The organism is Desulfobulbaceae bacterium, assembly GCA_015231515.1.
Lineage (GTDB): Bacteria > Desulfobacterota > Desulfobulbia > Desulfobulbales > VMSU01 > JADGBM01.
Genome location: JADGBM010000008.1, coordinates 1 through 57,671, shown reverse-complemented (window position 1 = coordinate 57,671; position 57,671 = coordinate 1). Strand labels below are relative to the sequence as shown.

Annotated in this window: 56 protein-coding genes (1 of these 56 running past the window's edge); 34 read left to right on the top strand and 22 right to left on the bottom strand. The window is 45.4% G+C overall.

Features of this window, described 5'->3' with window-relative positions; genetic code table 11:
- From zwf to hflC, 9 genes are all read left to right on the top strand, one after another.
- The coding region annotated (gene zwf, locus HQK80_02800) for a glucose-6-phosphate dehydrogenase (GenBank protein ID MBF0221150.1) crosses the window boundary (this coding region is incomplete at its 5' end): on the top strand, positions 1-306 show 306 of its 1,096 nt. 790 nt of the annotated region lie to the left of the window's left edge.
- Between the two features lie 23 nt (positions 307-329).
- Positions 330-662 carry a carboxymuconolactone decarboxylase family protein gene (locus tag HQK80_02795; protein ID MBF0221149.1) on the top strand — a complete coding sequence of 111 codons (333 nt, stop codon included), beginning with the start codon at positions 330-332 and terminating at the stop codon, positions 660-662.
- Between the two features lie 146 nt (positions 663-808).
- Complete coding sequence (gene arsS / locus HQK80_02790) at positions 809-1,765, top strand: arsenosugar biosynthesis radical SAM protein ArsS (GenBank protein MBF0221148.1); 957 nt, start codon at positions 809-811, stop codon at positions 1,763-1,765.
- Positions 1,766-1,831: 66 nt separating this feature from the next.
- Positions 1,832-2,524, top strand: coding sequence for a TVP38/TMEM64 family protein (locus HQK80_02785; GenBank protein MBF0221147.1), 693 nt, complete (start codon positions 1,832-1,834; stop codon positions 2,522-2,524).
- Between the two features lie 155 nt (positions 2,525-2,679).
- Positions 2,680-4,035 carry a divalent cation tolerance protein CutA gene (gene cutA / locus HQK80_02780; protein ID MBF0221146.1) on the top strand — a complete coding sequence of 452 codons (1,356 nt, stop codon included), beginning with the start codon at positions 2,680-2,682 and terminating at the stop codon, positions 4,033-4,035.
- Positions 4,036-4,044: 9 nt separating this feature from the next.
- Complete coding sequence (locus tag HQK80_02775; protein MBF0221145.1) at positions 4,045-4,770, top strand: DUF1624 domain-containing protein; 726 nt, start codon at positions 4,045-4,047, stop codon at positions 4,768-4,770.
- A gap of 19 nt (positions 4,771-4,789) precedes the next feature.
- Positions 4,790-5,704, top strand: coding sequence for a rhomboid family intramembrane serine protease (locus HQK80_02770; GenBank protein ID MBF0221144.1), 915 nt, complete (start codon positions 4,790-4,792; stop codon positions 5,702-5,704).
- A 112-nt stretch (positions 5,705-5,816) separates the two neighbouring features.
- Entirely contained in the window at positions 5,817-6,932 is a 1,116-nt protein-coding gene (hflK, locus tag HQK80_02765; GenBank protein MBF0221143.1) for an FtsH protease activity modulator HflK, read from the top strand.
- Between the two features lie 27 nt (positions 6,933-6,959).
- On the top strand, positions 6,960-7,880 hold the full coding sequence (gene hflC, locus HQK80_02760; protein MBF0221142.1) for a protease modulator HflC: 921 nt from the start codon (positions 6,960-6,962) through the stop codon (positions 7,878-7,880).
- On the opposite strand, the gene HQK80_02755 is transcribed toward hflC, so the two are convergent.
- A complete protein-coding gene (locus HQK80_02755; protein MBF0221141.1) occupies positions 7,877-8,554 on the bottom strand; it encodes a hypothetical protein in 678 nt (225 codons plus the stop codon). The genes hflC and HQK80_02755 overlap by 4 nt on opposite strands.
- A gap of 10 nt (positions 8,555-8,564) precedes the next feature.
- Positions 8,565-9,230 (bottom strand): thiamine phosphate synthase, encoded by a 666-nt coding sequence (gene thiE, locus HQK80_02750; protein ID MBF0221140.1) that lies wholly within the window; start codon positions 9,228-9,230, stop codon positions 8,565-8,567.
- 245 nt (positions 9,231-9,475) lie between these two features.
- Between thiE and HQK80_02745 the strand changes: the two genes are divergently transcribed.
- From HQK80_02745 to HQK80_02735, 3 genes are all read left to right on the top strand, one after another.
- Entirely contained in the window at positions 9,476-10,798 is a 1,323-nt protein-coding gene (locus tag HQK80_02745; GenBank protein MBF0221139.1) for a citrate synthase, read from the top strand.
- Positions 10,799-10,987: 189 nt separating this feature from the next.
- Positions 10,988-11,929: a hypothetical protein gene (locus HQK80_02740; protein ID MBF0221138.1), complete on the top strand. Its 942-nt coding sequence runs from the start codon at positions 10,988-10,990 to the stop codon at positions 11,927-11,929.
- 274 nt (positions 11,930-12,203) lie between these two features.
- Positions 12,204-13,508 carry a pyridoxal phosphate-dependent aminotransferase gene (locus HQK80_02735; protein MBF0221137.1) on the top strand — a complete coding sequence of 435 codons (1,305 nt, stop codon included), beginning with the start codon at positions 12,204-12,206 and terminating at the stop codon, positions 13,506-13,508.
- Between the two features lie 102 nt (positions 13,509-13,610).
- Here the strand turns inward: HQK80_02735 and HQK80_02730 are convergent, their stop codons facing one another.
- A complete protein-coding gene (locus tag HQK80_02730) occupies positions 13,611-14,417 on the bottom strand; it encodes a carbonic anhydrase (protein MBF0221136.1) in 807 nt (268 codons plus the stop codon).
- 297 nt (positions 14,418-14,714) lie between these two features.
- On the opposite strand from HQK80_02730, the gene grpE reads away from it, so the two are divergent.
- From grpE to trpS, 3 genes are all read left to right on the top strand, one after another.
- Positions 14,715-15,311, top strand: a complete 597-nt coding sequence (gene grpE, locus HQK80_02725; GenBank protein ID MBF0221135.1) for a nucleotide exchange factor GrpE — start codon at positions 14,715-14,717, stop codon at positions 15,309-15,311.
- 11 nt (positions 15,312-15,322) lie between these two features.
- Positions 15,323-17,242 carry a molecular chaperone DnaK gene (gene dnaK / locus HQK80_02720; GenBank protein MBF0221134.1) on the top strand — a complete coding sequence of 640 codons (1,920 nt, stop codon included), beginning with the start codon at positions 15,323-15,325 and terminating at the stop codon, positions 17,240-17,242.
- A gap of 125 nt (positions 17,243-17,367) precedes the next feature.
- Positions 17,368-18,333 (top strand): tryptophan--tRNA ligase, encoded by a 966-nt coding sequence (gene trpS / locus HQK80_02715; protein MBF0221133.1) that lies wholly within the window; start codon positions 17,368-17,370, stop codon positions 18,331-18,333.
- Between the two features lie 322 nt (positions 18,334-18,655).
- On the opposite strand, the gene HQK80_02710 is transcribed toward trpS, so the two are convergent.
- The 9 genes from HQK80_02710 to HQK80_02670 all read right to left on the bottom strand — a co-directional run bounded on the left by HQK80_02710 (position 18,656) and on the right by HQK80_02670 (position 29,021).
- Positions 18,656-20,287, bottom strand: coding sequence for an NAD(P)/FAD-dependent oxidoreductase (locus tag HQK80_02710; protein ID MBF0221132.1), 1,632 nt, complete (start codon positions 20,285-20,287; stop codon positions 18,656-18,658).
- 251 nt (positions 20,288-20,538) lie between these two features.
- Positions 20,539-21,396 (bottom strand): energy transducer TonB, encoded by an 858-nt coding sequence (locus HQK80_02705; protein ID MBF0221131.1) that lies wholly within the window; start codon positions 21,394-21,396, stop codon positions 20,539-20,541.
- The gene (locus HQK80_02700) at positions 21,393-21,776 is read right to left on the bottom strand and encodes a biopolymer transporter ExbD (protein MBF0221130.1); all 384 of its coding nucleotides are present in this window, start codon (positions 21,774-21,776) and stop codon (positions 21,393-21,395) included. The genes HQK80_02705 and HQK80_02700 overlap by 4 nt, the downstream gene beginning before the upstream one ends.
- Positions 21,757-22,191: a TonB-system energizer ExbB gene (exbB, locus tag HQK80_02695; protein MBF0221129.1), complete on the bottom strand. Its 435-nt coding sequence runs from the start codon at positions 22,189-22,191 to the stop codon at positions 21,757-21,759. The genes HQK80_02700 and exbB overlap by 20 nt, the downstream gene beginning before the upstream one ends.
- A 54-nt stretch (positions 22,192-22,245) precedes the next feature.
- The gene (locus HQK80_02690) at positions 22,246-22,854 is read right to left on the bottom strand and encodes a sulfite exporter TauE/SafE family protein (protein MBF0221128.1); all 609 of its coding nucleotides are present in this window, start codon (positions 22,852-22,854) and stop codon (positions 22,246-22,248) included.
- A complete protein-coding gene (locus HQK80_02685) occupies positions 22,847-23,668 on the bottom strand; it encodes a CoA activase (GenBank protein ID MBF0221127.1) in 822 nt (273 codons plus the stop codon). The genes HQK80_02690 and HQK80_02685 overlap by 8 nt, the downstream gene beginning before the upstream one ends.
- Complete coding sequence (locus HQK80_02680) at positions 23,665-24,936, bottom strand: 2-hydroxyacyl-CoA dehydratase (GenBank protein ID MBF0221126.1); 1,272 nt, start codon at positions 24,934-24,936, stop codon at positions 23,665-23,667. Before HQK80_02680 ends, HQK80_02685 begins: the two co-directional genes overlap by 4 nt.
- On the bottom strand, positions 24,926-26,092 hold the full coding sequence (locus HQK80_02675) for a 4Fe-4S binding protein (protein MBF0221125.1): 1,167 nt from the start codon (positions 26,090-26,092) through the stop codon (positions 24,926-24,928). The genes HQK80_02680 and HQK80_02675 overlap by 11 nt, the downstream gene beginning before the upstream one ends.
- 892 nt (positions 26,093-26,984) lie before the next feature.
- Positions 26,985-29,021, bottom strand: coding sequence for a TonB-dependent receptor (locus HQK80_02670; protein MBF0221124.1), 2,037 nt, complete (start codon positions 29,019-29,021; stop codon positions 26,985-26,987).
- 275 nt (positions 29,022-29,296) lie between these two features.
- On the opposite strand from HQK80_02670, the gene HQK80_02665 reads away from it, so the two are divergent.
- The 6 genes from HQK80_02665 (at position 29,297) to HQK80_02640 (ending at position 36,026) form a co-directional block, all read left to right on the top strand.
- A complete protein-coding gene (locus tag HQK80_02665; GenBank protein MBF0221123.1) occupies positions 29,297-29,779 on the top strand; it encodes a MarR family transcriptional regulator in 483 nt (160 codons plus the stop codon).
- A gap of 164 nt (positions 29,780-29,943) precedes the next feature.
- Positions 29,944-31,251: a pyridoxal phosphate-dependent aminotransferase gene (locus HQK80_02660; protein ID MBF0221122.1), complete on the top strand. Its 1,308-nt coding sequence runs from the start codon at positions 29,944-29,946 to the stop codon at positions 31,249-31,251.
- A 39-nt stretch (positions 31,252-31,290) separates the two neighbouring features.
- Entirely contained in the window at positions 31,291-32,814 is a 1,524-nt protein-coding gene (locus tag HQK80_02655) for a serine hydrolase (protein ID MBF0221121.1), read from the top strand.
- Positions 32,815-32,888: 74 nt separating this feature from the next.
- Positions 32,889-34,193, top strand: coding sequence for a lysine 2,3-aminomutase (gene ablA, locus HQK80_02650; protein MBF0221120.1), 1,305 nt, complete (start codon positions 32,889-32,891; stop codon positions 34,191-34,193).
- A 7-nt stretch (positions 34,194-34,200) separates the two neighbouring features.
- Positions 34,201-35,052, top strand: a complete 852-nt coding sequence (gene ablB, locus HQK80_02645; GenBank protein MBF0221119.1) for a putative beta-lysine N-acetyltransferase — start codon at positions 34,201-34,203, stop codon at positions 35,050-35,052.
- 116 nt (positions 35,053-35,168) lie between these two features.
- Entirely contained in the window at positions 35,169-36,026 is an 858-nt protein-coding gene (locus HQK80_02640) for a YitT family protein (protein ID MBF0221118.1), read from the top strand.
- A gap of 29 nt (positions 36,027-36,055) precedes the next feature.
- Here HQK80_02640 and HQK80_02635 read toward each other — a convergent pair whose 3' ends face one another.
- Positions 36,056-37,405 carry a sigma-54-dependent Fis family transcriptional regulator gene (locus HQK80_02635; protein ID MBF0221117.1) on the bottom strand — a complete coding sequence of 450 codons (1,350 nt, stop codon included), beginning with the start codon at positions 37,403-37,405 and terminating at the stop codon, positions 36,056-36,058.
- 442 nt (positions 37,406-37,847) lie between these two features.
- Between HQK80_02635 and speA the strand changes: the two genes are divergently transcribed.
- From speA to rimK, 10 genes are all read left to right on the top strand, one after another.
- Positions 37,848-39,761, top strand: coding sequence for a biosynthetic arginine decarboxylase (gene speA / locus HQK80_02630; protein MBF0221116.1), 1,914 nt, complete (start codon positions 37,848-37,850; stop codon positions 39,759-39,761).
- Positions 39,762-39,794: 33 nt separating this feature from the next.
- The gene (locus tag HQK80_02625; GenBank protein ID MBF0221115.1) at positions 39,795-40,994 is read left to right on the top strand and encodes a saccharopine dehydrogenase family protein; all 1,200 of its coding nucleotides are present in this window, start codon (positions 39,795-39,797) and stop codon (positions 40,992-40,994) included.
- Positions 40,994-42,145, top strand: a complete 1,152-nt coding sequence (nspC, locus tag HQK80_02620) for a carboxynorspermidine decarboxylase (protein ID MBF0221114.1) — start codon at positions 40,994-40,996, stop codon at positions 42,143-42,145. Before HQK80_02625 ends, nspC begins: the two co-directional genes overlap by 1 nt.
- Positions 42,146-42,148: 3 nt before the next feature.
- Entirely contained in the window at positions 42,149-43,051 is a 903-nt protein-coding gene (speB, locus tag HQK80_02615) for an agmatinase (GenBank protein ID MBF0221113.1), read from the top strand.
- A gap of 42 nt (positions 43,052-43,093) precedes the next feature.
- Positions 43,094-43,318 carry a hypothetical protein gene (locus tag HQK80_02610; protein MBF0221112.1) on the top strand — a complete coding sequence of 75 codons (225 nt, stop codon included), beginning with the start codon at positions 43,094-43,096 and terminating at the stop codon, positions 43,316-43,318.
- 76 nt (positions 43,319-43,394) lie between these two features.
- Positions 43,395-43,682, top strand: a complete 288-nt coding sequence (locus HQK80_02605; protein ID MBF0221111.1) for a hypothetical protein — start codon at positions 43,395-43,397, stop codon at positions 43,680-43,682.
- A 141-nt stretch (positions 43,683-43,823) separates the two neighbouring features.
- Positions 43,824-44,057: a hypothetical protein gene (locus tag HQK80_02600; protein MBF0221110.1), complete on the top strand. Its 234-nt coding sequence runs from the start codon at positions 43,824-43,826 to the stop codon at positions 44,055-44,057.
- Between the two features lie 87 nt (positions 44,058-44,144).
- Positions 44,145-44,321, top strand: a complete 177-nt coding sequence (locus HQK80_02595; GenBank protein MBF0221109.1) for a hypothetical protein — start codon at positions 44,145-44,147, stop codon at positions 44,319-44,321.
- Between the two features lie 191 nt (positions 44,322-44,512).
- Positions 44,513-45,019, top strand: coding sequence for an ATP-dependent zinc protease (locus tag HQK80_02590; GenBank protein ID MBF0221108.1), 507 nt, complete (start codon positions 44,513-44,515; stop codon positions 45,017-45,019).
- On the top strand, positions 45,016-45,921 hold the full coding sequence (gene rimK / locus HQK80_02585; protein ID MBF0221107.1) for a 30S ribosomal protein S6--L-glutamate ligase: 906 nt from the start codon (positions 45,016-45,018) through the stop codon (positions 45,919-45,921). Before HQK80_02590 ends, rimK begins: the two co-directional genes overlap by 4 nt.
- Positions 45,922-46,057: 136 nt before the next feature.
- On the opposite strand, the gene HQK80_02580 is transcribed toward rimK, so the two are convergent.
- From HQK80_02580 to HQK80_02560, 5 genes are all read right to left on the bottom strand, one after another.
- On the bottom strand, positions 46,058-46,876 hold the full coding sequence (locus HQK80_02580; GenBank protein MBF0221106.1) for a 4Fe-4S binding protein: 819 nt from the start codon (positions 46,874-46,876) through the stop codon (positions 46,058-46,060).
- A 61-nt stretch (positions 46,877-46,937) separates the two neighbouring features.
- Positions 46,938-47,591 (bottom strand): OmpA family protein, encoded by a 654-nt coding sequence (locus tag HQK80_02575; protein MBF0221105.1) that lies wholly within the window; start codon positions 47,589-47,591, stop codon positions 46,938-46,940.
- A gap of 40 nt (positions 47,592-47,631) precedes the next feature.
- The gene (locus HQK80_02570) at positions 47,632-48,183 is read right to left on the bottom strand and encodes a C_GCAxxG_C_C family protein (GenBank protein ID MBF0221104.1); all 552 of its coding nucleotides are present in this window, start codon (positions 48,181-48,183) and stop codon (positions 47,632-47,634) included.
- 239 nt (positions 48,184-48,422) lie between these two features.
- Entirely contained in the window at positions 48,423-51,005 is a 2,583-nt protein-coding gene (gene clpB, locus HQK80_02565) for an ATP-dependent chaperone ClpB (GenBank protein ID MBF0221103.1), read from the bottom strand.
- 161 nt (positions 51,006-51,166) lie between these two features.
- Entirely contained in the window at positions 51,167-52,336 is a 1,170-nt protein-coding gene (locus tag HQK80_02560) for a 3-phosphoglycerate dehydrogenase (protein MBF0221102.1), read from the bottom strand.
- A gap of 84 nt (positions 52,337-52,420) precedes the next feature.
- On the opposite strand from HQK80_02560, the gene HQK80_02555 reads away from it, so the two are divergent.
- Positions 52,421-52,645 (top strand): response regulator, encoded by a 225-nt coding sequence (locus HQK80_02555; GenBank protein MBF0221101.1) that lies wholly within the window; start codon positions 52,421-52,423, stop codon positions 52,643-52,645.
- Positions 52,646-52,662: 17 nt separating this feature from the next.
- Here the strand turns inward: HQK80_02555 and HQK80_02550 are convergent, their stop codons facing one another.
- Complete coding sequence (locus HQK80_02550; GenBank protein MBF0221100.1) at positions 52,663-53,691, bottom strand: GGDEF domain-containing protein; 1,029 nt, start codon at positions 53,689-53,691, stop codon at positions 52,663-52,665.
- Between the two features lie 348 nt (positions 53,692-54,039).
- Here HQK80_02550 and HQK80_02545 point away from each other — a divergent pair, with 348 nt between their 5' ends.
- Positions 54,040-55,209: a DNA polymerase IV gene (locus HQK80_02545; protein MBF0221099.1), complete on the top strand. Its 1,170-nt coding sequence runs from the start codon at positions 54,040-54,042 to the stop codon at positions 55,207-55,209.
- Positions 55,210-55,247: 38 nt separating this feature from the next.
- On the opposite strand, the gene HQK80_02540 is transcribed toward HQK80_02545, so the two are convergent.
- From HQK80_02540 to HQK80_02530, 3 genes are all read right to left on the bottom strand, one after another.
- A complete protein-coding gene (locus tag HQK80_02540; protein MBF0221098.1) occupies positions 55,248-55,385 on the bottom strand; it encodes a hypothetical protein in 138 nt (45 codons plus the stop codon).
- A 640-nt stretch (positions 55,386-56,025) separates the two neighbouring features.
- On the bottom strand, positions 56,026-56,223 hold the full coding sequence (locus HQK80_02535) for a type II toxin-antitoxin system RelE/ParE family toxin (protein MBF0221097.1): 198 nt from the start codon (positions 56,221-56,223) through the stop codon (positions 56,026-56,028).
- Positions 56,201-56,431, bottom strand: coding sequence for a TraY domain-containing protein (locus HQK80_02530; GenBank protein MBF0221096.1), 231 nt, complete (start codon positions 56,429-56,431; stop codon positions 56,201-56,203). Before HQK80_02530 ends, HQK80_02535 begins: the two co-directional genes overlap by 23 nt.
- 479 nt (positions 56,432-56,910) lie before the next feature.
- Here HQK80_02530 and HQK80_02525 point away from each other — a divergent pair, with 479 nt between their 5' ends.
- Positions 56,911-57,528, top strand: coding sequence for a PEP-CTERM sorting domain-containing protein (locus tag HQK80_02525; protein ID MBF0221095.1), 618 nt, complete (start codon positions 56,911-56,913; stop codon positions 57,526-57,528).
- The last annotated feature ends 143 nt before the right edge of the window (positions 57,529-57,671 follow it).

The following is a 57,671-nucleotide window of genomic DNA, read 5'->3' as shown; positions in this document are numbered from 1 at the left end:
ACCCTGCAGTTTGAGGCAAAGGGGCAGGGGCCAAGTCTCTGCCTTGAGCCGGTTGTTATGGAATATACATATCCCGAGGATACAGAGTTTTCATTTGATTCGTACGAAAAAGTTTTGTTTGACTGTATTCTAGGTGATCACATGCTTTTCTGGCACCAGCAGGGAGTTGAACGGGCCTGGTCGTTTCTGGACCCTGTCTTGGACTTATGTGATTGTGCTAAATACGAGAACACCCTTCAACCTTACGCAGCCGGTTCATGGGGGCCAGAGAGTGCCAGAGAGTGGATGCATCTTCTGGTTAATTGACAATTACGTATAGCGGAGTAGCCATGGAATCGTATTATCAGCCTGAAGATCTACCCAAATTTGCCGAGATCGGCCAAGAAGCGCCGGAATTGGCTAAAAAGTTTTTTGATTATTATAACGCTGTCTTTGCTGAGGGCGAGTTGAGTGAACGGGAAAAATCCCTTATTGCCTTGGCGGTGGCCCATGCTGTTCAGTGCCCTTATTGTATCGATGCCTATACGCAGACATGTTTGGAAAAAGGCTCGAATAAGGCGGAGATGACCGAGGCGATCCATGTGGCAACGGCCATCAGGGGTGGGGCTTCTCTGGTTCATGGGCTGCAGATGCGTAATACTGCTCAAAAACTCTCATTTTAAGCGGCACCACAGAACCGCAGAGTTGGGCTGTAAGGAGTTTTTATTTGTGCATAAAATAAAAAATCCCCCTGTGTTCCCCTTTTTAACGGGGGATTCAGGGGGATTTTCTGAAGGCTGAGACTTACTCATATTTGGTGCTACTTTAAATGACCAGTAAGCTTCCACAAATGGTTGAACCATTTTCTCAAAGTCTAAAAAGCAGGGGCTTGTCGCTGACCCGGCTCAAAAGTACAGTTCTGCAAATAAATGTCGGGCTTTTATGTAATCTTGCCTGTCGGCATTGTCATCTTGAGGCGGGACCGGCTCGGCAGGAAATCATGTCTGCAGATACTGTTTCACAGGTAGTTGAACTTTCTAAGCGATTCTCCTTTGGCGTCATAGACGTGACAGGAGGGGCTCCGGAGATGAACCCGCACATCCTTGATCTGCTTGGTGGCTTATCCGGGAGGGGCGCCAGAGTGATGCTGCGTTCAAATTTAACCGCCATGGATGGCCCTGGTCGGGAACAACTCATTGATCTCTGTCTGGATAAGAAAGTTGTGATTGTGGCATCGTTTCCAGCTTTGAATGAAACACAGGCGGAGTCGCAACGCGGTAAGGGTATTTTTCTGAAATCCATTGAAGTTTTACAGAGACTCAACGGGTTAGGCTATGGAAAAACGGGTTCGGGGCTAGAGCTTAATCTGGTTTCAAATCCCGCTGGTGCTTTTATCCCTAATAATCAGTCTCAACTTGAGGACAGATTCAGACAAATTCTGATGAACAAGTGGGGTATTGAGTTTAACCAGCTGTTTTCTTTTGCCAATGTTCCTTTGGGACGATTTAAGAAATGGCTTGTTGCTTCCGGGAATTATGTTTCGTATATGGAGAAACTGGCGCACAGTCAAAACCCCTGCGCTTTGGATGGCGTTATGTGCAGGTCACTGATATCTGTTGGCTGGGATGGGTATCTCTATGACTGTGATTTTAATCAGGCCATAGGACTGGGACTTGGGGGGCAGCAAATTCACATCAGCGAGCTTGAAGAGCTTCCTGTTCCTGGGCTGGAAATTGCCGTGTCTGACCATTGTTATGCCTGTACGGCAGGTTCAGGATTCACCTGAGGCGGGAGTATCAATACCTGAGTTTCAGGTTAACGACGTTGAAAAGGGTATGGTTTAGCAACAGTTATGAATAAGCTAGGACAAAAAATAGTTATTTTGGCCGTGGGGGTTCTTTGTGTCGGCCTATTTGTATACTTCGACCTTGATCAATATCTGACGCTTGCTTATTTGAAAGAGTCTCAGGCACAGCTTCTTGATATCTATACCAACAACCCGTGGCGCTTTATTGCCGGGTATATGGTTGTGTATGTTCTGGTGACAGGTCTTTCGTTGCCAGGGGCTGTAGTCTTGACGCTGGCCGGTGGCGGCTTGTTTGGCCTAGTTGTTGGTACGGTGGTAGTATCTTTTGCCAGTACGATCGGCGCCACTTTGGCCTGCCTTGTTTCACGATTTTTGTTGCAGGATTGGGTTCAGGGTAAATTTGGCGATAAGTTGGTGGCGATTAATCAGGGTATTGAAACGGAAGGGGCCTTTTATCTGTTCACTTTACGGTTGATTCCTGTTTTTCCATTTTTTGTGATCAACCTGGTGATGGGGCTGACGACCTTGCCAATACGAACTTTTTTTTGGGTTTCTCAACTTGGAATGCTGGCTGGGACTATGGTTTTTGTCAATGCCGGAAAGGAACTTGCCAAGATTGATTCCTTGAGTGGTATTCTCTCTCCTGGGCTACTGTTCTCGTTTGCAGTCTTAGGGGTTTTCCCGATCACTGTCAAGAGACTGCTGGTGTGGTATAAAGCAAAATTCATGGTTGGTTGAGAACTATCACTTTGATGATCCTCGTTTTTACGGTATAAGAAAATTTCATATAAAATCTGCAAATGTCGATGACAACAGTTACAGTTCGGTGGTTTTCGCTATTTGGGTGTCCCCACCTGAATAGTTAAATAAAATTTATCCTTAAGGAAATAAAAATGAATATTGGCTGGACTACCGTCGCAAATGCTGGCGATGCTGAAAATATGGCAAGAGAACTTGTTGAGGCTCATTTGGCGGCATGTGTTCAAATAGACGGCCCGATTACCAGTTTTTATCGAATGGATGGGCATGTTGAAAACGAACAGGAGTACCGGGTTACCGTTAAGTTTGTTTCTGAAAACACCGAAAAGATTGAGGCCTGGATTAACGACAACCATCCATATGATATTCCCCAGTGGCTTTCGATATCTGCTGAACGTGTAAACTACTCGTACAGGAAATGGGCTGAGTCTGGAGTTGAGCAAAAAACAGGACATAAGCCCAAGAAAGACGTATTGCGTCTGAGTAAGTTAGGCAGGAACTATTTGCGCAAGCGAAGGTTTCATGAAGCCGAGAATGTATTTCTTGAAGCGCTCGAACTCGATAGTAAGAATGCCTATATTCTGGTCGGTCTTGGTGATACCACTCGCGAGCTTAAAAAATACGAAGGATCGATCAGTTATTACGAGAAAGTGCTTGAGTTTGACTCGGTTAATGTTTTTGCCTTGCGAGGGATTGGCGATGCCTATCGGGGGATTTTGCAGCATAAAAAGGCTATCCCCTACTGGTTGCGATACTTGGAGTGCAACAAGGATGACATCTACGTGATGGTGAGGCTTGCCGAGTCTTTTAATAAGACTGGTAATTTTGAAAAAGCTGAGGCTTTCTATCTGAAAGCTCTCGCTGTTAACCCTGAGGATAAGTACGCTTTACTGGGCCTGGGAAGTTTATACTATAAGATCGAAGATGATGAAAAAGCCCTGCAACTTTTTGAAAAACTTCTGGGCCTTGACGGTGGCTACGTTGCCGTTCTGACAATGGTTGGCAATATTTATCGCAGAAGAAAAGAGTATGAGACTGCAGCGGAATATTACGAAAAGGCAACCAGTATTGAAGAGTGGAATACCTTTGCTTTATATGGCCTTGGTGATAGTCATCGAGGGCTCGGAAATCTGGAAAAAGCGGTGTTCTGGTGGTCAAAGATACTGCATAATGAACCTAATAACCAGGATCTGCTCACCCGGGTTGGCGATGCCATGATGAACATGGATCGTTCTGCTGAATCACTGGAACATTACATGCGCAGTTTGCAGGTTGGCTTTGACCTTTACGCTTTACTGGGAATGTCCAGACTTCATCGTAATCATGGCGACTGGCTGGATGCTGAACGATGTTGCCTTGAAATTCTTGAGAAGGTTCCTGCCCATCAACGAAGCTTGACTGAGCTTATAGAAATCTATAAAGGCATGGGCAATAAAGATAAAGTGAACGAGATTCAGTCCATTATTGACACCCTGGAGCAGGATGGCTGATTCAGGGTCTTGGTTGCATTACAAAAAAACAGAGTTTGGGAGATTGATTGTCTGCGCGGGGTGGCGGTATGCCTGATGCTGATTTCCAATTTCTTGTTTGACCTCTACTATTTTTACTCTCTTGGTAATCCGGAGTCTGGTTTTCTGGCCTATTTTTCAAGGGCTGTGGCCGGACTTTTTCTTTTTGTGGTCGGGGTCTCCCTGACGCTTTCCGTAAATAAAACAACTGTTTTGCCCAGTAAGAAAATTTGGCTACGCAGTGCGAAATTATTGGTTGTCGCTATGGGTATTAGCCTGGCAACCTATGTTGCGGTCGGACAGGATTTTGTGGTTTTTGGTATTCTGCATTTAATATCGGTCAGTATTGTCCTTGGTTATTTTTTCTTGGGATGCCCCTGGCTAAGTTTGATCGTCGGTATTAGTGTGTTGTCTCTTGCGCCATACCTTGGTGTGGCGCAAGAAGGCAGCTGGTGGCTGGTATGGTTTGGTATCCCGCCGGTGGGGTTTCATAGTGTTGATTATACTCCGCTGATTCCCTGGTTTGGCCCTGTGCTTATCGGTATTTTTGTTGGGAAGATGGTCTATCGGCAGGGAGAAACTTTGTTTAAGGGCAGGGGCGACCGGCACGGTTTTATTCTGAAAACGTTAGGGCTGTTGGGCAAAAACTCTTTGGTGATCTATTGCCTTCATCAACCGATTCTCTGGGGTGGTTTTGTGGCGTTTGGCATGCTTTAGAAGCCTCTGGTAAGGATATATGAACGATCTTATAGAAAGTAACCAGTCAAAACTTGTGAAGCTATTGCCTGGTCAGGGGAGCCAGAATGGTTTTATGGTAAAAACCAAGGCTGAGGCCTGGTCGTTAGTTTTGCTTTCGGTAAATATAACCCATCGCCTTGTTCAGTCACTGAATGGTTGGGAGATTCTGGTTAACGAGACAGATGCTCTGGTTGCCCGGCATCATCTTGAACGATATGAAGCAGAAAACAGTCGGTGGCCTACCGTTAAATCATCACCGGCTTCAAGCCCTGTTGTCAGTTGGTGGACGCTGCTGTTTTGCAGTTTGCTCGTCGTTTTTTTTAGTTTTACGGGGCCATGGTCGGATTCTATCTGGTTTACCCGGGGTGCAATTCAGTCAGGTGCAATCAAGGAGCAGTTGCAACTGTGGAGGTTGGTAACGGCGCTTACGCTTCATGCCGATATAGGCCATGTTATGGGTAATGTCTGCCTGGGCGGTGTACTCATTGCCTTTCTGGCAGGTCTCACCGGCACAGGAACTGCCTGGATGCTTGCTGTGCTGGCAGGCATTACAGGAAATCTGCTGAATGTCTTCTTCCACTCCGGGACCCATAATTCCATCGGTTTTTCAACGGCTGTATTTGGTGTTATTGGAGCCTTTTGTGGGATACGGGCTTTTCGAGACGGCATGTTGAACATTTTACTCCCTCTTGGGGCAGGACTCGGATTGCTGGCAATGCTTGGTGCGGGCGGAGAACGAACAGATCTGGGCGCCCATGTCTGGGGTATGATTGCAGGTATGGGGCTGGGTGGGGCGTATCACTATTTTGACCCAGTTCAGATTTATTCAAAAAATGGGCGATTGCAGAATATTCTAACAGCATCAGTTCTAGTGGGAGTGGCTCTTGCATGGAGTTTGGCATTGTCTGGCTGATTGCAAACCAAAAGAATATAATTAAAAGTGCTTGTAAATTTGTTGCAGTATGCTTAACTTGAGCTGAGTTTCAATCCAGCGATTTCGCATCTATTAATTTTTGAGGGTTACAATGACAGATCAAAATCAGCCTCCGCAATGGGGCAAAAAGAAGGGGCCGTCTTCTCCGGAAGAGTTGATTGCCGCCCTTCTGAAAAAGATAAAGGATAGTTTTGAAGGGGGTAGTGACAAAGGTTCAGGTGGAAGCCGTTCTGCATCAGATGAAGGGGGAATGCCTCCGGGCATCGGCAAGGTAATTCCGCAAATACTGCTGGTTGTTGCGGCCTTGTTTGTCGTTAATATTTTGTCGTCGTCCTTTTATACAATTGAGCCTGGAGAGCAGGGTCTTGTTTTACGTTTTGGGAAATTCCTGAAAATTACCAATCCGGGGCTTAACTTCAAGGTCCCACTGCTAGACTCTCTTTATAAGGTCGATGTGGAAACCGTTCGCAAGGAGGAGTTTGGTTTCAGAACTCGGGTTCCAGGGCAAAAGACAACCTTTGATAAACGGGGCTATCAGACAGAGTCACTGATGCTGACTGGTGATAAAAACGTTATTGATGTTGCCTGGATTGTTCAATACAAGGTTAGTGACCCCTTAAATTTTATTTTTAAAGTGAAGGATCCCCAGCAGGCGGTGCGGGATGTTTCTGAAAAGGCAATACGTCGGGTTGTCGGTAACCAGGACTTTGACTTTGCCCTGCAAAATCGTGAAATTATAGAAACCCGTACAACTCGTGAACTGCAGAGCACGCTGGATGTCTTCGAATCAGGTATAAGAATAGTCACCGTGAAACTACAGGATGTAAATCCGCCCGAAACCGTGAAGCCTGCTTTTAACGAGGTGAATGAAGCGGATCAGGACATGAAGCGCCTGGTCAATGAGGCTGAGGAAACCTATAATCGGGTTATTCCTAAGGCAAAAGGTAGTGCGAAGCAGATCCTTGAAGAGGCCCATGGTTATGCAGTCGAAAGGGTTAACCTCTCCCAAGGTGAGGTCGGCAGGTTCTTAAATATTCTGCGTGAGTACAGTGGGGCTAAAGAGGTGACTCGCCGCCGGATGTATCTCGAGACAATGGAGAAAATTCTGCCGGAAGTTGAGTCGATTTATATGCTTGATGAAAGTCAGAAATCTATCCTGCCATTATTTGATATTTCAAAAAACAGCGGCAGCCTTCCGGGCAAATAACCTAGAAACAGACAAAGGAACATAACTTTGAACTCAATATTACGATTTTTCTTTATTGGCATAGTCTTGGCGCTAATTGTGACGGTTTGGGATGGTTTTTTTATCCTGCCAGAAGGTCAGCAAGCTGTAGTTACGCAATTTGGTGCTCCGGTCGGCGATCCGGTAGTTGATGCCGGTTTGCACCTGAAAACACCTTTTATTCAGGATGTTGCTTACTTTTCGAAAAAGATACTGATTTGGGATGGTGATCCAAATCAGATTCCAACCAAGGACAAGACCTTTGTCTATATCGATGTTACGGCCCGATGGCGTATTTCTGATGCCCTGCAATTTTTGCAGGCAGTCAACAATGAAACACGGGCAATGACGATTCTTGATGATATTATCGATTCGGCAGCACGTGATTTAGTCAATAAGAATGATCTCGTTGAAATTATACGAAGTTCTGATTGGGCACCTGGTGAGAGTGCAAAAGGGGCCTCACTTGATGATACGATCAGCTTGGGACGTGATAAAATGGAGGTTATGATTTTGAAAATAGCCTCTGAGGCAACACCAAAATACGGAATCGAACTTGTTGATGTCATGTTCAAGCGTGTAAACTATACTGAACAGGTTCGCCTTAAAGTATATGAGAGAATGATCTCAGAGCGTAAACGGATTGCCGCTGAAAAACGATCTTTCGGTGAAGGAGAGAAAGCTGAAATTCTTGGTAAGGTAGAGCGTGAGTTAAAAATGATTACCTCGACTGCAAGCGAAGAGGCCCAACAGATTAGGGGCCGGGCGGATGCTGAGGCCACAAAAATCTATGCTGATGCCTACAGTCAGGATCCTGAGTTTTATGCCTTCATGAAAACATTGGAGAGTTACGAAAAAACCATGGGTAAAAATACCAAACTGGTTATCTCTTCTGACTCAGAGTTCTATAAATATCTTAACAATCTCTAATCCTGAGGCCCTGCCCCCGCAAAGCCGATGCTCTGGTCGGTGACCGAAAAAGGAATTCGACCCTTTTTCTCCAGGGTTTTAAGGAATTTGTCGAGTTGGATCTCTGTCTTGAACTGTTTCTGTTTCGTTTGAGAGAAACGACAGTTGCAGTTTGCCAGCTGGCCCTGGCACCAGGGACAGATTTCAACTGGACATCCGAATCGGTGCAACTCACCGTCTTTTACCGAACAGACCTTGCAGAGTTCCTTATTGATGTGGGCAGGAACATACAAGGGGAACTCACCAATGTTTTGATATTTTTCAAGGGCCTTTTCGTGGGTAGTCTTGAAAAAATCAAGTACCTCCTCGTCCCAGATTCCGTCTTTGGCTGTCCCCAGAAAGAGTGCTCCTTCGTGGTTTGCTATATAGAGGTAGGTGTCTATATTGGTGCTGATTGCAGTGAGGAATGTGCCATCCTGGTAGTCTAACTGACGAATGACTCGGATGGTATCGTTCTGGGCTTCAGGCAGATAACTGTAGAATTCGTGGAAAATATTCAGGGCAATATAGTCCGACTCATATTTGTCGAGAAGTTTTATGGCGTCTTCTTGCTCATCAGGTTCTACTGCATAATCGATGAGGAGAAGAATAGCTTTTTTGGTGTCTGATAGGTTCACGGTGTGCGAAGTTTCCATAGTTTATTTTTTACCGCTCTTGTTTTAGTTGGTCAAGCCAGAGTCTGGTTTCGGTGGCCATCTCTTCTGCCTGGGTGATTGCAGTGACTACCGCAATTCGATGAGCGCCATGGGCGGTTAGCTCTGCAACATGGTTGAGCTTGATTCCCCCCATGACGGTGAAAGGCAGATCTGAATGTGATGAGAATAGTTTGATCGCTCCTGTTCCAAGAAAAGAAGACAGACCCTCTTTGGTCGATGTCGGAAAGATAGGTCCGATATTATAGTAGGAAGCGCCTAATCCCGCAGCCTTTGCGGCCTGATCTTCAGTGTTTGCTGAAACGCCTATGATCATTTCCGGAGCCAGTTTTCGAGCCTCGTTGGCTGGCAAGTCACTGTTGCCAAGATGAACGCCATCGGCACCAACAGCTAAGGCAATATCGATTCTGTTGTTTATGATGAGAAGCGCATTGGCCTGCTGCGTTTTTTTTCGAAAAATTTTTGCCTTCTCAAACACAGTTTTGTCGTCAGAGAGTTTGTCGCGAAGTTGAACAATTTTTGCGCCACCGGCAAGCACTGCTTCAAGCCATTCGATGTCACTTCGGCCATTGGCCAGTTCTTCACAGGAAACTGGATACAGGGTCACCTTTTCGATGAAATGTTTGAGGCGGGTTTTGTGTGTCGATGCGGTGGGCATTGAAAGAAAAAGGATTTTTTGTTATAGTTAGGGCTTATTTCGTTGCGCAATGGCAATGCCATCGAATGAGAACTGCCTTATGATCCCTCTTTTAACGGATTATGTGCAGTTGCGCAAGTCTGCTGTGGAACGCTGTTATTCGTTTGTCTGGATGGTATTGAAGTAGTGGGGCTTGGACTGTCAGCTACTTATGTCAGGCTGTTGTTTGTTTTTAAATTGGTTTTTTGCAAAAAAATGGTGTCGTTATGGGATTTGAAAAATTTTTAAATGGTCAGAAGGTTGAGTTGGTTCTTGACGGAGAAAAGTTTGAGTTTCCTATTGTTGAAGGTACTGAGGGTGAGAAGGCGATTGATATCAGTTCGTTGCGCTCAAGCACCTCTCTGATTACCCTGGACTATGGTTTTGTTAATACGGGTTCCTGTACAAGTAAAATAACCTTTCTTGATGGTGAAAAAGGGATTCTGAGCTATCGTGGCTACGCGATAGAAGAGTTGGCTGAACAATGTCTTTTTGTCGAGGTTGCTTATCTCTTGGTTCATGGCTGTCTGCCAACCGAAACTGAGCTTGATCATTTTAAGCATCTTATGAATAAGTATTCGCTGCTTCATGAGGATATGGTTCACTTTTTTGACCGGTTTCCTCCTGGCTCGCCGCCAATGTCAATTTTATCCTCAATGGTAAACTCTCTCTGTGTGTTTTATCCTGAGATGATTGATAATCCGTTGGAGAATCTGGACAGAATGGCCGCACGCTTAATCTCAAAAGTGAGAACCATAGCGGCCTTTTCCTACAGAAAAGCAATGGGGCACCGTTTGGTCTACCCCCGACATGATTATTCGTACTGTGCTAACTTTTTGAACATGATGTTTGACTCGCCAGTAATGCCTTACGAGGTCGACCCCATAGTGGTTAATGCCTTAAATAAACTTTTAATTTTACATGGTGATCATGAACAAAACTGCTCGACATCGACGGTTCGTCTTGTCGGCAGTGCTCATGTGAATCTTTATGCCTCGATTTCAGCGGGCATAAGTGCTCTCTGGGGCCCATTGCATGGCGGTGCAAATCAGGCGGTTATTGAGATGCTGGAAAGAATCTATTATGAGGGCGGAAACTATAAAAAATATATTGAAAAAGCCAAAGATAAAAACGATCCATTTCGTCTGGTTGGCTTTGGGCACCGGGTATACAAGAGTAATGATCCCCGGGCTCGGATTATTAAGAAAGCCTGCGATGATGTATTGACGGCTTTAAATGTCTCTGATCCATTGCTTGATATTGCCAAAGAGATTGAAGAAGTGGCCTTGACTGATGACTATTTTATCTCCCGTAATCTCTATCCTAATGTCGATTTCTATAGTGGTATTATCTATAAGGCCATTGGTATTCCAACTGACATGTTCACGGTGATGTTTGCCCTGGGCCGTCTGCCAGGCTGGATAGCGCACTGGAAGGAGATGTGGGATGATGAGAACTGGCGCATCGGTAGACCACGCCAGATCTACATCGGGCCCCAAAAAAGAAGATTTGTCCCTATTGGCGCTCGCAGTGTTTGCCAGGAAAAATGATAAGAATCAGCTGGTTAGGTGATTAACTGGTTAACTTTTGAAGAAGTTACCAGAAAAGTAAAAAATATTTTAAAGTTGTTTTGATGCCTTGCCGATAGGATACTCAGGGAGCAGTCTGTTTTGCTCGGCGGTGCATCTGCCTGGGAACTGTTTAGGTTCTGGCGGGCTATTAGAAAAACGGCTTGATATATGTCTATTGTCGATATTAATTCACTACTTTCAACCATACCATCGTATCCGGTCAGTTCCGGAGTCGGGTCGTTTGAGCAAGCGCTAAAGCCGCGGGTTGAACAGCCTGAAAATAAAGATCGCTTTACACGCGGACAATATTGGCGAAATCAGGCAGTCTCTTCTGGTTTTGCAGGCTTGCAAGGCGCTGCGAATACCTATTCACGTTCTAACTTGGTTGCAAGGGTTAGACCTTCCCAGGGTGAAAGCGCTCCCTTTTTAGAAGAGTCCAGTAAGCCAGTTTCTCCAGCCGACGGAAAAAAATCTACCGAAATTTCATCTTCAGACCAAGAAAAACTAGCTCCGAACGAACCAACCAAGCCCACGGGTGAAGCCCTGACGCAATCTGAAAAAGCGATCTTGGAGTCGTTGAAGAAAGCCGACCAGGCCGTTCGCGTGCATGAAATGGCTCATTTGGCGGCGGCTGGAGGTTTAGCCAAGGGTGGGGCCACCTTTAAGATGCAAAAGGGGCCAGATGGACAGAGTTATGCGGTCGGAGGTGAAGTTCAGATCGATATGTCAAAGGGGGAAACCCCTGAAATCACAGTGCAGAAAATGCGAACTGTGAGGCGGGCAGCCCTTGCTCCAGCTGATCCCTCGCCCCAGGATCAGAAAGTAGCAGCCCAGGCCACCATCAATATAGCTCAAGCCACTCAGGAACTCAATTTGAGCAAGGCTCAGTCCGGCGAGGCTAAAGATCCGCAAGCTGAGAAGGTCTCTGACGATCAGGATAGATTGTCTGCCGGCAGCGTGTATAGGGAGTTCGGCCAAGCCCTAACTCAACAAAATTCCCCCGGCCCCAGAGAGGCAAGCTCTCTTAGGCAAAATATTGCTAGTTATGGGCAAGCGCCCTCGCTTTCACCGAGTAACTTGGGGGCATCTGCCGTCAATATTGTTGTTTAGGCAAAATATCACAAAACAAAGGACTGTGCCGAAAGTTGTTTGCGGTCTTTCTGGTTCCACCCATCCCTGCCAGTTAAATAAAACTACCTCGACAATTCCGCAAGAGTCAACCGGCTTGAAATCTCTGGAATGCCGTGTCGCTGCGAAACACCCTGTATCAAATATCAAGTTTTGCAACCAAATCTTTGCATTATTATATGCTTTGCGTTAAAGAATGTTTTTGTGTTATTTCTTTTTTAATTTATTTACCCTCGTTATGGGGTGGGAGTTTGGGATGCGTGCAGATATAGTCCATATGGGAGCTGGAGAGCTTACATATGAAATACGGAATATTGTTAGTGTCGGCCAGAAAATTCAAAGTCTTGGTACTCGTGTCTATTGGGAAAATATTGGTGACCCGATAGCAAAGGGAGAGCATATTCCCCAGTGGATGAAAGATATTGTGTGTGAAGCTGCGCAGCTGGATTCAACTTACGGCTATTCGCCGACCAAAGGTGTTCTTGCGACCAGGGAGTATATTGCTGAGCAGACAAATTCTCGGGGGAAGGTGCAGATTACACCTGAGGATATTATCTTCTTTAATGGCCTGGGTGATGCCATCGGTAAAATTTTTGGTTTTTTAAAGAGAACAGCCCGGGTGGTAGTCCCGACCCCAAGTTACACAACCCACTCTTCTGCTGAGGCCGCTCACGCTGCCGATAGACCGGTTACCTATAAGTTGGATCCAAATAATCACTGGTATCCAGATCTGGATGATCTCGAAAAGAGAATAAAATATAATCCTGCTGTTGTTGGGATTTTGATTATTAACCCCGACAATCCAACCGGCGCCGTCTACCCGGAAGAGATTTTACGGGGCATGATCGGACTTGCCAAAAAGTATGATCTGTTTGTTATTGGTGACGAGGTCTATCTGAACATTGTCTACAATGACTACAAAACGTTGCCGATCTCTGACTTGATTGGCGATGTGCCAGCAATTGCAATGCGTGGCATGTCAAAAGAGATGCCGTGGCCAGGTGGCCGTTGTGGTTGGATTGAGGTCTATAATGGCGAAAAGAATCCAATGTTTCAGCGTTATGTGAACTCAATTCTTAATGCCAAGATGCTGGAGGTATGTTCGACAACATTGCCGCAGGTGGTCCTGCCTAAACTTTTAAGCCATCCTCAGTATCAGGAATACTTGCAGGAGCGCATCGCCCGCTATGAGCGTTACTCAAATATTGCCTATGACTGTTTGAAAAATGTGGACGGTATTTTAGTGAATTGTACCAATGGGGCCTTCTATATGAGCATTGTTTTCGAGGATGGCCGTCTTACCGATAAACAGACCCTGCAGATTGAACTCCAGGAAGTGAGAAAAGAGGTTGAACGATTAGTCAGCCAAAAAGGTGTTTCACTGGATAAGCGTTTTGTTTACTATTTGCTTGGTGCCACCGGAGTGTGTACGGTGCCGCTCACATCCTTTGCGACTGAGTTAAACGGAGTTCGGGTAACGATACTGGAGAAGGACGAAAAAACATTTCGCTATATTTTCCAAACTATTGCATCGTCAATAAAAGAGTACCTGAACTCTTAGCAATGATTATAGGGGTTTTAACTTTTTTTAGTTAATAAATCGTGGTGTTAGATCTCTTGAGGTGTTTCTGCTGGTGTAGAAAATGATGTTGTATTATTTATTTTATTTTTTGACCTTTGGCTTTACATCTTTTTCTGCCGGTTTGGCCGGTAGCCGCTGCCTGCCAATGTTAGTCTGTATTGTCTTGAGGCCAATAGGCTTGATGAGCTCCATGGCTTTTAACTTTGCAGAGTTTCGTTCCCCATTGACATTGATAATGAGGAGACGGCCAGCCCCATGCTGGTAAGAGTTGTTAAGGTCAAGAATGCTGCCAACGACGACTAAACGTCCACTGGCAACTCTATCCTGGTAGCGGGCCAAGGCCATATCGACCTGATAATCCACGTTCGCCTCTACATTCCTGATCAACCTTTCTTCGTACTCTAAATCTTTATTGTCCCTGTATAGGGCCAGATGCAGATGATCCAACTCACGTCTGATGGCTGGGGATAAATCCTGGTAGCCTTCCATGAAGAGCTGGACAGATTTGTTGTCGGAACTGGAAGTAATCATGAGTACCGGGGTTAGTAGATGCCGGATGCCATAATCAATTGCCCCGGTGTCAAGTTCAAGCTGGTTTCCGAAGTTTCGGATAGAGAATATCTGGGTTTCAGGGGCGGCTATCATGTTTGAAACAATACGCTCATCCGATTCGGCAAGCCAGGTAAGGTAGGGTGTCGTGGCGGATTCCTGGCCTGTTATTCCTGCCGAAATAGCAGTGTCGTTGGCGGCTAGAACAGACTTTATAATGGTGTATGGCGGAATGCCGGCACGGATCTTGTTGAGGTTTCTCATCTTGGCGTTGCCGGGGGCGGCCAGTGTGGAAAAAGCCAGGGTAATGATCAGGACAGCGCAAAGTTTCTGGAACATAGGTCTCGACTTATTTGAAAGGTGAAATGATCTGAGCCAAAGGCGTTATCTTTTTATCGGATCGATACGACGAAAAGTTGAAAATAAAGTACAGAAAATAGGCCTGTTATTCAAAGGAAATTGTTGCAAATATTGGGAAAATCTATTTTGTCTGGTCTCCTTGACAACCAATAACTCAATACATATTGTTGCTCTCAACCAGCGTCAAGGCGGGTGAAAGTCATGAATGTCACGGTCGAAAACGCTGCATTTTTTTGTGTGGGCAGTGGAAAAATGTTTTCGAATTAGGAGGAAGCAGTGTCGAAGAACAAAAATCAAAAAACTTCAGAAGATGAAGTTGTTGTAAATGATGATGGTGTGGAAACAACTGAAGAATCTGTAGAGACGGCAGACGGACAGGAAGTAGAGTCGGATAGTGCCGGTGAAGATTCGGAAGGTAACGCCTGTGATCAGCTGAAGGCAGACAATACAGAGTGTCAAGATAAGTTGCTGCGTTTAGCCGCTGAGTTTGAAAACTACAAGAAGAGAATGATCCGAGATAAGCAGACGGCTTTAAAGTATGCAGAAGAAAATATTTTAAAAGACCTGCTGCCAGTTCTTGATAATCTGGAAAGAGCTATGAACCAAGAGGGCGCGACCAGTGATGTCAACACGCTGCTTGAGGGGGTTGACTTAACCTTGAAAGGCTTGCTGGCAACAATAAAAAAATATGGTCTTGAACCAATTGAAAGTGTGGGCAAGCCATTTGACCCTAATTTGCATGAAGCTCTGGTGATGGAAGCAAGTGACGAAGTGCCGGCTCAGTGCGTACTGCGCGAGTTTGAAAAAGGATATTATTTTAAAGAACGACTTCTACGAGCAGCTAAGGTGGTTGTCTCCAAGGGTCAGGAGTAAGGAGAAATAACATGGGAAAGATAATTGGAATTGACTTGGGGACAACCAACTCGTGCGTGGCTATTATGGAAGGTGGTGATCCACAGGTTATTACAAATGTGGAAGGCAATAGAACGACCCCTTCAATTGTGGCTATTTCCGACGGAGGAGAACGACTGGTTGGTCAGGTTGCCAAGCGTCAGGCAGTAACTAATCCGACCAAAACACTGTTTGCAATTAAACGACTTATCGGACGAAAGTTTACGGATCCTGAGGTCACAAAAAGCGTGGGGATGAGCCCTTTTAAAATCGTTAAAGGCCCGGATGGAGATGCTGTTGTTGAAGTTGACGGCAAGAACTATGCGGCTGCTGAGATTTCAGCAATGATTTTAGGTAAGATGAAGCAGACTGCTGAAGAGTACCTGGGTGAACCTGTTACAGAAGCTGTAATTACAGTGCCTGCCTACTTTAATGACAGTCAGCGCCAGGCAACAAAAGATGCCGGCAAGATTGCCGGGCTTGATGTGAAACGAATCATTAACGAGCCGACTGCGGCAGCACTCGCCTATGGTCTTGACAAAAAACACGAAGAAAAAATTGCGGTATTTGATCTTGGCGGCGGTACCTTTGATGTCTCCATCCTTGAGATTGGTGATGGTGTCTTTGAGGTAAAATCAACCAATGGAGATACCTTTCTTGGTGGTGAAGACTTTGATATGCGGATTGTTAACTGGCTGGCTGACGAGTTTAAACGTGATCAGGGTATTGATCTTCGTTCGGACAAGATGGCACTTCAACGATTGAAAGAGGAAGCCGAAAAGGCAAAGCAAGAGCTTTCAACCACCAAAGAGACAGATATAAATCTGCCATTTATTACGGCGGATGCCTCAGGGCCAAAACATCTAAATATCAAGATGAGCCGGGCTAAACTTGAATCTTTGGTTGGTGATTTAGTTGATAGAACTGCAGGCCCGTGCCTGACTGCCCTCAAAGATGCCGGTCTGTCTGCCTCCGACATTGATGAAGTAATTCTGGTTGGCGGGATGACCCGTATGCCGATGGTTCAGGCCAAAGTTAAAGCGATATTTGGCAAAGATCCTCACAAAGGTGTTAATCCTGACGAAGTTGTTGCTATTGGTGCCGCTATCCAGGGCGGTGTGCTTCGCGGTGATGTAAAGGATGTTCTGCTGCTTGATGTAACCCCGCTTTCTCTCGGTATCGAAACCCTTGGCGGTGTAACAACCAAACTTATCGAGAAAAACACGACCATCCCATCGAAGAAAAGTCAGGTGTTCTCAACGGCGGCTGATAATCAGCCGGCAGTATCTATTCACATCCTCCAGGGTGAGAGAGAGATGGCTTCAGACAATAAGTCAATTGGCCGTTTTGAACTGGCTGACATACCGCCGGCACCGCGTGGAGTTCCCCAGGTTGAAGTTACTTTTGATCTGGATGCAAATGGTATCCTCCATGTATCTGCCAAAGACCTTGGTACAGGAAAAGAGCAGTCTATTAAGATTACAGCCTCAAGTGGTTTGTCTGAGGCTGAGATTGAAAAGATGAAAAATGACGCGGAGGCTCACGCTGACGAAGATAAGAAACGCAAAGAGATCGTTGAGGCCAAGAACCAGGCTGATTCCATTATCTATGCAACAGAGAAAAGTCTCAAAGAGGTTGGTGATAAAGTCGATGATGCCACTAAGAAATCTGTCGAGGATGGCATTGAAAAACTAAAGAAATCAATGACTGGCGATGATGCTTCTATCATTAAGGCTGATATTGAAACTCTGACCCAAGCCTCTCATAAACTTGCTGAGATCATGTACTCTCAAGCTTCAAAAGAGCACGGCGGCCCTGATGATGGCGCTGGAGCAGGTGCGGCTGGCCAAAAGGGTTCCTCAAAGAAAGATGACGATGATGTTGTTGATGCTGATTTTGAAGAGGTTAAATAATGTAGTTTTAGCCAGATAGCTTGGTTTATTGCGGACGGGAGTGCATTAACATTGCACTCCCGTTTTTTTTATGCAATAAAGAGCCTCGTAAAATTTTATTAATCAACGAACTCACGGGATTAACAATGAAAGTTCTCTCAGGAATTCAGCCTTCCGGGCAGCTGCACATAGGCAATTATCTAGGTATGATGCTGCCTATGATTGAAAATATGGATAAAGCCGAGCTTTATGCCTTTATAGTAAATTTTCATGCCATGACTTCAGTTCAGGACAAGGAAAAGCTAGCTACCGAAACAATGAATGCAGCAATTGATTTTCTGGCTTTGGGACTCGATCCCGATAAATGTATCTTTTGGGTTCAGTCGGATGTGCCGGAAGTGACGGAATTGACCTGGATACTTTCAACTTTGACACCTATGGGTTTACTGGAGCGTTGCCACTCCTACAAAGATAAGGTGGCTAAAGGCCTTCTTTCAAGTCATGGCCTTTTTTCATACCCTGTTCTAATGGCTGCAGATATTTTATTGTATCAGGCAGAAAAAATTCCGGTGGGAAAAGACCAGAAACAGCATATTGAAGTTGCCCGGGATATCGCCATTAAGTTTAACAACTCATTTGGCGATACCTTTGTTATTCCTGAGCCGGTGATTAGTGACAGCTTAGCAACAATACCCGGAGTTGACGGGCAGAAGATGTCAAAATCATATGGCAACACAATTAATATCTTCCAGACTGAGAAACAGTTGAAAAAAGCGGTTATGTCAATAATGACAGATGCAACTGCAGTTGAGGATCCGAAAAACCACGAAACCTGCAATCTTTTTACTATTTTCAAACTTTTTGCCCCGGAAGATCGTATTGCCCATGTTAAGAATCTCTATGTTAACGGCGGGGCAATGTACGGCACGATAAAATTAGAACTTGTTGATATCCTCTGGGAGTTTTTTCGTGAGGCACGGGAGAAGCGAGCTGATCTTGTTAATAATGAAAGTTATGTCCGGGATATATTAAAAAAAGGTGCCGCAAAAGCCCGCGAAAAAGCTGCTGTTACCCTTGATTTGGTTCGTGAACGGGTGGGGCTGAAATACTAATTTTAGGTTATTTGAAACAGTTGGTGAACACACTGATTGCAGATCAACCCAGAGGCTCTGGCGCTGCCAGGTTGATCTGCCGTTACGCTAAATGGGTAAGTCTGTGGTACCCGCAATTTATTGCGGCCTGAATTTGCTCTTTTCACTTTTTTTAGCCTTCTTGTCGGCCTTTTTTTCCTTCATACTTTTGGCCGGTTCCTTCTTAACTGCTTTTTTTGTGTCCTGGGCTTTGCTCATAGTTAGTTCTCCTGATAGTTGTATTTAGCGGTACTGCACGGCTTGGTCTTGGTTTGTGTTGGCTTCGGTGCTGCGTTTGTAACTGTTACCCTGCCTTATTTTTCGAGGAAGCTGATTGCATCAAGCTTAACGATACTGCCTCGGCAACCTTGATACCATCGACTGCAGAGGAGAGGATGCCGCCGGCATAGCCTGCCCCTTCGCCTGTGGGATATAGCCCACCGATATTGATGCTTTGCAGGTCGGTGTGGCCTCTTATGATGCTCACCGGTGATGAGGTGCGAGTTTCCACCCCGGTCAGAACCGCATCTGGCAGGTCAAAGCCTTCAATTTTTTTAGCAAAGACTGGCAGGGCTTCGCGTATCGCTTCCACTGCGTAGTCTGGTAAGGCCTTGTTCAAATCGCTTAAATGAACTCCGGGAGTATATGAGGGGCGCACTGAACCGAATTCGGTAGAAGGTCTGTTGGCCAGGAAATCACCAACCAACTGTCCAGGTGCCTGGTAGTTGCTACCTCCAAGTTTGAAGGCCTGTGACTCCCAGAAACGCTGAAAGTACATACCGGCCAAAGGGCCTTCAGGGTAGTCGGTCGGTGAAACGCCAACCACGATTCCGCTGTTGGCATTGCGCTCTTTACGTGAATATTGACTCATGCCATTGGTAACGACTCGACCTTCCTCGGAGGTTGCGGCGACAACTGTACCGCCGGGGCACATGCAGAAACTGTACACTGATCGTCCGTTGCTGGCGTGATGAACCAGTTTGTAGTCGGCAGCGCCAAGCAGTGGATGGTTGGCGTTTGCGCCATGACGACTTTTGTCAATAAGTGACTGGGGGTGCTCGATACGAAAACCAATGGAGAATGGTTTGGCCTCCAGATGCACACCCCGCCGGTGCAGCATCTCAAAGGTGTCACGGGCACTGTGGCCGATAGCGACGATAAGATGACTGGTGGTGATTTGCTCGCCATTTGCCAAGATGACGCTGCGCACCTGGCCGTTGTCTATCTCGATATCGTCTACTCGGCACTGGAACCGAATCTCTCCCCCCAGGGTTTGGATGGTAGTGCGCATTTTTTCGACCATACTGGCCAGGCGGTATGTGCCGATGTGCGGTTTGCTGACATAAAGAATTTCCGGAGGTGCCCCGGCGTTGACAAACTCCTTTAGTACTTTTCGGCCATAATGTTTTGGGTCCTTGATCTGGGTGTGAAGCTTTCCATCAGAGAATGTGCCGGCCCCACCTTCGCCAAATTGGACATTGGATTCCGGGTCAAGGATGCCTTTTCGCCAAAAACCGAAGGTGTCCTTGGTGCGTTCCTTGACTGTCTTGCCACGTTCCAGAATTAATGGCCGGAAGCCAGCCTGGGCGAGGATCAGCCCGGCAAAAAGACCTGAGGGTCCCATGCCGATAATAACCGGTCTCTCCTGTAGACTTTTTTGAGGGGCGCGGGCCACAAAATGGTAGGTAGTATCGGGTGCGGTCTTGATGTGTGTGGAATTTTTGAAACGCGCCAAAACGTTGAGCTCTGCGGTCAATGAAACATCAAGGGTGTAGGTAAACATGATGGCACTCTTTTTTCGTGCGTCAAGGCCGCGACGGGCGATTGTGTAGTCAATAAGCTCGGTTGCCGGTATGGCGAGTCGCGAGATGATTGCCGCCTTGATATCTGACTCGCTATGGTCGATGGGCAGCTTGATTTCAGTAAGTCTAAGCATGAGAGGATCGGGTTATCTGTTCAGCACTGGAGTTGAGGGAGTCATCTGTTCTGTACCTCAAGCTGATGTTCAGAAGGGAAAAGGATATAGCGCACAGCGCCTACTAAATCATGAAAAATCACCACAGTAAACACTAACAAAATCAGCATGGGCGTGTCATTAAAAAAAATGATTTGAGGCCGATTAAAGGGGGGCTGATAGCTGGAATCTAGACTCAATTAGACAATTATCTCGTCAGGCAAAGACCGCATTCAACTTAAGCGATATACTACAGGTATGACCAGCTTGGCTGCGATTGGAGGGATAGGGAACGGGGCGGCCTTTTTAATGGTGTTAACAGCATTTTTATCAAGTGCTTTGAAGCCTGAACTTTCAACAATACCTATATCTTTTACGGTACCATCTTTACAGATAATAAATTCAAGCACTACCTTTCCTTCCCAACCCATTCGGCGGGCAGTGCGGGGATAGTTTACAAGTTGCTGAATGCTTTGTTGAATATGCTTGAACTGGGTTTTAGTATAAGCAGAAACAGTGTCTGTGGTCTGTTTGTTTTTTAGTTTCCCAGCTGCTGGGGCTGGGAATGTATGGGTGGTTTTCCTCATTATTTTTTCATTCGTTGCGGGCGCGAGGCTAGGCTGAGGAGTGTGAACAGTTTGCTGCGGCGCCTCTTCCGTAATGGTTGGTGCCGAGGGCGGGAGCACTTCTGGAATGAGTTCAGGTATAGATTTTGGTACAGTCTTTACTGAACTAGGTTTTTTTTGTTTGATAGCGGCAACTATGGGTTTTGAAGCTGGAATGGGTATGGGGGGGACAAACACCTCTTTTTGCTTTACAGAAATAGGCTTTGGGGTTTTTGGGGCAACAACGACAGCCTTCTTCTGTGCTTTTAACTCTTTCGGCGCTGGTATAATTTCTTGTGCGGTTGTTTTTGTAACGTAATTTTCTAGAATAGTAAAATCTACCACCATTAGCTCAGGGGCTGGTTTGATGGTTGAAGTTGTGACAATAAGCCCTGCAATAATAAGAAAGTGAACAAGAATGGATATGGCAAAACTTTTTCCCTGATTCATTGCTAGTATACCGATGTTTCTATTAACAATACTCATGAACCGGCCTCTTCTGTTTGTAAACTTACTTTCCTGAAGTTTAGGCCTTTTACGGAATCCATGACTTGCACAAAAAGTTGTAACTCGATGGACTTGTCTGCTCTTATTAAAATCGGGGTAGAACGATCCAAAGGACTTAAAAGTCCATTTAATTTGTTTAGTTTTGCTGGTTTGCCTTCCACGTAAAGAGTTCCACTCTTATCTATTTCAATAATGACTCCTTCTGTGACAGCATTCTCACTGTTAACCGCTTTGGGAAGCTGTACTGGAATAGCGCCTGTCGCGATAAAGGTTGAAGTAGTCAAGACGATGGTCAAAAGGACCAGCATGACATCAACAAGGGGGATAATGTTTATGCTCTCAAAGCCGCTTTCTTCCATCGCTAATCTCCCATTCGGTTAGCAAAACCTTGCACTTTCTGAGTAGTAAATTGTAAATGGTGACTGCCGGGATAGCCACGAGGAGGCCAACTGCTGTGACCTTTAAAGCCAGCGCTAAACCAATCATTATTTTTCCGGAATCCATTAAGCCATTTTGGCCCATGGAGTAAAATGTGAGCATAATGCCCAAAACTGTGCCAAGTAGACCAATATATGGTGCATTGCTGCCAATTGTGGCGATAATATGCATTTTGGCAGTTAAGGTAAGTTCCAGGCTTCGACGGTCATCGAACTCATCAGTTTTTATTTTCCGAAAGAGAAGAAAGCGTTCGATGCCGATCGCCACAGCAATAATACTCATCAGAATAAGCAAACCTATTATGCCGTAGTCGATTGTATATTTGAGCCATTCCACTTTGCGTGCTCCTTGTTTGAGGTGAGGGTGTTGGGATGCCCTCTCATTTATGATTTATGCAAAAATAATAGTAAGCCCCATACTGACCATTATCAGCATAGCTAGGCCTTCAATGTATTTCATTTGTTTGCCCAATTTTTGCCGAATTGCGGATGAGACAAACGCTACTCCTCCACCAGCAATAATCAATGGCGAGAGAATGAGGCCAAGGCCATAAACCAGGCCATACAACACGCCCTGTGTAACAGAACCCCGTTGTGCGGCCAGGGTAAAAATAGCAGCTAACGGTGGGCAGGGCATGAGGCTCGAACCAATACCCAGGGCTAACATTGAGACATTTTTTGCCTTCGTTGGGCATTTTTTCTGACATCTATTTCGGTTCACAAAGGGCATAGAGAGGCCTGCTCCGATAATAATAAGGCCCATAATTGTTGAACTTGTCTGGCCAAAATTAATACTATGTCCTATAAAGGCAGCAACCCCACCGAGAGTGGCGTACACAAAAAGTTTGCCAGACATAAAACAAATAGAGTTTATGATGCCGGCATTGAAGCCTGTTCCGGTACCCATGAGATATGGGGCCAGATACGGTAAGCAGCTTAAACTGCATACTGTAAGGCCATAGGCCATACCTAAGACAAAAAGGCCCGCAGGATCAGGCATTGATTGCCTCGCCGTTATGATCATAATGCCAGGCATCCAGAGCAATTAAAGCGGCACCAAAGGCGGTAGTAATCTGCGGCATATCCGGCACAACCATTTCCCGCATCAACTCATTTTCCAAAGCCTCGACTAAACCTTGATTTAATGCCGGTCCACCGTCAAAAAATACCATATCATCAATGCCAAGGCGTTTGGCAAGACGAGCAACTCTTTTGGCAATTGAATAGTGGATTCCCGCAATCAATTCAGCTTTTCCGTGGCCGTTGGCCAATAAGCTGATGATTTCCGACTCGGCAAAAACTGTACAGGTTGAGTTTATTGTTAAGGGTGCTCCAGTAGCATTCTTGTGAGTCTGGCCTAGCTCAGTCACATCCATTTCCAGGTTTCTGGCCGTCATTTCTAGAAAACGACCTGTTCCGGCGGCACACTTGTCATTCATGGTGAAATTTTCCACATGACCATCTTCATCTAAGCGAATGACTTTCAGGTCCTGACCACCAATATTGATTATGGTCCGAACCTTGCCATTTTTTTGGCCCATCTTCCAGGCCCCGGCGGCATTTGCGCTTATTTCGCTGATTGTATCGTCAGCATCTTTAAACAGTTTGCGGCCATATCCGGTTGAAAATGTACAGGCAACTTCTTGACGTTTTATAGTATGTTTTGTGAGTAGTGCTTCAAATGCAGTCATAGCATTTAGGTGAAAATGACTACCGGTTGGAGTCGTTGTGTCACCAACAATTGAACTTTGCTCATTGATCAGGACAATTTTTATTGTGGTTGAACCGATATCGATTCCGGCAAAATAATTCATCGTTTTTTTCTCTTTCGGGCTTTGATTGATTCAATGAAGGCCTCAATTCTAGTGGAGAGTTGGCCGACATCCTCCGGGCTATAATCGGTCTCCAAATACAGTACTGGGACAGCGTCTTTGGTCATGGCCTCGTTTACTTGGCGCTGTTCCATTTCGTAAGGAATACAGCCGGAAAAGGATTGATAGACAACGCCGTCAACATCATAGGAGTCAGACATGTCGCTCAATTTTCGGAGCCTGTCGGTATTGTTTGTCAGGCAAGGGCAGGTGCACGGTTTCAGGTAACGATCAGCCAAGGCTGGGATGATATCATTAAGGTTGTCTTCATCGTACGAAACCGTATCATAAAGTATGCGGTTGGATGAACAAACCTCGTCGGCAACAATTATGGCCCCAGCCTGCTCGACTAACAAAGGAACTTTAAGATTTGGAAAAATTGGCGGGGAACCGGTGAACAAGATGCGCGGCGCTTGTTTGGTTGCGGCCCTGAATCCATTTTTTTGACGCACTTCGAGCTCAGAGATCAATGTCGATGTCGCTTTTTGCCAGCGCTCAAGATCATCAAAAAAATAAGCATTGGTAACTAAAAAAATATCTTTACCTAAAATCAAGGCTGGAGCGGCCTTTCTTAATTCATACAGTCTTCTGAATAAACTGGCAGCATGGCTCGTTTTGGCAATTGCCTCTTTGATTTTTTTCGTCGTGATTTTTGTGCCGGTAATTTGTTGAAGGTCCAGAGTGAACTGTTTAACCGACTCCTGCCAGTAAAATCGTGAGGCATCACTCTCTTTGCTACTGGGCATTTCCAGGGGGTAAACTCTGTAGCCAAGTGAAGCAAGCAGTTCAGCCGATTTCTTCTTTTGGTCACAGGTCGTTGGGATGACCACAGTCTTTAGGGCATCTCCCCAGATGCTCTGATTTACGTGCAGCATGCCGGCAGTCGCTTTAATTAAGGGGCATGATTTTGTCGGCATGAAATCGGCGCCCACCTGATCGTAGGCATATGCTCCGCTGCATAATCGTATGGGCCTGGCCCCGGCGGCAATAATCAACTCCTCCGGGACTTGAACACACATGGTGCCAATTAAAGGAAGGCCAGTTTCCGGAACATGGTTTTCAGAATAGGTGTTTTTAAAAAGCTCATAAAAATAATCCATCGCCAAAGGGTTGTCTGGAAATTCAGTTATGCGGCGCATGCATTCCTGTGTCTCCATGGCCAGGTGCAATCCGGTGGTTTTTTGCATCCGGGCAAAGCGGTTACTTTCCATGTTTTTTCTCCCGGCGTTTAAAAAAACCATCCTGGGTGGATTGATAGACTGGAACGCCCAGAAAGGCCGCCTCAAGGCAGCCTTCTTCCGGGCAAACCTCCACACATTTCAGACACATCATACAATCATCCTTAACAATATTTTTATTTGTCAAATCATCGGCAATTGCCCGGATGCCGACATCACAAGCCCTGTAACAGTTGCCGCAGCGGGTGCACTTGGCGCCATTTTTATTTAAACGTAAAAGGCTGGCCTTTGAGAAGATAAAGTGAAAGGCACTCATTGGGCAAAACAGGCAGAAGAAGCGCTTCTTGACAAAGGCGCCAGCAAAGAAGATTCCGGTAATTATCATGCCAAGGGATGTGAAAACCATTTTTGTTTTTGAACTGAAATCAATGGCCAGTTGGCTGAAATCACCTGTGAATAGTGGCAGCACGGTACGTCCTGGACATATCATACAAAAAGGAATGCCAAAATCGTGATTGAGTTTTGGTAGGCCAAAAAAGGAGTTTCCCATGCCCATGGGGATAAGAATTAAGAGGGCGAGCAGAAAATATTTTATGGTGCTTAGCCGTTTGAAAGCCCTTTCAGAATACGTGCTGTAGCGTATGGAACAACGTCTTCTAAGACCGGTCAGCCAATCCTGAACCGTGCCCAATGGGCAGACAAAACCACACCATGCCTTGTTGAAAAGGATGAAAAAACCAAAAAAAGTGGCAAGGCCAACTAAGATTCCGATACCGCGTCCGGTGAACATACTGGCAAAAGGTGTTGCCATCTGGTGCTGAAAGCCCATCAAATAGCATGACCCACCTCTTTTATCGGCAAAAATGCAGGCAAAGGTGGGTAGTTGGTCACCGATATTGATGGCCAGATAGCCGCCATAGACCAAGAGACCAAAAGCGGCAAACTGGAAATACCAGCGGAAGCGGCTCAGGTCGGCATTGTTTAGAGTTTTGCGAAAATTAGCCAAGGGAGATGCCCTTATATGGTTTTTTTCGCCGTTCTCGATAGCTGTATATTCCAATTCCAGAGAAGGCCAGGGCGAATGAGCCCAGGCCAAGACCAAAGGCGTATGAGTTATAATCTGCCGCCGCAGGCGAGTATTTCCATGGGAAAGTGGCGCTGTATCGTATCTGTTGGTAAGGCTGGCCATTGTACTGGCCAATCTCATTTTTGCTATACGTTGCAGTTACGGTAAAACGGCTTTGCTGGCTGCGTTTAAATGTTGCCCAGTCACTTGGGTAGTAGTCTCGAATTAACTGAATTTTGGAAATGCCGTTTTTATCGGTTTGCCCTGAGAGTGACCACTGTTTTTCGGTGGTTACGGTAAGGTTGGCTCCTTCGACAGGAACCCCTGAGGAGGTGACGAGCAGTTCAAGCTCATCTCCGGAGCGCAGGTCTGCATGGAAATTACCATCCCATAGGCCGTTAATGACTATTTCTAAGGGAACTTGAGCAAGGGCATGGGCACTTTTTCTACTTTCATTGTTCCGATACTCATGTCCCCAGCCACAGCTATGATGAATGGAGAGCCATTTCGCTGATTGGATTACTAGAACACCATCGTTGACCTGCTTGTCAATCACGTAGATATTGTTGGCGCCATGGAGCCGGTCATCGGCCATTGGTGTTTTTAAGGTAACCGTTGGTTGTGGCCCATATTGGATCTTAAGCGGATTGCTGGAGCCATCCGGGTGCAGTGCGTAGGCCTCAGCCTGGGGCGAAAGTGCTGAGGTGTTTAAGTAATATGTCCGAACTGGGGTTGGCCGGTGTTCCGATTCAAACCGTTGAGCTTTTTGTGGTCGTCTCCCGGTGGTTTCGCCTCCCCTGCTTTTTTTTGCAGCTGGCTGAGGCGTTCCATGCAATTCGCAGGCTGGGTCGGTAGTTGCCGAGGTTTCTACTGGAGAAACGCTCAGCCAAAGTTCATCAGTAATTGTGGCATGAATATTCAATGGAATAAGACACAAGCCAAGGACTGACGCACAGACAACTGGAAAGATGTTTAGCTGCTCTCTGGTTCTATTTTCATGAGATGGACGAATCATTTATTCGCCCCATTTATAGGAAATTCCAGCAAAAAGAGATAGTGGAGCACCTGAGTAGAAGGTTGGTGCACCGCTGGATTCACTGACATAGGTCGCATATGTCTGATTAGTCAGATTCTTAAGGTGAGTCCATGCCGACCATTGCTCTCTATTATAGGTGGCACGCAAGTTAAACAGGGTAGGGCGGCTATATTCAAAAAGGTTGGCATCGTCATGGTATTGGGTGGAAATCTCATCCATCTCCAGTTCAAACTCGAGGCAATCCATGGGCAGTACAGCCAGCCGAATATTTAAATGATGTTTAGGAGAGCGAGGAACTGTATTGCCATTGTATTGTGGTGATGCCGGGGAGTAGTTGTCGTATTTGTTGCGAGCATATGAATACGCCATTGTCAGTTTAACCATGTCAATGGGGGCATATACGGCAGAGGCTTCAAAACCCCTTTGTGATGTTTTCCCTGCATTTATATACGGGTCACTCCAACCTGATCCTGATGAAACAATTTTATCGGTTATCTCCATTGAGTAGATGGCAAAATCCAGTCCGAGTTTGTTTTGGAAAAGTGCGCTTCGTATGCCAAATTCGTAATTGTCGGCCTTTTCAGGAGTTAAATTGGCATTGGCGCCAGTTGAGGTGAAGAGTTGACTGGTGGTAGGAACAACAAATCCTTTGGAGTACGAGAGATAACTGTTTAAGCGTGCAGTGAAGTCATAGGTAAGGCCAAGTTTTGGACTAAACTGGTCGAACTCCTTTTCTCCATTGTTGGAGTTGTTCAACATATCTTCGAAGTCGTATTTTACTGAATCATAACGACCGCCAGCAGTAAATTTCAACGTGTCAATGGGAGTGACTTGTATCTGGAGAAATGGAGCGTACATGGTGGTGGTAATGTCATCGGAGCTATTCTTGCTCCCTGTGGTAAAGGAGGTGTATTTGTTAAGGGCCGCGTCCTTGGTGTAATAAATGTCATAGGAGACAAAATCGACACTGCTGCGCTCGGTATCCAGACCAGTGACGATTTTACTTGCCAGCGCCGTGAACTCACGGCTGTAAAGGAACTGCAGGTTGGCAGCCTTGTCATCATTTTGATTATATCGGCCCTGATATTTCCCAGTATTGGCTCCAAAGGTGAGGAGTCGAATGCCGTATGTTGGTCGGGACTCGGAGTCGATATCCTTGAGAGAAAGTGTCGTCTTAAATTCAGCTTGCTCTAAAAAGTAGCTATAGGATATGGTCGGGGCAATTTTGTCGGTTTTAGACATGGAAAGATCATGGTAACTGTGCTGCCAATTTCCCTCAAATTCGCTTTTTGTAAGAGTGCTGGGGCTTTGATTATCTTTTTTTAGATAGTCAACTTTAAAGGTCATCAGGGACTCAGAGATAGGAACCTGGAGTTTGATTGAAGCAGATTTCTTTTCAAGGTTGTTGTTATCTCGCCAGCCTTCATTATCAATATAGTTCAAATCGATGTTGAAACTGGCCTTCTCGCCACTGCCACTGCCAGATATCCCGCTGCGCCACGCCTCGCCCCTGCCGTATTCACTCCAAACTTTAAGCTGTGGTTTAGCTGAGGGATCCTTACTGATTATATTGATTACGCCACCAATGGCATTACTGCCGTAAAGAGCGGATGCGGGCCCCTTGATAACCTCAACCCGGGAGATATTGTCACTGTTAATTTCGGCAAATTGACCGCTGCTGCCGGAGCCATAATTGCTGACCGGGATGCCGTCTAGAAGGACGATGGTGTAGGGATTGGTGAAATGGGTTGCAACTCTTATGGATGTAATCTCAGAATCACCACCAAAATCATGACTGTATATACCGGGTATTCGAGTTAAAATATCACTGGGATTCCGGTATTTAATTTTTTCAACTTCGGTTTTATCTAGAACATTTATTGTTACCGGCGCCTCTTTCAGCTTTTCTTCCACCCTGGAAGCGGTGACTACCACCTGATCTAATTCTTGACTGATATCTGAGGCTGCGACCGGGCTTACAGTTGCTAAAACTGCTAGTATTGGAACTAGTTTCACGAACTCCCCCTTTTTACATTTTGTCTGATTGGCATGTGCCACATTGTGGCTCTTAGAAATCGATTCTATAGCAGTAATGAAACTGTTTGAGAATGTGGCAAATTGTCGCATTGCCGAGAAATATAGCTGAAATTCTATTTGAGTAGCAGGTCGGCTACTCCTTGATTTTTCAAGTTATTCTTAGTATGTGATGATTTATTGGTGCAAATATTAATTTCCTAAGAGATCGCTTAATGTCAGAACGGCCCGACCACCCTAAGTTGCCCGACCATCAAATGGTCTCAGATGATCCACGGTTTCAACGTTTTCAGGCAATTCTAAAAGACTTGCGGATTATATTTCGTGCAAGTCAGGCCCACGCCAAGTGGGTTGAAAAAGAGTGTGGATTGAGTTCGGCACAGCTTTGGATGATGTGGGAACTTTTCAAAACACCTGGGCTAAAGGTTTCTGAGCTTGCAATCATCCTATCCATCCATCCCTCAACCTGCAGTAACATGCTAGATAAACTCCAAAACAAAGAACTGGTTCGCCGAGATCGGAATAATCCCCAAGATCAAAGGGTTGTTGAACTGTTTCTTACTGAAACGGGAACCCAGCTATTAGCTGGCGCGCCTCGACCAGCTCAAGGGGTTCTTGCTGATGTTTTGCTCCGTTTGCCCGATGAGACGCTCGGCCAACTCGAAGAAGGACTCACAGAGTTTGTTAAGGCCTTGAAAAAACAAAATGAGGACGATGGGTTCACGCCTATCGGGTCGTAGTCATTCTACCTAGTTTTTCATCTTTCCCCCCATTGTTCCTGTAAGTTCATTTCGCTGACAAGATGGTCGTGCCATTGCACTGATCAACTCTTTGTGTTATCGTGATAAACATTTATTCCACAAAACTATATTCTGTAAAATTAAATCCAAAGAAATTAGTTGTCATGCGTAAAGACATTGTGCACATCGGTGCCGACAAAATGCACTATGAGGTCTTAAGCATTGTTGAGCTGGCCAGAGAGTTGAATGCCTTGGGGCTTGATATCTACTGGGAGAATATCGGTGACCCGATTTCCAAAGGGCTGTCCTTGCCTTCCTGGTTTAAAGAGATTGTCTCTAATTCCCTGCAAAGTGACGAATTATACGGGTATAGCCCGACCAAAGGACTATATCAGACACGTAAATTCTGGGCTGACATCTCCCTGCGTAACAACGGTAAGTATATCTCCCCAGACGACATCATCTTCTTTAATGGGCTGGGGGATGCAATCAATAAAATTTTCGGATTTTTGAAAAGAACAGCACGGGTGTTGGTTCCAAGTCCGGGGTATATGACGTATGCATCTGGAGAGGCTGCTCACGCTGGGGCTTTACCGGTCAGCTATTATTTGCACCCTCAAAATGGCTGGTGCCCTGATGTCGCAGATATTGAAACCAGGATACGCTATAACCCCTCCGTAGTGGCCATTTTGATTGTGAATCCGGACAACCCAACAGGCTTTGTCTATCCGGAAAAAATCCTCAGAGAAATTGTCATTCTCGCGCGTAAATATAATCTGTTTGTCATTGTCGATGAAGTGTATGAGAATATCGTTTTCAACGATCAGGTCCCATGTTCGCTCGGGAAATACATTGGAGATGTCCCAGGGATAGCACTGAAAAGTATGTCCAAAGAAATGCCCTGGCCGGGGGCTCGCTGTGGTTGGATGGAGGTCTACAATAGAGAAAAAGATACAGGCTTCGATGCCTATATCAACTCTATTGTTAATGCGAAAATGCTGGAGGTTTGCTCTACTACTTTACCCCAAAAAGTTTTGCCAATTCTCATGGCGCACCCCGGTTACAAATCTTTTCTGCAAGAACGGGTACAGAAATATCAGGAACGGGCAAACATCGCTTACAAAATGTTTTGTGGTGAGGAAGGACTCATCGTCAACCCCAGCAATGGAGCTTTTTATTTCACGGTAGTTTTCCAGACAAACTATTTGTCTGAAGATCAAACCCTGCCAGTTCCCAACAATCTGGTCAGCAATAAAATTGCACAGCTTGTCGATGCTCCAATGATGGCACTAGACAAGCGTTTTTCACTCTATCTTCTGGGTAACACTGGTATCTGCGTTGTTCCACTGTCTTCCTTTAATACAGAGTTGCAGGGGCTTCGCATGACTCTTCTTGAAGAGGACGATAAACGCTTCTTATGGACGGTCACCAGCATAAGAGACTCGTTACGCAATTACCTGGGCACCATGTAACTTAATCTTATGCGACATTGTCCTCGGAAAATTAACCTGATGCCTGCCCAATTTGTGCTGGTGATTTACCTATGTAGTTTGGGACTGTTCTGCCAATACTCCAAAGCGCAGGCAAGCAGCACTGGTCGCTATGATATTGTGTATTTCGAGGACAGTAATCTTGATGCTGCGCTGGACTTCAAAGAAAAGCTTGAGACGATGCTTGGCCCGGAAGTAACCAAATCTTTGAAAATAGTCCGTACAAGAAACAGATACGGTGTTGTGTATGATCGAAGCGGGACTCCTTTATCCTCAGCACGCCTTGTTGTGCACCATAACAGTATTTTAGAAAAAGTTGGCATGCAGGGTACGGCGGTGGCGATCGGTGCCGGACAATATTCTGACCTCTACAATGTCAGCTATGGTCTAGGGGTTAACCTTGTAAGCCTGAAGCACCGATATGAAATGATTTATCGTTATTTGGGGCAGGATGTTGGTAAAGACCTGTTCATCGAAAAAACACGCCATGATAATTACATTCTTGTCTATCGCCGCTTAGGAGATAGACAATCGACACTCCGAGTTGCCAATAGGCATGATAACTTACTGAAACGAAAGGGAGTTGCTGCATCGATTGCCCTTTCGCAAAACAATGAAATTGTTTTTGGAGAATCAAGTTATCTGGATATGGAAGACAAGCCGGTTCCCCGTGCAAGTTTTACAGCCACTAAAGCTTCGCCGACAGTTCCCAAACATAAAACGAGTAAAACAGCAAAAAGGTTTACGGGCAAGACCGACGACTCCGCCACCTTGCTGGAGAAAAAAATAGAGAAGTATATCAAGGAGTTACGCAGAAAAAATAAAATTACATCCGATGAACGAACTGCCTGGTTGGCCTACGACCTGACCACAGGACGCAATCTTATAGACATTAACATACATACACCTTTGCAAGCGGCGAGCATGATGAAGCCATTTGTGGCCCTGGCTTTTTTCCTTAAGGAGAAAGAGGGGGCATTGATATATGGTCCGAAAAGTCGGCAAAAAATGGAGGCCATGATTCAACGCAGTGACAACAAGGCGACAAACTGGCTGATGCGTCATATCGGCGGCCCAAAAGCGGTTGAAGATACGCTCAAGAAACAGTATCCAAACATCTTTCAATCTATAAAAATAGTCGAATATATCCCCGCTAATGGCGGAACATACCGAAACAAAGTGGCGCCTCGTGAATATGGTATGTTTCTGGCGGCGCTCTGGAACAAAAAACTGTCATCGGGAAAAGAAATTCGTCGACTAATGGCCCTACCCAACAGGGACCGCATCTACCATGGTACGCCTCTTCCCAGGGGGACGCTGGTTTTCGACAAAACCGGAACAACAGCCAAACTTTGTGGCGATATGGGCATATTGGTACCTAAAGGCCGAGATGGTCGCCGCTATCCGTATATTATTGTGGGGATCATCGAAAAACAGAAAAGGGCGAGAAACTATGGCCATTGGATGGCTTCTCGAGGCAACATCATTCGTAACGTATCAAGCCTAGTCTACAGTAGCCTAAAAGAAGAATACAGCCTGCTGTAGAGTAAATATTAATGAAACTAAAGAATTAGTTATGGCAACCTGCTTGTCAACTATTCATAAAAAGAAGGAACTTTATGGAAATGCTTAGCACACAGCAACAAGATATATTTAACGAGATTGGCTTTGATTCGGTCGGCAAATGGAAAGATTGGCAGTGGCAGATCAAACACTGCATCAAGGATGTGGATACCTTTGAAAGACTCCTGGACATTGAGCTTTCAGAGGATTTACGTCGTGATTTTCGGACGATTGTCAATAAATTCCCGATGTCCATAACACCTTATTATCTTTCCCTTATAAAAACTGATGACGTAGAGAAAGACCCAATCTTCAAGCAGAGTTTTCCGGTGATCAACGAACTTGAGATTCAAGATACCGATATGGTTGACCCTCTGCATGAAGATGCAGATAGTCCTGTCCCCGGGCTCACGCACAGATATCCGGATCGGGTGCTGCTGCTGGTCAGTAACATGTGTTCCATGTACTGCAGACATTGTACAAGAAAACGCCAAGTCGGAGACCGGGACACCATACCTGGAAAAGATCAAATTATGAAAGGAATTGAATATATTCGGCAAACGCCTCAAATAAGAGATGTTCTCTTGAGTGGAGGCGATCCGTTTCTTTTGTCAACCGATTATCTGGATTGGATTCTTACTGAATTAAAGATGATTGACCACGTGGAAGTGGTTCGAATTGGAACACGGACGCCTGTTGTTCTTCCATATCGAATCACAGACCGATTAGTTGCAATGTTGAAAAAACATAGTCCGATCTGGATTAATACCCATTTCAATCATCCCCGTGAACTGACAACCTCATCGAAAGAATCTTTGAAAAAGTTGGCGGACGCTGGTATCCCACTTGGCAATCAAACTGTCCTCTTGTCGGGTGTTAATGATTGTTCAAGAATTATGCGTTCGCTATTTCACAAACTTGTCGCAAACCGCGTGAGGCCATACTATTTGTATCAATGCGATCTCTCGGAGGGGCTTAATCACTTCAGAACGCCGGTTGGTAAAGGTATTGAAATCCTCGAGAGTCTTATCGGTCATACAAGCGGATTTTGTGTTCCAACCTATGTAATTGATGCACCAGGTGGAGGTGGCAAGATCCCCGTGATGCCAAATTATCTAATCTCCTGGTCTACCAATAAAGTTGTTTTGCGAAATTATGAAGGCGTGATCACAACCTACAAAGAACCGGACTCTTATGAACCCACATTTTGTAAAAGAAATTGCGATGAGTGTGACTTGCAACTTTCTCTTGAGGATGCAGATGAAACCCGTTCTTTAGGAATTGAGAAACTACTGGCTGACAGCAATAATATGATTGCCCTGGTTCCCAAAAATAATTCGCGTCATGGCCGAAGAGGATAACAACAATATGTCCAAACAACCACCAGATAAGGTAAAAGAACTTCCCGATGGTTCAATTATCCAGCATGGGCCTCTCAATGATCGCATCTATTTAATGAAGGTTGGCAACAGTCTGCCCCGGTCGCTGCCTTCAGATTTGGTAAAAATGGCAGAACGTCATGAATACTCAAAGATATTTGTGAAGATTCCTGCTGATTATTCTAAACAATTTGTACGTGAAGGGTATATCGAAGAAGCTTCAATTCCCCGATTCTTTAATGGTGCAATCGCCGGTGTTTTTATGGGGTATTACCTTGATGAAGAACGTGCTTCAGAGCCTGATGCAGCAGATATCAAGAAAATACTTCGCCTTGCCTTTAATAAATCTGGCAGTACCAACGAATCGTTGGATAAAGAGTTGTTCAGATTGCATCGATGTAAAGAAGAGGATGTTGAAATAATGGCAACAATTTACAAAAAGGTTTTCCAAACCTACCCCTTTCCAATCCATGACCCCCTGTTTCTTAAAGACAGCATGCAGAGTAATGTCGATTATTTTGGGATTGAAAAAAATGGGCGGCTTATTGCTCTTTCTTCTGCTGAAATTGATGTGACATCCCAAAACGTTGAAATGACTGATTTCGCAACACTGCCAAAGTGGCGTGGCAATAGCCTCGGGGTACATCTCCTTCTTCGAATGGAAAAAGAGATGAAAAAAAAGGGGATCAGAACGGCCTATACAATTGCAAGAGCGAAATCCGCCGGAATTAACATAACTTTCTCCAAGCTCGGCTATGAGTTAGGGGGGAGACTCAAAAATAATACCAATATCTCAGGCAACATCGAAAGCATGAATATCTGGCACAAAACTATCTGCTAAATTCTTCCTTGTATCATTATCTGTTTCGCTATTTTTATTATTGTGTAATCTGACCGAAACAATCCTATCTTCAGACAACAAAACAACAGTAAAAGGTCTCAATTCGGTATTCTGCAATGATTCAAAAAGGTTTCACGTATTCAATCCACTGGAATATTCTACAGATTATTGTTGGTTCAATTATTACAGCGTTCGCCCTTAAATCAATTGCCCTTCCGCATCACTTTGTCCCTGGAGGTCTTTTTGGTGCTGCATCGCTGCTTTTTTTCACTACAGGTTTCGGTAGTATTTCCGGGTTATATCTGTTGTTTAATATTCCGATGTTTATAATTGCCTGGCGAACTATCAGCAGGCGTTTTCTCTGGTACAGCGTGTCGTCCATGCTGATTTTCACTTTGGCATATATGTCAATCGAGCTTGAACTACAGATAAAAGACCAGCTCTATGCAGCTGTTGCCTGTGGCTTATTATCCGGCCTTGGTGTGGGGATTGTTCTGCGGTCGCTTGGCTCTAACGGTGGACTCGATGTTGTTGCTGTTTGGATGTTTCAGAACTTCAATATCGGCATCGGTAAATTTTATTTTGTATTTAACACGCTGCTTTACCTTTGCAGCCTTATCTACCTCGATATCGACCTTGTTATGGCCTCAATAATCATGACCTTTGTTGCCTCAGCAGTAATGGAGCAAACACTTGCCATGTTCAGTCAGCGAAAGGTTGTTTTTATCGTGTCTGATCTTTGCGAGAGCATTTCTGAAGAGATTCAAGAAAAGTTAAAAATAGGCGGGACCCTCTTGAACGGGTGGGGCATATACTCGAAAGCACCGCGCTCTGTCTTGATGACGGTGATCAATAACATTCAACTCAAGCGACTCGAAGAGGCGGTATTTACCATTGACGAGAACGCTCTCTTTATCGTTGAAAATACCTTTTCAGTTTTAGGAAAAAGTTTCTCAAAAAGAAAAATATATTAGCAGATCTCTCAACTTTTGGCAGTTAGCTGTCAGTGTGTTTTGAATGCTTCTTTGTGCAATCCGTGCCGCAGCATCAACTTGTGAAGCTGCCTTGTTGTAATGCCTGAAGCCTCAGCGCTTTTGTTGATTTTTCCCATGTTTTTTTCGAGTATTTCTTTGAGATAGCGCCGCTCAATCTCTTCCACGCCTCTCTTTCTGACTTCAGTCAAGGGCAGCATGGTGTCTATTTTGGCCAGGGAAAGGGCGTCCTGCTCCATAAACAGTTCGGCCGGGAAGCTATCGGGCATGAGGACAGAGGATTTTTCGAGAATGTAGGCTCTCTCCATTACGTTTTCGAGTTCACGGATGTTTCCCGGCCATGAGTAGTTAAGAAAAGCGGTAATTACCTGGGAGTGGATATCGAAGATGTTTTTTGTTTGAAATTTGTTGAGCCGTTCCAGAAACACCTCAATCAAGAGCGGAATGTCTTCCTTCCGATCTCGGAGAGGAGGAAGCTCTATCGGAAAAACATTGAGTCGATAGTACAGATCATTTCTGAATTTTTGCTCATCACAGAGTTGCTTGAGTTCAACGTTGGTTGCGGCAATGATTCGGATATTTGCCTCAATGGAATCTTCCCCTCCAACACGCTGGAATGTGCTATCTTGTAAAACCTGGAGCAGTTTGATCTGGGCGGCCGGTGTGATTGTGCCAATCTCGTCGAGGAAGATGGTTCCACCTTCTGCTATCTCAAATTTTCCGAGTTTACGCCGAATTGCCCCGGTAAAGGCACCTTTTTCATGGCCAAAAAGTTCACTCTCTAAAAGAGTGTCGGGGATAGCGCCACAATGGACATTGATAAACTGTTCGTTTTTTCTGTTGCTCAATTTGTGGATAATTTTTGCTAGTACCCCCTTGCCGGTTCCTGTCTCGCCGGTTAAAAGCACGGTACTTTTTGTGGAAGATACGGATTGGACGTTATTGAAAACCTGCTGCATGGCTGCACAGCGTGTCTGGGAAAGAGTGATCGAGTCTTTGTCCCAGGTCTCTTCACGCAAATAATCAAGTTCAGATTGTACTTTTTGGGACTCATTAATACTCTTGACCACCAGGCGGATTTCGTCTGAAACAAGAGGGTAGGTGATATAATCGCTAACCCCTTGTTTGACAGCTTTCACAGCCTCCCTGAGCATTTTCTGGGAGGTCATTACGATAATTTCAACAGAGGGATAGAGTATCCAGAAGGATTGCAGTACGGCCTTATATCCACCGGAGGCGGCTGCCTGATTTAAAATCTTCATATCGATAAAAATCAAATCACACCGAGATCTCTTAATGATCTCGATTCCTTCGGCCAATGAAGAGGCTGGCGATAAAAGATTGCTGCCTTTTGCGCTCATCTCTCTGAATAGAGAAAATACTTCCGGATCTTTGCTGATCACCAGACTATTTTTCACACGAGCTCCTTTTTGCTGTTGGCCGGTGGCCAATATTTTTCTATAAAAAAGAACTTGTGGTTCCGTTTATCGTTAAACAAGAACCTGTAGTTCCTTTGTTCTATTTTATACTGTTTTATCAACTAATTACGACCATTAATTTTGATTAATTCCAAAATTAATGGGCATACGTCACAGGTATCGGAACTTCATGTTCCGATGTGTCTGTGAGGCTAACTGAAATATCTTATGATAACAGTATGTTATATGTGTGGCACCGACTTTGCTAGGTAGACCAACGTTCAGATAACATTTTACATGAGGGTAGGTTGTTATCCCTCGGTGTCATTATCCGAGTAATCTCAATTCCACTGAAGTCAGAAAGTGGATGGTACTGAATAACGCTATGACTAAAAAGAAAAAATGGACAGTTGAAGACGCAGCTAATCTTTACGGCATCGATAAATGGGGTGCTGGTTATTTTGCCGTGGATGAGTTTGGCGAGGTTGTGATCACTCCTTTGGGGAAAGACAATGGGGTGAAGATCAGTCTGTTTGAAATCGCAAGAGGTATTGAGGAGCGTGGACTTGCGATGCCTGTGCTTCTTCGAATTGAGAATATACTTGGCTCTCAGATAAAAAGGCTGCATGAGAGTTTTAACAAGGTCATTAAAGAGGTTGGTTATACAGGTAAATATAAAGGTGTTTTTCCCATTAAGGTTAATCAGCAGGAACAGGTTGTTGAGGCTATTACCCAGTTTGGCAGAGAGTATGATCATGGCCTTGAGGCCGGAAGCAAATCCGAGCTTATTGCCGCAATTTCAATGCTTGATAACCGTGATGCCTGCCTGATCTGTAATGGTTACAAAGATGAAGAGTTTATTGACCTGGGCCTTTATGCAACGAAAATGGGGCTGAAATGCTTCTTTGTCCTGGAGATGCCCGGCGAACTTGAAGTGATTCTGGAAAGGGCCAAAAAAATCGGTGTTCGTCCTCTGCTGGGACTTCGCATAAAATTATCGACGAAAGCAGAAGGGCAGTGGGCTGAATCTGGTGGTGAGGCGAGTGTTTTTGGTCTTACAATGAGCCAGGTTATTGATGTGATTGACCGCTTAAAAGAAGACGATAAACTTGACTGTCTCCAGTTGCAGCACTATCACATCGGGTCGCAGATTCCTAATATCCAAGATATTCGCGCCGGGGTTATTGAGGCATGCCGTATTTACGAAGAGCTCGTGAAAGAGGGTGCGGCGATGGGATTTCTTGACCTTGGTGGAGGACTTGCAGTTGACTATGATGGATCAAAAACAAACTATCATTCAAGTCGTAACTATTCAGTTGAAGAGTATTGTTGTGATATTGTCGAAACCATTGCCTCGGTTCTTGATAAGAACAATATCGCGCATCCAACAATTGTGACAGAGTCTGGACGCTTTACTGTAGCCTATTATTCGGTACTCCTTTTTAACGTCTTAGATGTTACGGAAGTTACCCCGCATCCAATTCCTGTGGATCTGCCGAAAACCACCTATGATCTGCTTGATAATCTCCTGTCGACCTACAACATGGTTTCGGCAAAAGATATCCAGGAATGTTACAACGATGCGTTTTTTTACAAAAGTCAGGCGCAGCAGCTTTTTAAGAACAGCCAGATTACTATGCGTGAGAAGGCAATTGCCGATGACCTTATCCGGCACATTCTGATAAAAATTACTAAGGTGGCTAGTGAGCTTGATTATGTCCCTGAAGAAATAGAACAAATTGAAAAACTTATTCCTGATATCTACTATGGGAATTTCAGTCTGTTTCAATCTCTACCTGATGTCTGGGCTATAGGCCAGCTGTTTCCGGTTACACCTATTCATCGCCTGGGCGAAGCCCCTACCCGGAGCGCCATAATCGCTGATATTACCTGCGACTGTGAGGGGAAAATAACAAAATTTCCATCACACCCTCATGCCAGGGAAACAATTCACTTACATGAACTGAGAAAAGGTGAAGAGTATTACCTGGGTGTTTTTCTTGTTGGTGCCTACCAGGAGACACTGGGCGACCTCCATAATCTGTTTGGTGATACTAACGTGGTTTCCATAAACATTCAAAGTGATGGCACGTATGACTTTGTGCGCGAACTTGAAGGCGATTCTGTCGAGGACGTGTTGTCGTACGTGGAATATGACGTGAAGGCGATCAAGAAACGAATGAAAGATTTTGCGGAGGATTCAATTCGTCAAAACTTTATTACCACAAAAGACCGCAAAACAATTCTCAGCTGTTTCAACGAGGGGTTACGCGGTTACACATATTTTGAAAAAGAGTAAAAAACTTTTTAACCGAGATCAAGGAGTATTTACATGTCACGAGTTTTAATAATTGGTGCAGGCGGTGTCGGGTCAGTTGTTACCCATAAATGTGCTCAGGTGCCAGAGGTTTTCAGTGAGATCTGCCTGGCAAGCCGCACTGTTTCCAAATGCGAACAGATTGCCAGCCAGATCAAGAGTCCAATACGCACCGAGCAGGTAGACGCTGATAACGTCCCTGAACTGGTCAGTCTGATAAAAGAGTTTGGCCCGCAACTGGTTGTTAATGTTGCGTTGCCATACCAGGATCTGCACATTATGGACGCCTGTCTTGAAACGGGAGTGGATTATCTGGATACGGCAAATTATGAGCCGCCAGATGAGGCGAAATTCTGCTACAAATGGCAGTGGGATTATCAGCAGCGCTTTCAGGATAGAGGTCTCATGGCACTTCTGGGCAGTGGTTTTGATCCTGGGGTGACAAATGTTTTTACGGCCTGGGCCAAGAAAAAACATTTTGACCAGATTCACACCTTAGACATTATTGATTGCAATGCTGGTGATCATGGTCAGCCATTTGCCACAAACTTTAATCCCGAAATTAATATCCGAGAAGTTACCCAACGCGGCAAGTTCTTTGAAAATGGTGTCTGGAAGGAGACTGAGCCACTGAGCCACTGCCAGACCTTTGATTTCCCTGAAGGAATTGGCCCTAAGAAAATATATCTTCTGTATCATGAAGAGCTGGAATCATTAGTCCGACATATCCCGGAAATCAAAAGGGGCCGTTTCTGGATGACTTTTTCTGATAACTACCTCAATCATCTCAATGTTCTTCAGGGAATTGGCATGACGGGTATTAAGCCCATCAACTACCAGGGGCAGGAGATCATACCGCTACAGTTCTTAAAGGCAGTGCTTCCTGATCCGAGTTCCCTCGGGCCGCTCACAAAGGGGCGAACCTGTATAGGCTGCCTGATCAAGGGCATAAAAGATGGCAAGGCAAAGAGCTACTATATCTATAATATCTGCGACCACGAGCAGTGCTATAAAGAGGTGAAGTCTCAGGCGGTTTCGTACACAACGGGCGTGCCGGCAATGATCGGGGCAATGATGATGCTTACCGGTAAGTGGAGAGGAGAGGGTGTCTTTAACATGGAGCAGTTTGATCCAGAGCCGTTTATGGAGAAACTTACTATCCATGGCCTGCCTTGGGTTGAGTACGAGGGCGACCTTGCAGGAGTAGATTTGTGATCGTAACTGACGACACCATCAATTTCGACTTGAACACGGTTCCTTCTCCCTGTTTTATTGTCGACCAGCAGGCGCTTGAGCGTAACCTGGCAGTGCTCGATCACGTGCAGCAAAAAACCAAAGCGAAAATTCTTTTGGCTTTAAAGGGTTTTGCCATGTTCAGTGTCTTTCCGATTTTGAACAAGACTCTGGCCGGAACGTGCGCCAGTTCGATTGATGAGGCCTTGCTGGGGAGACAGGAGTTTGGCGGTGAAGTCCATACCTTTTCACCTGCCTATACCGAAAAGACCTTAGCCGAAATTATGGAGGTCAGCGATCACCTAGTTTTTAACTCCATTGGTCAATGGCAGCGATTCAAAGACGTCTGTCTGGGGCATGTGCGCAAAGTTAAGTTTGGGTTGCGACTTAATCCTGAGCACTCTGAAACAAAAACAGCCCTCTATGATCCTTGCCGTCCCGAGTCGCGTCTTGGTATTCGGGCTGAGGAGATTGCCGGAGTTGACCTTAGCGGCATATCCGGGTTTCATTTCCATACCCTTTGCGAGCAGGATTCGTACGCCCTTGAACGAACCTTGCGCGCAGTTGAAAATAAATTTGGCCGCTATTTTCATGAAGTGGACTGGATCAATCTGGGCGGTGGTCATCATATAACCCGACCTGATTACAATGTGGAGCATCTCTGCTCCCTTGTTAGGGATTTGAGAGATAAATATAAGGTGGATGTATACCTGGAGCCGGGTGAGGCTGTGGCGCTTAACGCCGGTATCTTTGTGGCAACTGTGCTCGATATATTTAACAACGGAGCACGCATCGCAATTCTCGATGCCTCTGCTTCAACGCATCTTCCTGATGTTCTGGAAATGCCTTATCGGCCTCATATAATTGGTTCAGGAGAGCCTTTAGAAAAGCCAAATACCTATCGTCTAGGTGGCATTAGTTGTCTGGCCGGAGATATAATTGGTGATTATTCGTTTGATAGGCCTCTTGCTGTTGGGGACCGGCTGGTTTTTACGGATATGGCTCATTACAGTATGGTTAAAACAACAACGTTTAATGGTGTTCGACTGCCGACGATTGCCCTCTTTAATAATGGTGATCTGAAGGTGATTAGGGAGTTTGGTTATGATGATTTTAAGAACAGGCTTTCGTAGGCCATGACGACAATAACGAATTTTCATGGTGATGATGTCGCACCTTCGCCCCCTGAGGAGGCCCTTTTTCACGTCATTCCTGTCCCCTACGAGAAAACGACTTCGTATGGCCAGGGCACATCACTTGGACCACAGGCTATTCTTGATGCTTCCTGCCAACTTGAGCTGTTTGACGGGAAAAATATTCCGGCCAGCTTCGGCTTGTATACCGCCCCATCTGTGAACTGCAGCGGCTCTGAAACTAAAATCATGGAGCGTATTGCTGCACGGGTGGGTGACTGTGTTGCCCATGGGAAAATCCCTGTTGTTGTCGGGGGCGAGCATACGGTCACCCTTGGCAGTATACTCGGCCTTGAACACAGATATGCCAGTTACGGTGTTGTGCACTTTGATGCCCATGCCGATCTTCGAAACAGCTATCAGGGAAGTCAATACAGTCACGCATGTGTGATGAGACGAATACATGAGCGAAACATCCCGTTTTTCCAGTTCGGAACACGTAGTTATTGCCATGAAGAGCATATCTTTCGCAAAGACAATAAAATTCCCTACCTGGACGCTGAAGAGATCTTTAAAGGGGGCATTGAAGGTTTTGTGCTGCCCCCTGGTTTTCCGGATAAAATTTTTATAACCTTTGATATTGACGTGTTTGACCCTGCTTTAATGCCGGCGACAGGAACGCCGGTGCCGGGTGGATTGAATTGGTATCAGGCACTATGGCTAATCGAAAAGATCCTCGATGAGAGAATCTGCATAGGGTTTGATGTCGTTGAATTCGCCCCGATCCCGCAACTGCATGGTGCTGCCTTTACTGCCGCGCAATTGATTTATAATATAATGGGTTATGTGACTCGAAGTGAAGTTAATACTAAGCAGTACTTGTTAGGTGTTGGTCATACTTTTTAGTTTCCTTTTTAGTTTCTAAATAACTGCCAGGAGGCGCTAGTCATGGAAAAGAGAAGTAGGTCTTATGAAAATGAATCTCGATTTGCTCGCTGTGAAATCTGTTATGGCGAAATTCCAATTGAATTTTATTTTGGTAAGGGAGAGGTTGTGGTCTGCTCTGAGTGTGACACTGAATACATACTTGAAGAACGACACCCTCTGGTTTTGACAATGGTTGTGGATAGATATGATGATGAAAACTTTGAAGGGCTTGAGTACGATTATTAGAAGATGTGTGTTTGCTACAGATTAGCCAATTAATTAGTTGAGATTCACTTTATTGATTTTTTAGCGTGAATTTAAAATGACTACCATAGAACAGAAAAACATAGGTTTACAAGGAATTATTACTGTAGATGACTTTGATTCAACTGGGAATCCGGTTCGTTTTGTCCTTTTAACCGATGATGAGAATAAATATATCCTTGAACATGATACGAAAAACCCCGATATAGATTTTTCTAGATATGCCCGGAGTAAGGTTCATCTGACGGGCGCGGTTCGTTTTGGCCATAAACGCCGTGTTATAACTGTAAGTGAAGTGAAAGTTTTATTGTGTTCGGATGGCGCTCATTACAAAAGTATAGTATAGGGGTTGGTCAGTTTTGCTGTAAGCAGAAAATCTACCTCAGGCCTTTTTACGGATATGCCTATGTAGGAGACTTCTAAGGGTGGTAGGGACGTTAGTTATGAAAAAAAATAAGACCAAGCCGGTTTCAGGCCCAATAAAACCATGCTGGCTCATTCTAAAGTTTTCCCGAATGTTGATTTATATACGGCCTCACTGTATCACGCAATGGGCATACCTGTTGATTTGTTTACCCCCATTTTTGCTATAAGTAGAACAGTAGGCTGGACAGCACATATTCTTGAACAATGGAGCAACAACCGGCTGATCAGACCACGAGCCAATTATGTCGGGTCGGCACCGGTTGACTATGTTCCTATTGAAACACGCACGCGCTAACAGGTGTCAGTATGGTGCCGAATATAGTGATTACTAAACAGAGCACTACCTTTGATAATGGTTGTGCCGCTCGAGAGTGAGGTGAAAATGCATAAGTGGCAAAAACAAGATAGATCGACAGTTGTACTTTGTGATCAGTGCTCCAAAAAAGAGTACAAAGTTCTTGATATTAGAGAGCAGTGGAAAAAAAAGGAGTTGGAGCAGGAGTACTGCTGCGAACTGTGCGGTGTTAAACAATTTATCTCACGGACTTCCTCTGAGTAACAAATTACTTTCCTTCCTGAAAAAAAAGAATAGAGCATGAAGTATGGTCTCGAGACTTTTCATTGGTATACGCAAGAGTCATTCGAGGCCATGCTACTATTTTTAACGGTACTGCTAACGATTTTACTTCCCTGAATAGAACTCGTTGGTGGTTCTTTCCTGTATTCTGATTTCTGTATAAAAGAACTCTGTTGAATAAAAAGACCAAAGAACAAAAGCTGAACAGCTCCGAGAAAACTACAGTTGGCTGGCGGGAATGGATAGTTCTGCCGGAGTTAGGTGTGCCAGCCGTAAAGGCCAAAGTTGACACTGGAGCTCGAACTTCAGCCCTGCACGCATTTTTTCTGGAACCCTTTATTGAAAATGGTAAGCGGAAGATCCGTTTTAAGATTCATCCTTTGCAGAGGAGATCGGATATTGAGCTGACCTGTGTTGCTGACGTTGTTGATCAGAGACTGGTGAGTGACTCTGGAGGTCATCGTGAAATGCGTTATGTTGTCCGAACGAAAGCGGTTATTGGTAGTCATGAATTTGAGCTGGAAATTACATTAACGGACAGGGATACTATGCAGTTTCGTATGCTCTTGGGTCGTACAGCTCTGGAGCAAAAGTTTCTTGTTGCTCCGGGACTATCGTATCTTGTAGGGAGAAGACCTAAAAACGTATATGGTCTAAAAAAGAAAAGGATGAAAAGATGAAAATTGCAATACTCTCAAGAAACTCAGAGCTATACTCCACCAGTCGGATGGTGGAAGCGGCGAAAGAACTGGGTCATGAGGTTAAGGTTATTGATCCACTTCGTTGTTATATGAATATAACTTCGCACAACCCTTCAATTCATTTCAAGGGCGAGCCTCTTAAAGGCTTTAATGCAATAATCCCACGAATCGGGGCTTCGATTACCTTTTACGGTACTGCTGTTGTCCGTCAGTTTGAGATGATGGGAGTTTACAGCTTAAACGAGTCGGTTGCAATCACACGATCACGAGATAAGCTTCGTTCGCTCCAGCTTCTGGCTCGAAAAGGAATTGGTTTGCCGATTACCGGCTTTGCCCATTCCACTAGGTATACAAAAGATTTGATTAATGTTGTTCATGGGGCGCCTCTGGTTATAAAACTTTTGGAAGGCACTCAGGGAATCGGGGTTGTGCTGGCCGAAACTCAGAACGCCGCTGAAAGTGTTATTGAGGCATTTCGGGGGATGAGAGCGAATATTTTAGTTCAGGAGTTTATTAAAGAAGCTGATTCGAAGGATATTCGTTGTTTTGTAGTTGGCCGTAAGGTGATTGCGACTATGATGCGAACGGGCAAAGAGGGGGATTTTCGTTCAAATATCCACCGGGGCGGCACTGTCGAGAAAGTTAATATAACCCCAGAGGAACGCTCAACAGCAGTACGGGCAGCAAAAATAATGGGATTAAACGTTTGCGGTGTGGATATTTTGCGATCAAACCATGGACCTGTGGTCATGGAGGTAAATTCGTCGCCAGGTCTTCGTGGTATTGAAAGAGCTACCGGCAAAGATATCGCCAAAATTATTATTGAGTTTATTCAAAAGAATGCTGGACATGGAAAAACTAAAACCAGAGGTCAAGGCTAGGTGGCAAAAAGAAAGTCGATTACGGTAGGTGAAAAGATTGTCAAACCTGGTGAAAGGCTGACAATTGATATACCTGTTGCCAAGCTTTACACCCGTACTCAAATGAACCTTAAATACCATGATTCATGGTAGCGATTCAAGGCGATACACAGCGAGGCGCCATGCTTAATGCATCAACAGGACAGACGCGGCGGCAGAGGCCACAGCCGAAACAGGCAGCGGCGTCGATTGTCGCTTTGTGTTCTCCTGAGCGTTCTGTGCTGCCGATGGCTTTGAATTGACAAGCTTCATGGCATGCCCCGCAACCAGTACAAAGATTGTTGTCCACTCTGGCGACGGTTTCCCCTCTAAACATAGTTTCAACATCGATAGACAGGGTGCGCAGTCCTAAACACTCTTGGGTCTGACAGTTGCAGATAGCACCAATAAACGGCGTTATCATGGTCCAGATTGTATGAACTGCGCCGACTTCTTCTAATTTTTCCATCTGTGAAATCGCTTCATCGGGAGAGATAGTCTCAAGCCCCATATCCTGAGTATGCCCGAAGTAACCCATGTCCAGATCTTGATACCAGGCAGCAGGACTGTAGCTGACACTATAGCAGCAGCGGGCCTCTTTTTTCATGGCAGCCCAGCGGCAGGCGCAGGGCATGCGAACGACTGACGCTGCCTTGCCGACTATCAGGCGAATATCCTCGATGGTAACAACCTGACCAAAATGTTCTTTTTTAGCACGGTCAATCAGTTGTTTGGTGAGACGGTGGGGAAGTGATCTCTTTTTAGAGTACAACGTTTCCAGGCGGCCAATCGTGGTAATTCCGTCCTCTATTGTCGACTGAAAGAAGTTTTGCACATACTGGCGTCTTTTAAGATCAGCAATTAGATCATTGCTGTAGTTAGCGGCATCTTTAAACCAGATCTGGCCATCACCATGATTTGTACAAAATTCACACATGAATGCGTTCGCTCAGTGCAGAAGGTGTATGGTGTGAAATAAAACTTTCTGGATGGTCATATCACTGGGTTGGGGCAATTTTTATTTCTACCCGGCGGTTGAGTTGACGTCCGACTTCAGTCTCATTGGTGGCAACTGGCATGGACTCGCCAAAGGCCAGAGTTTCAACTCTGCTGGCGGGGAGACCTCTCTGAGTTAACAGGTTTTTTACGGAGTCAGCTCGACGCTGGGAAAGATTTAAATTGTACTCTTCTGCTCCCTGGCTATCGGTGTGACCATCAACGCGCACGACAGTTTGCGGGTACTGATACAAGACATTGGCAATACGGTCAATTTCAGCATAAAGCCCAGGGCGCACTGTGGCTGAATTGCTGTCAAAAGTGACATCACCTTTTAAACTGATTGCCAGCAGGTTTCCCTCCCGTTTGACTGCGGCAGCTTCAGAATTTGCCAGAGCCGCACGCATATCACGTTCCTGGTTATCCATCATTTTTCCCGCTCCTGCACCAGCGAGGCCGCCAACGGCGGCACCTATAGCTGCGCCAATCAATGTCGACTCAGTGTCTCTTCCGGCAATCTGGCCGATTATTGCTCCGGCAGCAGCGCCACCACCGGCTCCATAGAGGCCGCCTTGGCCAGTATTGCTTTGCGGAACACATGACGAGCTAATTAATGAAAGGAGGGAGAGAGACACAACGAGATGAATAGATTTCATAGCGGACTCCAGTGGTAAAAGTTTCACAGTTGTTGGTTGGCTAGCTCAACAAAGAACAAAATTTGCCAGCTAATGCTTTTAGTTTTGAATCATTTTTCGCTAAAAAAATACGGTCTGCCTGGTCGATGAGGTCAGGCCTGTTTTTAAGGATAATAGTAGCACTTATCTCAGCTCCGATTCCAGTAATTTTTTGGCAATTTTTTACCCGGGCTTTTCTTTGATTTAAGAACTCCTGGGTGAGATCATTGCAGCTGATTGAAGCAAGTTTTTCTTTAAATCTATCTTGGAGCTCTTTGGTCGCCAGACGAGCCTTCTTTTTGGATAGGCCTTTTTTGCAATGGGGGCTTAAGAAGAGGCCCATGACCGATACCGCACCAGTTAAAGCGCCACAGGTTCCTTCTCCACCACCCATGCCTCCACAGAAACCATTGCCGATTTTCAGCACGGTTTCATCATCTAGACCACCGCTTAAGCCTTTATTTATGACGTACATGATAGCTTCCGAACAGCAGAGGCCATGGACGCCAAAAAAATTTTCGGTGCGAAGGCGAATTTGTTCAGCCAGTATTTCAATATCGTTTTGATCTGTCATGGAACTTTTTATTTGCGAGCGCTATGAAAAAACGCCCCCATAGAGGGGGCGTAGAACGATCTATTAGTTTATCAGTAATTAAAATTTGCGATTAGAAGGAACTCATCAACTCAATATTTTTCTTTAACTGTGTGGGTATAAGAGTATGCACAAAACGGCTATTGTCAACCACTCGGTATGATAACGATTACCCGACTTACCTGAAATATGAAGCAAGACTCAAGATAAAACTGTCAGCCTTATTTCTTTGAAAATATAATTTTGTTTGAGTCAGAGCAGTCCGCCATAATCGTATCTCCCGCCAAAAATGTTCCCTCAAGTATCTTCATTGCCAGTGGATCCTGAATGTGCCGCTGGATTGTTCTTTTTAAAGGCCTGGCCCCAAAGGATGGATCATAACCGGCCTGGATCAGGAACTCTTTGGCGGCGGCAGTTAACTCTAAAGAAAAATTTTGTTCGTGCAAACGAGCTTGCAAGAGCGAAAGCTGTATCTCGATGATTTGGGCAAGATCGGCTTTGCTCAGGCCGTGGAACGTTATTATCTCATCGATACGATTGAGGAATTCCGGTTTGAACTGTTGATGCAGCAGTTTGTCGAGTGCGGCCTTAAGCTCTTCTGAGTCCTCTGCCATTTCCATGATTAGATTACTACCTAAATTAGAAGTCATAATCAGAATGGTATTCTTGAAAATAACAGTTCTTCCTTTGCCGTCGGTCATGCGTCCATCGTCAAGAATCTGCAGAAGAACATTGAACACATCAGGGTGAGCCTTTTCAATTTCATCAAAGAGTATTACTGAATAAGGCTGTCTGCGAACGGCCTCTGTCAGGTAGCCACCTTCGTCATAACCAACATAGCCCGGGGGAGCACCAATCAACCGCGCCACAGAATGTTTTTCCATAAATTCCGACATATCCAGGCGGATCATGGCTCGTTCGGTGTTGAACAGAAATTCGGATAACGTTCGAGCCAGTTCGGTCTTGCCGACCCCTGTCGGACCAAGAAAAATAAAGGAGCCCAGCGGTCGATCCGGATCCTGCAGGCCTGCTCGTGAACGGCGGACGGCGTTGGCAACTGCCTGAATAGCTGTTTTTTGGCCTATGACCCTTTTGGCTAGGAGTTCGTCGGCATGGACAAGCTTTTCTTTTTCGCCGCTCAGTAGCCTATCCATGGGAATTCCGGTCCAAGTCGCGACAACTTGGGCGATATCTTCCTCATCAACTTCCTCTTTGAGCATTTTCTTGTCTTGCTGGATGTTGGAGAGCTGATCATTCTCGTTAGTGAGCTCTTTCTCCAGTCCAGCGATTACGCCATATCGAATTTCGGCAACCTTGCTCAGCTCACCCATACGTTCAGCGCGCTGTTCTTCCATGCGGGCCTCATCAATGCGACTTTTGATGTCGCGAATTTTTTTTATGGTCTCTTTTTCGAGAGTCCAGTGGCCTTTCATGCTGTTAAGGTTTTCATTGATATCGGCGAGTTCCGCGTCTAACTTGGAGAGCCGCTCTTTAGAGGAACTGTCTTTTTCTTTTTTTAAGGCCACCCGTTCGATTTCAAGCTTAATACGCTTTCGATCAATCTCGTCAATCTCTGTGGGCATTGAGTCTATCTCGATTCGCAGCTTCGAACTGGCCTCATCGATCAGATCAATTGCTTTGTCGGGCAGAAATCTGTCTGTGATATATCTATTTGAAAGTGTTGCCGCAGCTACAGTTGCCGAGTCAGTAATGCGAATTCCATGGTGTACTTCATATTTTTCTTTGATGCCCCGTAGAATTGCAATGGTATCTTCAACAGAGGGCTCTGCAACCAGAACCTGTTGGAAACGGCGCTCTAAGGCAGGGTCTTTCTCGATGGTTCGAAACTCCTTTATGGTTGTTGCGCCAACACAATGCAACTCTCCTCTGGCCAGAGCCGGTTTGAGCATATTTGAGGCATCCATGGCGCCTTCAGCAGCACCTGCACCGACGAGGGTGTGAATTTCGTCGATAAAGAGGATGATTTCTCCTTCACGTTTTTGAACCTCTTTAAGTACCGCCTTGAGTCTGTCCTCAAACTCTCCCCGATACTTAGCACCGGCAATAAGTGCCCCCATGTCGAGTGCAACAACTTGTTTATTGCTTAGAGTCTCAGGGATATCGCCCATGACAATACGTTGGGCGAGTCCTTCAACAATAGCAGTTTTACCGACACCGGGTTCACCGATCAATACCGGATTGTTTTTTGTGCGCCGGGCTAAAACCTGCACAACCCTTCTAACTTCATCATCTCTGCCGATAACAGGGTCGAGCTTTCCCTGCTTGGCAAGAGCAGTCAGATCGCGGCCATATTTCTCCAAAGCTTGATATTTACCCTCTGGATCCGGATCCGTGACTCGCTGGTTGCCTCGGAAGGAGACCAGTGCCTTTAGAAAACCATCTTTAGAGATGCCATTGGTTTTGAGCAGTGCTGAGATGTCTGAGTTTTCATCGACCAGAGCGATGAAGATATGCTCCTGGCTTACATAGTCATCCTGCATGTTGGCTGCTATTGTAAAGGCTTTATCCAGTGTTTTCTTCAAGGAGTTTGAAAGATACACCTGGCCAAAACCACTGCCGCTGACTTTGGGTAGTTTTGCCAGATGTGCTGCAAGGGCATCTTCTACCTGACGCGGGTCAGTTCCAATTTTGCGCAGTACTGGCACGACTACCCCGTCTTGCTGTTGCAGTAGCGCCTTAAGTAAATGGGCAGAGAGAATCTCCTGCTGACCATTCTGCTCGGCAAGTTGTTGGGCGGTTTGTAGGGCTTGCTGGGATTTTAAAGTTAATTTTTCAATCTGCATTGGCATCTCCTTGACCCAAATATTTAGAGCCTCACTGAAGCTAGGCTTCATCGCTGTATTAAAAACTATTTGAACCAGACAACTACCAAAAGAGGTAAGAGTGAGACTCAAAAATGTCAAGTTGAGTGCTGGTTAATTGACCGTGTGAGAATGTGGGGATTTTAGAAAAATATGGAGCGAGTGCGAATAACGTCTTTGTTACTTTCAATTTCTTTAATTAATGCTTCAGACGGACGGCTCTCCAAATCGATGATGTTATAGCCTATTTGACCGTTGCTTTCGTTGATGTAACTGGAAATGTTAATGCCATGACGGCCTAGCACCTGGGTGGCAAAGCCGATCATGCCGGGTATGTCCTGATTAATCATGATGAGGCGGCAGGCGATAGCGTCTTTGGGGATGGATTCTGCCGTGGGAAAGTTGACGCTATGGGTAACAGAGCCAAGCTCGAGATAATTTTTAAGCTGTGTGGCAGCCATAACAGAGCAGTGCTCTTCGGACTCTTCAGTACTTGCCCCGAGATGGGGCGTGCAGATTACTTTTGGGTGGCCTAAAAGTAATCTGCTGGGAAAATCTGTAAGGTGAAATCGTAATCTGTTGGAGTCCAAGGCTTTGATAATATCACTGTCGACGACTATTTTGCCACGGGCAAAATTAATGAGGACGGCATCTGCTTTCAGCTGTTCAAGAAACGCTTGGTTGACGAGGCCTTCAGTCTTTTGGCTAAGTGGGACATGCAGTGAAATAATGTCGGATTCGCGGAGAATTTCCTGGGTAGAGCGAGCCAGGGTAACATCAGGAGAAAGCGCATGAATATTTGCCATGGCCGGATAGGGGTCGAAGCCGAGCACTCGCATCCCTCTGGACGTTCCGCCATTAGCAACACGTACACCGATTTGACCAAGGCCGATAACGCCCAAAGTTTTCCCTGCCAGTTCAAAACCCTTGAACTGCGATTTTTTCTGCTCAACTTCTCTGGCAATGTGGTCGTCGTCAAGGTCTGTAAGGTCTTGAAAGAAACGCAAACCCAGGTGGATGTTTCGAGCATAGGCGCCTAGCATTATGAACACGAGTTCGGCGACTGCGTTGGCGTTTGCCCCGGGGGTGTTAAAGACGCAAATTCCCTGTTGCGTTGCCTTGTCAACGGTGATGTTGTTCACACCTGCTCCGGCTCTTGAGATGGCATACGCGGAGGGGAATAGTTCGGTGTCTACAGGTGAACTGCGAACCAGGATGCCGTCGGGTGCCGTAATATCCGGGCCAACTTCGTAACTACTCGGAAAGACATCAAGACCCTCTCTGGCAATACTATTTAATATTTGTATTTTCATTGTCGGCTCGGGTTTTTAGGTTCAAAGCTGGTGTTTCCGGTGGTTTAACCTTGACATATTTTTGCGGCTTTTGATCTGGTGTTAATGGATATCCAAATGCCGGAATTAGATGGTTTTCAGGCAACCCGTCAGTTGCGTGAGCTAGAGAATAAGGCTGGCGGTAAGCAGTTGCCAATTATTGCAATGACTGCCCACGCCTTTCAGCAGGATATGGACAACTGTCTAAAGGAAGGGATGAACGACTATATCTCCAAACCAATTAATCCCGACAAGCTCTATGCTCTCATTGAACGATATTGCTGGGCTTAACTCTGTAGATCAAAAACTTAAAGGGTGCTTACTCTCGAGCGGCCATTTGATTTGGCTTTGTAGAGAGCTTCATCTGCCCTTTTAATCCACAGTTTTTTGTCGAATTTGGCGTTCCACTCAACCAGTCCGATACTTATGCCAATTTCGCCTTTATCGAGCGCTGAAATGCTTATTTTACCGATTTTTTCGCACAGTCTGTTGGCCAGTATTTTTGCTGATTTCAGATCGGTGTCGGGCATAATGAGCATGAACTCATCGCCGCCCATTCTGGCAAGCACATCACAACTTCTCACCATTCGTTCCATGGCTGATGAGACCTTTTGTAGAACCAAATCCCCAACAGCATGGCCGTAAGTGTCATTAATGTGTTTAAACTTGTCGAGATCCATACAGGCAAGGGTGACAGGATGGCCATGGCGTTTTGACTGGGCCAGGATTGGGTCGATACGTTCATCGAATACCCGTCGATTTACCAGGCCGGTCAGAGCATCTCGGCTGGCCTGCTCATAGAGATCTTCGTATTCCAGAGCCCTTTGGAGTGGTTCACACAGAATTTTCAGACCTTTAGCGATAAGTTGTAACTCATATTCACCAATTTGCCTGTCCTTTCGCAGGAGCAGGAGTAACCCACTTCCTCGAAAAGCATCCAGTTGCCAACTCTGGATATAAAACTCTTCTTCAGTCCAACAGCAGGAGTTTTCACAAGCAGGTGCATTGTTCAAGGCTGATTTGGCAATTTTCATGGCACGTTCCCGTTCAGGGCCATGACAGGAGCAAAGTAAGTGGAGTCGTTCGCGTACCTGGTTATTGTAAGCCAGAAGTTCATGTGGAACAAGAGGCATAAGCCAAACAGAAAAGGCTTCCAGCATTGATGGCAGATCGACTGCACCTGCCAATCTCCCATGAAGTTCGTTTACCAGTGATAGCCATTCTGATTGCCGGCGGTAATGCTCCAGTTCAACAACAAGGCTGTTCAGGCCCAGGCTTGAATTCAAGCTGAAGTTGTCTTCTGTTGTTTCACTAGTCGAAAAATTTTCAATATTCATTGTTATATTCCTTGAGTTCTATACACATATTTATCGGCATTTCATGAAAAGTTATAAATGCTAAAATTGTGCCATTAGTCCAGATAACGAAAAGGCGCGGGGATTTTGGTAGTGCCTGGGTGAATTTAATTTGTGTAAGGTATTGAAAATAAAAGAGTATATCTGCTTTTTGGTGAATTAAGTGTTTGGCTGGCGGGTAAGAGCTTTAACCGGTTGGGCGGCAATAATTACCTTGATCATAACGAATAGCTGGGTAAATTATGTCTGATAACTCAGACAGGTGTCAGTTTTGTGACACCTGTAAACTATGGGAAGAGAAAGGTGCAGAAAAAAATAATACATTTAGATATGGATGCCTTCTATGCATCCGTTGAGATGCTTGATGATCCTGCGCTGCGTGGAAAGGCGGTTATCGTTGGTGGTGATTCGAATCGCGGGGTTGTTTCTGCGGCATCCTATGAGGCCAGGAAATATGGTGTGCACTCTGCTCTGGCTATCGTAATCGCCAAAAAACGGTGTCCTCATGGAGTGTTTGTCCGGCCGAGAATGGATCGATATATAGAGGTGTCTCAGCAGATAATGGGGATCTTCAATGGTTTTACCCCTCTTGTCGAGCCACTTTCGCTTGATGAGGCCTTTTTAGATGTGACGGGCTCGGAAAAATTATTCGGTGATGCTTCATATATTGCCCAAACCATTCGCCAGGTTGTTAAACAACAAACAGGGTTGACGGTTTCCGCCGGACTCGCATCATCAAAGCTGGTTGCCAAGATTGCCTCAGATATGGACAAACCCGATGGCCTTACCATTGTTCCTTTTGGCAAAGAGCGTGAGTTTCTTGCCCCCTTGCCAATAAGTAAACTATGGGGGGTTGGAAAGGTGACTCAAGGAGAGCTTGCTAAACTGGGAGTGAAAACGATTGGCGACCTGGCTCAACTGTCTCAGGAGATTCTTCAAAAAAAATTCGGCCAGCATGGAACGCATCTTCACAGAGCATCTATGGCAATCGACGATCGTGAGGTCATTCCTGAAAGTGCGGTAAAGTCAATTGGTCATGAGGACACCTTTGAGTCGGATATTGTTGATGTGGATACTCTTGGTAAAAAGTTGCTGCATATAAGCGTTAAGGTGGCCCGTAGGCTTAGAAGGAATGGATTGCGAGCTCGAACAGTTATGCTCAAGGTTAAATATTATGATTTTGTGCAGGTTACCAGATCAACAACTCTAAAAGAATCAACGGATGACTCTCATAGGATTTATGTTGAAAGTAAAAAGTTGTTAGGTCAGACCCAGGCGGGTAAAAAGCCGGTGCGGTTGGTTGGGATCTCTACTGCCAATTTTGAGGACGGATCAAAACCTGTTCAGGCGTGTTTATTTGTTACAGAAAAAAGCAATGGCGCCTGCCGGAGAAATCTTAATGAAGCCGTAGATTCGATTACAGATAAGTATGGGAGAGAGAGTCTTAAGCCTGCGGCGTTGATAGATTTAAAAAAGAGGAGTGACGATTCAATAAAATAGCTGCTCCATCATTGCGGTGACTGCCTGTGCCGCTCGTGCTAGTGAGAGCGTGTGCTTCGAAAGAGCTGAAAGTGAGCCAGTTCACTGGTAATCGTTTTAAGCGCCCATTTAAAGACAGGCACACAAAGAATAACCACGGCGGCGATGATTAAGAAAATTTCAAGTAGGTTGAACATTAGAAGCCTCCTGCATCTTTTAAAAGTTCCCCTTTACTCAAGATATAAGCAGGATGCATGCCATTTAATAATTATACTTGTGTCATGCCAGCGGTCGTGCGATAAAGCGGGGGGTTGCCCTGCATAGTAGAGATTTTTTTCGGTAAATACTATTTTGTGATGGGGCCCAGACTTGGGTGAAATAACCATTGTTTGAGTGGTTTTAAGAGTCGGGCGCGAACTTTACCTGTTTGATTTTGGCGACAAAGGCGGGCGCCCACTCCGGAGCCTGGTAGGGTGTGGCTTCCGCACCATTTTCCGTTCTTTTTTATGGCGGGCACAATCTGATCTACTGTAGCGGCGATTCGCCTCGCGCAACACAATTATGATTCCCCCCTTTGAAAAGGGGGGCAGGGGGGATTTTGATGTCCTGTGTGTTGGTGTGTTGGGGTCAGGCTTCTAAGTTGGCATATGGCTGGCACAATCTGGTGCGCACAGCGCACCCTACGTTGTCTCGATCAAATGGGGCCATGGTTCCAGCTCGTAGCTTCTTCACCCACCCCCCAACCCCATCCCGGGGAAAAATATGGGGTCTACACACTTAACAACCTGACCCATTTAAAATCTATATCTTTGTCAAATGTGTAGACCTGGCCCTGATCTACTTTCCACGATAGTTCCCTATTCGATATTTCCATAGACCAGCTAACTCTTTGCGCAACGGATCACCAAAACGGCGTGGGTCTTGATCTGTAGCAATTCTGCTTCGTAGATATTGAACGATTTTGGTCTGCGCCTTTCTGTCTAACGCAAGAAGTTCTTTCTTGGCTGACTCTTCAAATAGGATTTTCCAGACCAAGTTCCTTCTCCACTTCATCTAACGTAAATGTCTTGCTTTGCCCAGCACGAAGAGCCTCAAGCCTGCCTTGCGCCAAGTAAATATCTTCGATGTCGTCAAGGGATCGCTCAATGGCTTCGCGGACATAAAAACTTTTTGGTCGATGAGTTTCCTTAGCAAGTTTAGTGAGTCTCTGTTCTGTGATTTCTGGTAATCGAATGGTTAACATGATATCCTCCTTTTTTGTATTACATATATTACAAATAATACAGAATGTGAAGAAAATCAACTTTTGGTCCTAACCGTTCGTCCATGGGACACAACAGATGATAGATGGTGATGATAAGAAAATTGTTTTGGATGTCTGGGGAGAGGTCAAAATGGTCTCGCACAACATGTTGAAATAATGATACAAAAAAATAATATTCCGGGATACAGGAGGTGATTCCGGAATTATGGTTCAACCAACCAACCAACCAACCAACCAACCAACTATCTAACTAACTAGCTGAAATCAAATAATAAAACAGTAGTTATCCGAGAAGGGTAGGCAACGGCATGCATTTTGCTTAGACGATAATGATGTGGCATAAAAGACGAGATGCCGTTTTGGCCGGAGGCAACTGCCAGGGGCGTATGGGGTAATTCACTGAAAACCGATGAGAAAAGGAGAATAAAATGAAGAAAAAGTTAGTGGCGGGCTTGGCCATGGGGTTGATGGTAGTCGGGATGGCAGGCGTAGCAAGTGCCACGCTCATAAATACAGGTACTGTTGAGTATGCTGGAGCAGCGAGGAAACTAATCTACGATACCGATCTCGACATCACCTGGCTGGACTACACTAAAGGTGCCACAATTTGGGATAACCAGGTAGCCTGGGCGGCTGGACTTTCCTTTACCATAGATGGAGTGACCTATGATGATTGGCGGTTGCCGAGTGCCGGGGCGTCCCCTACTTGGGGATACAACGTAACATCATCGGAGATGGGGCATCTTTTTTACGATGAGTTGGGCATGCAGAGTTATCCTGATAAGGGAGGTGATACTACCACCGCAGAATTAAATTCATCCCCATATTTTGACAATTTAATTGCGTCCTGGTACTGGTCCGGCACGGAGTACGCCGGTAACTCAAACAACGCCTGGAACTTCAACACGAACAACGGCAACCAGAACAACAACAACAAGAACAACAATAACTACGGGTTAGCCGTCTTCAGCGGACAAGTTTCCGCTGCTCCCGTTCCTGAACCTGCCACCATGCTCCTTTTTGGTACCGGCCTGGCTGGGCTGGCAGGAGTGAGCATTAGACGCAAAAAGAAGTAATAACAAAGTCAAGCTATCTCTAATCAGTCTTAACAGGCTGGGTCATTAAGTTGGCTCAGCCTTTTTTATTTGGCACAGGTAAATATGTGTCCTTCTGCTCTTTACAACCCCTAAAGTCAAGACCTTCAATAAACTTGGTAACG

Bases quoted from the DNA above. Each gene is read 5' to 3' on its own strand.
- speB (MBF0221113.1), top strand. From the start codon at position 42,149: ATGACGACAATAACGAATTTTCATGGTGATGATGTCGCACCTTCGCCC.
- cutA (MBF0221146.1), top strand. From the start codon at position 2,680: ATGAATATTGGCTGGACTACCGTCGCAAATGCTGGCGATGCTGAAAAT.
- HQK80_02735 (MBF0221137.1), top strand. From the start codon at position 12,204: ATGCGTGCAGATATAGTCCATATGGGAGCTGGAGAGCTTACATATGAA.
- HQK80_02545 (MBF0221099.1), top strand. From the start codon at position 54,040: ATGGATGCCTTCTATGCATCCGTTGAGATGCTTGATGATCCTGCGCTG.
- ablA (MBF0221120.1), top strand. From the start codon at position 32,889: ATGGAAATGCTTAGCACACAGCAACAAGATATATTTAACGAGATTGGC.
- arsS (MBF0221148.1), top strand. From the start codon at position 809: ATGACCAGTAAGCTTCCACAAATGGTTGAACCATTTTCTCAAAGTCTA.
- HQK80_02730 (MBF0221136.1), bottom strand. From the start codon at position 14,417: ATGTTCCAGAAACTTTGCGCTGTCCTGATCATTACCCTGGCTTTTTCC.
- HQK80_02785 (MBF0221147.1), top strand. From the start codon at position 1,832: ATGAATAAGCTAGGACAAAAAATAGTTATTTTGGCCGTGGGGGTTCTT.
- HQK80_02710 (MBF0221132.1), bottom strand. From the start codon at position 20,287: ATGCTTAGACTTACTGAAATCAAGCTGCCCATCGACCATAGCGAGTCA.
- HQK80_02550 (MBF0221100.1), bottom strand. From the start codon at position 53,691: ATGAATATTGAAAATTTTTCGACTAGTGAAACAACAGAAGACAACTTC.
- HQK80_02660 (MBF0221122.1), top strand. From the start codon at position 29,944: ATGCGTAAAGACATTGTGCACATCGGTGCCGACAAAATGCACTATGAG.
- ablB (MBF0221119.1), top strand. From the start codon at position 34,201: ATGTCCAAACAACCACCAGATAAGGTAAAAGAACTTCCCGATGGTTCA.
- HQK80_02570 (MBF0221104.1), bottom strand. From the start codon at position 48,183: ATGACAGATCAAAACGATATTGAAATACTGGCTGAACAAATTCGCCTT.
- HQK80_02555 (MBF0221101.1), top strand. From the start codon at position 52,421: ATGGATATCCAAATGCCGGAATTAGATGGTTTTCAGGCAACCCGTCAG.
- clpB (MBF0221103.1), bottom strand. From the start codon at position 51,005: ATGCAGATTGAAAAATTAACTTTAAAATCCCAGCAAGCCCTACAAACC.
- HQK80_02640 (MBF0221118.1), top strand. From the start codon at position 35,169: ATGATTCAAAAAGGTTTCACGTATTCAATCCACTGGAATATTCTACAG.
- HQK80_02685 (MBF0221127.1), bottom strand. From the start codon at position 23,668: ATGAATTATTTTGCCGGAATCGATATCGGTTCAACCACAATAAAAATT.
- HQK80_02795 (MBF0221149.1), top strand. From the start codon at position 330: ATGGAATCGTATTATCAGCCTGAAGATCTACCCAAATTTGCCGAGATC.
- HQK80_02700 (MBF0221130.1), bottom strand. From the start codon at position 21,776: ATGGAAGAAAGCGGCTTTGAGAGCATAAACATTATCCCCCTTGTTGAT.
- HQK80_02755 (MBF0221141.1), bottom strand. From the start codon at position 8,554: ATGGAAACTTCGCACACCGTGAACCTATCAGACACCAAAAAAGCTATT.
- HQK80_02655 (MBF0221121.1), top strand. From the start codon at position 31,291: ATGCCTGCCCAATTTGTGCTGGTGATTTACCTATGTAGTTTGGGACTG.
- HQK80_02625 (MBF0221115.1), top strand. From the start codon at position 39,795: ATGTCACGAGTTTTAATAATTGGTGCAGGCGGTGTCGGGTCAGTTGTT.
- HQK80_02605 (MBF0221111.1), top strand. From the start codon at position 43,395: ATGACTACCATAGAACAGAAAAACATAGGTTTACAAGGAATTATTACT.
- HQK80_02635 (MBF0221117.1), bottom strand. From the start codon at position 37,405: ATGAGCGCAAAAGGCAGCAATCTTTTATCGCCAGCCTCTTCATTGGCC.
- hflK (MBF0221143.1), top strand. From the start codon at position 5,817: ATGACAGATCAAAATCAGCCTCCGCAATGGGGCAAAAAGAAGGGGCCG.
- HQK80_02745 (MBF0221139.1), top strand. From the start codon at position 9,476: ATGGGATTTGAAAAATTTTTAAATGGTCAGAAGGTTGAGTTGGTTCTT.
- HQK80_02665 (MBF0221123.1), top strand. From the start codon at position 29,297: ATGGTCTCAGATGATCCACGGTTTCAACGTTTTCAGGCAATTCTAAAA.
- HQK80_02600 (MBF0221110.1), top strand. From the start codon at position 43,824: ATGCTGGCTCATTCTAAAGTTTTCCCGAATGTTGATTTATATACGGCC.
- trpS (MBF0221133.1), top strand. From the start codon at position 17,368: ATGAAAGTTCTCTCAGGAATTCAGCCTTCCGGGCAGCTGCACATAGGC.
- HQK80_02770 (MBF0221144.1), top strand. From the start codon at position 4,790: ATGAACGATCTTATAGAAAGTAACCAGTCAAAACTTGTGAAGCTATTG.
- HQK80_02610 (MBF0221112.1), top strand. From the start codon at position 43,094: ATGGAAAAGAGAAGTAGGTCTTATGAAAATGAATCTCGATTTGCTCGC.
- HQK80_02595 (MBF0221109.1), top strand. From the start codon at position 44,145: ATGCATAAGTGGCAAAAACAAGATAGATCGACAGTTGTACTTTGTGAT.
- speA (MBF0221116.1), top strand. From the start codon at position 37,848: ATGACTAAAAAGAAAAAATGGACAGTTGAAGACGCAGCTAATCTTTAC.
- HQK80_02560 (MBF0221102.1), bottom strand. From the start codon at position 52,336: ATGAAAATACAAATATTAAATAGTATTGCCAGAGAGGGTCTTGATGTC.
- thiE (MBF0221140.1), bottom strand. From the start codon at position 9,230: ATGCCCACCGCATCGACACACAAAACCCGCCTCAAACATTTCATCGAA.
- HQK80_02575 (MBF0221105.1), bottom strand. From the start codon at position 47,591: ATGAAATCTATTCATCTCGTTGTGTCTCTCTCCCTCCTTTCATTAATT.
- dnaK (MBF0221134.1), top strand. From the start codon at position 15,323: ATGGGAAAGATAATTGGAATTGACTTGGGGACAACCAACTCGTGCGTG.
- HQK80_02540 (MBF0221098.1), bottom strand. From the start codon at position 55,385: ATGTTCAACCTACTTGAAATTTTCTTAATCATCGCCGCCGTGGTTATT.
- HQK80_02705 (MBF0221131.1), bottom strand. From the start codon at position 21,396: ATGAGTATTGTTAATAGAAACATCGGTATACTAGCAATGAATCAGGGA.
- HQK80_02680 (MBF0221126.1), bottom strand. From the start codon at position 24,936: ATGGAAAGTAACCGCTTTGCCCGGATGCAAAAAACCACCGGATTGCAC.
- HQK80_02740 (MBF0221138.1), top strand. From the start codon at position 10,988: ATGTCTATTGTCGATATTAATTCACTACTTTCAACCATACCATCGTAT.
- rimK (MBF0221107.1), top strand. From the start codon at position 45,016: ATGAAAATTGCAATACTCTCAAGAAACTCAGAGCTATACTCCACCAGT.
- HQK80_02530 (MBF0221096.1), bottom strand. From the start codon at position 56,431: ATGTTAACCATTCGATTACCAGAAATCACAGAACAGAGACTCACTAAA.
- HQK80_02675 (MBF0221125.1), bottom strand. From the start codon at position 26,092: ATGGCCAGCCTTACCAACAGATACGATACAGCGCCACTTTCCCATGGA.
- HQK80_02580 (MBF0221106.1), bottom strand. From the start codon at position 46,876: ATGTGTGAATTTTGTACAAATCATGGTGATGGCCAGATCTGGTTTAAA.
- HQK80_02690 (MBF0221128.1), bottom strand. From the start codon at position 22,854: ATGCCTGATCCTGCGGGCCTTTTTGTCTTAGGTATGGCCTATGGCCTT.
- HQK80_02525 (MBF0221095.1), top strand. From the start codon at position 56,911: ATGGGGTTGATGGTAGTCGGGATGGCAGGCGTAGCAAGTGCCACGCTC.